The sequence below is a fragment of the Paenibacillus camerounensis genome, from assembly GCF_000723885.1.
In the GTDB taxonomy this organism is placed as follows: Bacteria; Bacillota; Bacilli; order Paenibacillales; family Paenibacillaceae; genus Paenibacillus_AQ; species Paenibacillus_AQ camerounensis.
In genome coordinates this window covers 1-43,087 of the sequence record NZ_CCDG010000030.1, presented here as the reverse complement: position 1 = coordinate 43,087, position 43,087 = coordinate 1, and the positions used below count along the sequence as shown (strand labels likewise).

Sequence of the window (43,087 nt, the reverse complement as noted above, 5' to 3'; positions counted from 1 at the left end):
TCCTGCTGCAATCCGCCCCGCTCCTGTACCCCCAACCCCCGCTGCCCCCGCCGGACTCCTGCCCGCGCCAAAAGCAGACAGATCCGGCAGCATAAGCAGCAGCACCAGCAGCCCCGTCACCAGTGACCTGAACCGTTTCATAAATGCGCCCCCCTCTAAGCAAAAATGGACTTCCCTTCCATCTTAGGTTGATAGCGTTTACAAAACGAGGTGTGTTTGTACCCGGCACAGGTGTATTCTTACGGAGATCTGACTGGTTGAGCGGTCAATACTTGTTATCAAACAGATAAAGCAGCCGCCTGGAAAAAGCAATGTTCAGCCCGTTCCAGACTGCCGCTATATTATAGAAGTAATTTATTTTCGGGAAAAAGCAATATGGCCGTCCTTCATCACTAATCTGACATTTCGCACAGAATGTTTGTTTGCATTCAGGAGAGCGTTTACCGCATAATAATTACCAGATGAAGGTAATCTTCATTTATAAAACGTTTGTTACCTGGAGGCTTATATGAAGAACAAAAGTGATAAAGCGGACAAAACCGATAAAATCGAACCCCCGAAGCTCCCAGACCCCGCCCTCCTGCCGCAGCAGCCGATTGATGCCCTGCAGACCAAGGAGGAATACAGCCGCTGCCAGATCAGCGATGTTCAGCTGGAGTACCAGGAGGCCGAGAAGGTCTCTTTTGACAAGGTATTATTCAAAAATGTTATTATCAGCGAATCCTCACTCCGCGCCATTGAGCTAACGGATGTCGTGTTTGAAAACTGCGACTTCTCTAATGTAGATTTCAGCGAGGCCTTTATCCACCGTACCGAATTCAGACAATGTAAAATGATCGGAACCGATTTCACCCGGGCCCGCTTTCAGAATGTCTCTGTGACTGATTCGCTATGCGATTTCGCCAGCTTCCGGTTCGGCAAGCTCAAGCTTACCGCCTTCGGGCAGTGCTCGCTGAACACCGCTGATTATTATCAGGCTGACTTTCAGAAAGTCGCATTTGAAGAATGCACAATGGACCAGGCCGTCATGGCCGGAGTCAAGCTGAAGGATACCGACCTGAGCAGCTGCGAATTCACCGGTCTGCAGGTGGATATCGAAGACTTGCCGGGCTGCATTATTGCTGCGGATCAGGCGGCTTCTTTTGCCGGACTGCTGGGTCTTATCATTAAGTAGCGGATTATTTCTCCGCTTCCAGTGTTATTAGCTTCAGCTTGCCGGAACATTTGCCGCACCGGTAGCGTGCCGGATCGGCCCGCCGTTTGCGCGGATATTCCATATCACAGGCTGTACACACCAGCTTGTACCGGTAAGGCTGCGGTTTACGCGCCTTGGCCCCGGGAAGCGTCTGACAGTAGCGGCTCCCGCCGACTTGGGCCAGCAGGCTTTTAAAATCGGCATCCCGGTGCATATAGCCGCGCTTAGCCAGATGCAGATGATAGTGACAGAGCTCATGCTTGATAATTTTCTCCGTCTCCTCATGCCCGTTAACGGCAAGCTGCTGCGGATTGATCTCTATATTATGACTTTTGGTAAAATACCGTCCGCCCGTCGTCGTCAGTCTGCTGTTAAAGCTGGCCTTGTGCCGGAACGGCACGCCGAAGCTGTTGAGCGATATCCGCTCAATCCACTGCTGCAGCTCCTCGTTACTCATACTGATGCTTGTACCGGTCATAGCGTCCGCCCCCTTTTTTAACAGTGCAAAAATAACATCACCTCTTGAATTGTAACTTGCCCATAGGCTACACTGTCAAGAAGGAAGACAAGTACGGAGGGAGAATAAGTTATGCCAAAAATGCGGTATGTAATCTTGCAGCAGCATCAGGAACTGCAATTTGTAGAAATGCCAGAGGAATATGCGTACCAGCTGAGTGCGCTTAATCTGCGCCTGAATAAGGAGATCGACAAGCTGACCGCCGATAATGTGCCGGATCTGCCGCTTGCGGTTGCGGAGTGCGATGCGCTTGAGCTTTTGCGCGAAGGGTATGTGCTGGAGTCTGGACTGGGGTATATCAACCGGCTGGAGAACGCTTTTGCTTCCATTCAGGAGAAGGAATATCCGCTTATCTCGCTGCTGACCGAAATCCGCGCCCTGCAGGCGCAGCTTGAGCAGTGGTATGAAGAGGAAGAAGAAGGCGTGCATTAGGATTTTTTTGTAAAAGACGGATCAAGCAAATTGTTACCCGCTGCCGCACCATTGGGCCCCTTTATCCATATGCTATCTGTACATAGGATGCATGCTCGTAAGGAGGGGTACATTTGCCGCAGTGGCTCTGCAATCAGCTGATGAAGGCTTATTTCAAGAAAGACCGGCGCCAGATCAAAATGCTCAACGAATGCTGGTTCTTCTACCGTAACTCCGGTGATTCCCGGGAATTTGTCCAGCGGGATTTATAATCGAATGAAACAATGTGCACAAGCAAAAGCCGTGTCTACCTTCAGGTAGGCGCGGCTTTTTGGGGTTAGACGTTAATCTAGCGAATGTCCGCTCACCCTCTAATTAAAACATCGGGAAGACGTACCGCACCAGGAAAAATAAGATTCCGAAGATAATAATAATGTAGGCTGCGTATTTAATAAAGGTGGATGCGACAACGCTGGAGTCCGAGTGCTTGCGTACCTCCGTGCGTTCAACCTCAACACTTCTATCCTTGTAATTCGGATCCATCATCAACCTCTCCCTTCAAATTTGAACTGTTATGACATCCATTAACCCCGGATTTTTCAGGTTGAAACAAATAGCCGCATCTTCCTGCGTCCGGATTATACACAGACGGCAGGAGCTGCGGCTAGAGAATTGATGTGCAATGGATTCGTAATTCTAAGCAAGCCAGCCTTAATTAAAACTGCGGTTCGACGGCCAGGAGCCCTGCAGCTTGCGGATCAGCACAATTTGACCAGTATGGTAAAAATCATGCAGAATCAGGCTCATCACCTCTTCGCCCGGAGCATGTCCGGAGCCGCCCCAGTCATATGCGCCTTCTTCCAATGCTTCAATGATCTCCCGAAGAGAGGCATGGACCGACTTCAGCTTAGTAACGGCCTGTACCCAGGCTTCTTCCCCGCTCTCTGTCACGGTAAAGGTGGCATCATTGTTCTCCAAATCCGGAAGCTGCTCCAGCCCCTTAAGCTTGCGCAGCAGACGCTCCTTGTAGTAAGTCAGATGATTCACCGTCTCCCAGATTGAGTTGCCCGCTTCGCCCGGCTTCCAGACTGCCTGCTCGGCATTAACACCCTCCAAGGCATCACTTAGCGGCGGCGCCCAGTCCTCGGTGTCCATGGCATAGTCCCAGTTCTCTAGCAGTACTTCGCTTATTTTGTTTTGCATGATTTACCTCCTGTGCGGATGAGAGATCAAATTCCAATATCCCCGTTAGGGGCGTACTGGCAGTTGAGGTCAGTGTAACATTTTGGGTGGGGGGATTACAATGTGTATGCTATGGGGGACTGACAGCTACCATGGCCTGTCTCCATCTGCTACTTCAATCTATGTTCACGAATGAATATAGATGAGAAAAACCAACATACAATATTTCAAATCAAACACGTCGCAATCCATTCTCCATACGGAGAGTAGAGTGCGACCTTGGGGCATCTCCTCGGCTATACAATCTACATATTTCAATCCACGTACTCCATACGGAGTGCGACTTTCAGTGGTTCGGCTATCGTACCAGCCTACTTAATTTCAATCCACGCACTCCACACGGAGTGCGACCAGCTCCCGCAGTTCAGGCGCTCCCGTCCGGTCTGAATTTCAATCCACGCACTCCACACGGAGTGCGACCGTGGGTTGAAAAGGGCAATGAAATGGCCAAAGAACATTTCAATCCACGCACTCCACACGGAGTGCGACTAGTGACGATTCAGTCCAATCATCCGATTCTTTATTTCAATCCACGCACTCCACACGGAGTGCGACCGCTGTTACCCGTGCATTTAAGCTGTCGTAAAGAATTTCAATCCACGCACTCCACACGGAGTGCGACAGCGGAAAACAGCATAATTCATGCCGTTCCCACATCAATTCAATACATTTTTACAGAAAGAGTATTGCAAAAAGTATCGATCAACCGTTGACTTTTTATCAACACTGTCTAACCCTTAGGGTTTCGACAAATTCTGAGGTGCGAAGGAACCGGGGATTTCATGGGAGCTTGGCATTCGCACTACTAAATCATACTTCCATCCACGCGCTCTAATATATAGAACAATTCACAAACGTATGCGACTTTTTGGGGTGACAGTATCTTTTACTCCTTATCTAATTCGGTCTTACTTGAATCAGCTTTGTTCTTCGGCGGCCTTCCCCTGCGCGGCTTGGTTACCTCACTCTCCGCATCCAGTTCAATGGTATCCAGCTCAATCCCGAACGTGCTTCCCAGATCCCCATCTTCCAGAACTCTCCGGCCACGCCGGCCGCTCTTACCCATCAGATCCTGAGATTGCTTGGCAAGTGATGCCGAAATCAGCTCATCCATCTTCACATTACGTAGCTCGAAGAGCAGCGCAGAATCCTGATCGAATCGGGCGCCTATCCCATACAGCACAGCTGCTACATGCTTGCACATTACCGCATAATCCGGACAGCTGCAGCTGAAGCGAATCTCTTTGGGGGATGGAAACAGACCCTTGCCCTTGGTCGTGAACAACTCAGACAGCCCCGCAGGGAATTCCCCGCCTGCGAGTTCTTGGAGCGAGCTTATTTGGCCAGCGCAACCTTCAACAATCTGCTGCCATGTGGGACTGGACAATGAACTTATTGTTACCTCAACCTTATATGGCTTCCTTGAGCCCCCCTGAACAAGCGCCTCTACCTTGCCGCCAGCGATCTGCAGGTCAATCACCGAACCATGTCTTACATAGCTGCGCCCTCGATCAATCCGATTGCTGTAATCCGCATAGCTCTCCAGATTCGTACACCATGCCTTGCCCCACCAGGTCGTTGTAATGCTGCGTCCCGTGATGACAACCGGCCATACTTTAGGGTTTTTCTTTTGCAATATTGCTGCTGCCGCTGCGGCTCTGCGTTTCTTCTCTGCAACAGGTACGTATTCAGGAAATTCACTATAGAACCCCATAATCATCCACTCCCACAGCTTACTCTATTAGCTTCATCAAATTCAGTAACTGGTCATTATCCATTTCCGTTATCCAATTGTCCTGAATATCCGGCACAATTTCCTGGGATAGACGAACCTTATCCTCGATGATCTGATCGATTTTCTCCTCAATGGTTCCTTGCGTAATGAACTTATGGACAATCACATTTCGCTGCTGGCCAATCCGAAACGCCCGGTCTGTCGCCTGATTCTCCACCGCCGGATTCCACCATCTGTCGAAATGCACCACATGGTTAGCCGCCGTCAAATTCAGCCCGACTCCGCCCGCTTTGATCGAGAGTACCATGAATGGCACATATTCCTTACCCTGAAAAGCGTCCACCAGCTCTTGCCGTTTCCCGACAGGAGTTCCCCCATGCAAGACAAGCCCTTTGTGCTGAAAGATCGGCTCCAGAAAAGCCTGCAACGCTTCCGTCACTTCCCTGAATTGTGTGAAAATAAGGACTCGTTCCCGCTTTTCGTAGATTGTCTCACAGATTTCGCGCAGCCGTGCAAACTTTCCGCTATCCGGCTCCGCATACACCTGCTGGCCCAAATATTGATCGGGGTGGTTGCAGATTTGTTTGAACTTCATTAATGCAGCAAGCACCAGACCTTTGCGCTGAATCCCCTCATCCGCATCCTCCAGCTTCTCCTGTAATTCCTTAACCAGTTTCTTGTATAGTACGATCTGTTTTTTGGTTAATGAAGCATACGTCTTCATCTCGATTTTGTCAGGCAGATCGGTAATAATACTGCGATCCGTCTTCAGCCGACGCAGAATAAACGGACTCACCGTCTGCCGCAATCTTCCATAGCCATCACTGGAATCACGCAGTCCTCGCGTGAATGTACCGAATTCCTTTGCCGTACCAAGCAGCCCCTTATTGAGAAAATCAAACAACGACCAGAGATCGCTGAGCCTGTTCTCTATAGGAGTGCCTGTCATCGCTATCCGGTAGGAGGCATTGATTCCCTTTACCAGCTTCGTCTGCTTGGTGCCGGGATTTTTGATAGCTTGGGCTTCATCTATAATGAGCATGTCCCATCCATGTGTATTCAGCCACTCATACTTGGCAAGCATTCCATAGGTCGTAATGACAAGCTGAATCCCGTCGCCCAGCGCAGCTGCTTGCTGTATATCTTTGTTCTCGGACGAATGGCATACGTAGTAGCTTAAAGAAGGCGCAAACTTGCCAATCTCTCTCATCCAGTTGCCGACCAGCGAAGCAGGAACAACGAGCAAGGCCCGTTCTTGCCTTACACTTCGGATATAATTAAGCAAGGCAATAATCTGTATGGTTTTGCCTAGACCCATATCGTCTGCCAGACAAGCTCCCAGACCCAGCGTCTTCATCATATGCAGCCAGCTTACGCCCCGCTCCTGATACTCGCGCAAGCTTGCCTGGAAATCCTCACCGGCTCCGCCGAGAGGCTCAATGCGATCAGGCTCCTGCAACCGGTCCATAACCGATTCCAGCCATTGCCCGTTCGTGACCTCAACCTCGACCATATCTGCTTCCACATGCAACAGGCGTTCCGCATTCATATGCAGCTTCATCGCCTCAACGATGCTCAGCCCTGAACCCCCAGCAGTTTCTTCTGCCCGCTCATAAGCATCCAGTGCCTGCTGCAGGCGTTTATGATTGACCTCAACCCATTTGCCCTTGATGAGGGCCAGTCCTTCCTGCTCAGCAAGTAATTGCCGCAGTTCTTCCGCAGATATCGCTTCATCCCCTAACCACAGATTGGCCTGGAAACTGAGCAATGCGTCGGCACTTAAACGGGAAGGCTGCTTATCTCCAACGCTAACATTTAATTTAAGTGAATTAGACTTGCTGCGCCACCATTTGGGAATCCGGCAGAGCACGCCCGCTTCCTCATATAGCACTATCTCACGCAGGAAATCATATGCTTCTTCAGAAGTCAGCCCAATTGGATAAAAAATATCGCCCGACTCCACAAGCTCGCTAATCAGCCCGCTTTGTTCTGCTGCACGGTGCACCGTTGAGAGCAGTTCCAGCAGCTTCCCACTGTTCTCTCCGTAATCTACCAGCGCTTGTTTGAGTGGTAAATGTCTTGTTTTGCCCGCTTCCTGCTTCTCTGAAGCATACGTAGATAAGAATGAAAAGGGATATTCACTTCCTTCCTTGCTCTCTACAAGGTGGAAGTAGACTCTGCCCGCCGGTTGATATGCGGCACCGCTATCCGCGAACCACTGGGCCATACTGCCGCTATGCCGTTTCACATTAGCTGAATATGCCCGATGCAAGCCTTGCCAGAGCCCCTCTATAAAGCTAGCATCCAGCCATTGCGATCCGATCAGATAAGGGGCGCCTGACAGCCATTCCTTTACATTCTTATTCTCCAGCGGAAGGACAGCCGTATCACGCTCCCCTTCCAGATCAGGATGCTGGGCCATTCCTTTTAAAAAATGGATTCCAATCCGCTGCATGAATCGTAGTGACTCCGACAGCCCCTCATTCTGCCGTTTCAGGGCCAACTCTAGCAGGAATTCGTCCGAATCCTTACGAAACAGCTTATACAGCTCATCTTGAAGGGCTTGCTCAGCCGATTCAGCCTCTGCTTGCGATTGCCCCTCTTGCCAGTCTAATTCATACTGCCCCTCTGAAAGCAAAACAACAATAAGCTGCCCTCTCCCGGCAGCCACAGTGGTTGTACTCTGCTGTTGCATAGCATTCACTCCCTTTATACACACCTAATTACAATCTTTCAGATAAGTAAGAGCGGTTTTATGTTTTATTTTGGCATAGCTCAGGCTTTGTTTCAATGTTTCGATCATGTATTCCATATGAAGTGCGACATTGATTAATTTGCAAAGCTATATAATGCGTAAGGATTCAATCCACGCACTCCATACAGAGTGCGACCCGACCACGCATTTAACCGGGTCGCACTTGGTGTTATTTCAATCCACTCATACAGACTGCGACAGAAAGTTTATGCCGTCATGATGGACCCGGCGAAATTTCAATCCACGCACTCCATACAGAGTGCGACAGCGAAAAGCCTTACAATCAATGCTTCATAAGCATTAATTAACTGCTTTCCTTTTAAAATCATATCACACAAATATTGATACATTATTGACTTTTTTAACTATCAATCATTATCATTCGATTTCGACAAAATCTGAGGTGCGAATGATCCGGGAAATCCATGGGAGCTTCCCATTCGCACCGCCATCTCCCGCTCCAGCTCCGCCTCAATCTCTTCATTACTCACTACTGCTTCTTTTGCCTCCACAATCCCCAGGTGCTGCTTAATCTGCTTAAGGTCGCTCTGCACCTCCCTCAGGCGTGCATGAATGCTGAACAGAAAACCAAAACCTACGGCAAACATCGTGAACAGCCCGTATGGACCAAGGAAGGAAGATATAATGATAGCGGTTACAATCGCAACGATGGTTCCAAGTATAATCATGTGCAATCTCCTCATCTCTAAAGGATTTACTAAATTCAGCGCGACTCAAGAAAATTCCGGCCAACAAAAATGGATATGTCCCTTCCTACTTTATAATCCTAATTACATTTCTGCAAACACAAAAGTATCAATTCGTACATGCTTCTTCAGCAGACTAAACCTACATTTATAATATTTACCAGTTTAATTATTATTCGTATCTTTTCCTTTACAATAAAAAACCCCGGAGACACGCCGACTCGCGCGTTCTCCGGGGCTTCTGCTATTTAGGCTAATCTTACTGATTGCCGGTTTTATTGCGGAAGTAGTTGTGCAGGAATTCCTTGGCCCGCTCGGATGTGGGATGATTGAACACCTGATCCGGAGTGCCTTCCTCCACTATCTTACCTTTGTCCAAAAAGAGTACCTTACTCGCCACTTCATATACGAAGCTCATTTCATGCGAAACGAGAATCATCGTCTGGCCGGTGGCTGCGGTCTTTTTGATGGTCTGAAGCACCTCGCCAACGAGCTCAGGATCAAGCGCTGAGGTTGGCTCGTCCAGGAGCAGCAGCTTCGGCTTCATCGCCAGTGCACGGGCAATGCCCACACGCTGCTGCTGGCCGCCGGACAGATGCTTCGGGTAATAATGAGCGCGGTCCGACAGCCCCACTTGCTCTAATTGCTCCAGGGCGATTTGTGCGGCTTCGCGGTCATTCATTTTTTTGACAATCTTCAGGCCTTCCTTGACATTATCCAGTGCTGTCCGGTGCTGGAACAGATTGAAATGCTGGAAGACCATGGCCGTCTGCTTCCGCAGCTCCAGCCGCTGCTTGTTCGTAATGGTGCTGAAATCGACCTTGAAGCCTTCCAGATCCAGCACACCCTTATCCGCCTGCTCCAGACAGTTCAAGGCACGCAGGAAGGTCGATTTACCCGCACCGGAGGAACCGATCAGGGCAACGACATCGCCTTTTTCAATCTCAACCGACAGATCGTCCAGAATCAGATTGCCGTGAAAGGACTTGGATAAGTTACTTACCTTGATCATCAGATTCCTCTCCTTCCCCAGGAAAACCAGCCGCCGCGGTTCACAGCTTGTGCGGAGTCCGGAATAGAGAATCTTCTCTCCATATATCTGAGCAGCTGTTCAATGATGATGGTCATGACCCAATAAATAATGGCGAGTGCGAGATAGACCTCGAAGAAGCGGAAGTTGCTGCCTGAGATAATTTTCCCCTTAGCAGTCATTTCAATCACACCGGCAACAAAGGCCAGGGAAGTCCCCTTCAGCAGTCCGATTAAGGCATTACCGAGCGGCGGAATAGCCACAACAAGCGCCTGGGGCATAATGACTCTTTTCAGCACCTGAAGATAGGTCATCCCCAGGGATTCTGCCGCCTCGATCTGTCCTTTATTCACCGATTGCAGCGCAGCGCGGATGGTCTCCGAATTGTAAGCCGCTTCATTGAATGCGAAGGTAACCAGAACAAACAGCATAGCCGGCACGGCATTGATATTGTAATCTGTCCCGTATTCCTGGTTAATGAATTTCAGCAGCAGCGGTATCCCGTTATATGTGAGGTACAGCTGTACAATGATGGGTGTTCCCCGGATAAAGGAGATAAAGACAGTAACCAGCTGGCTTAGCACAGGGATTTTTTTCATCCGGATAACCGCAAACAGCAACGCAAACACAAGGCCGACTATCATTGATATGACAGTGATTTGCAGACTCACAGGAAGGACCTCTAACAGACGAGGTATGGATGTGAACACCGCGTTTATATCAAAAATCTCTCCCATGCAGATTTACTTCCTTCCACGATGAATTAACATGACGCCGTTCCTAACATTTTTTGACGGTCAGACGCTGGCCCTCATAAGTAATTTCCGTATGATACCGTTCTTTACTTACCGCATTTAGCCGTTCAACCAGTGAGGTTGCCGCTTCTTCGGAAGCAAGTACCGGCAGACCGCGCTTGGTCACCGTCGGATGGGTCAGTCTAAGATCAATCGGAATCAGGTGGTAATCAAACCGGTTGCCTTCCACGCTCAGATCGAACATAACGAGGAAGTTCTCCGAGAATTTGCGGTCGCTGTAAAAGCCCTGCCAGTTCCCTTCACTGTCCTTGGTTCTATTCTTGTGCAGGGTAGACGGAGCTTCATTCTCCGCATATCCGTAGGCGGTGAACATCTCTGGAGATACAATCGACTCCCCCGCCTCAAACTCCATAAACAGACTGCCCAGGTTATAGAAAATAGGCTGGCCCTTGTACAGCTCAACGCCTCTGGTGAAGTGACATCCATGCCCGAAGACACAGCTTGCCCCTGCGTCCACCGCACCCCGTGCGAAGGTTTCAATGAACGCTGCCGGATAATCGGAGTACCAGTTCTCATTCTCCCCTTCATGCGTGTGCAGACTGACGAATACGTAATCAGCGCGTTCCCGCGCATCCTTAATCGTACGGAAGATTTCCTGCTGATCCTGCTCATGCGCTGCCGTTTTTACGCGGGAATGCTCTCCCTTTTCAAAGGTTAAATAGCCTTCAAACAGGGAGCCGAACTCATAGTGATTCTCCGATTTGCTCTTATAGGTCTCGATCCGCTTGCCTTCCTCCATGCTGGGAGCAATGCCGATCCGTTCACTGATTTCTTTTAATGCTGCAAAATCCTGATCGTTCACAACATACGTACGCGACCAGCGGAGCGGGTTAACACCCGGACGGGCCGGAACCCCGTTACCCGGATTAGAGGCTGCAAAAACCTCACTTCTCGTCACATCTATAGTGATAATGGCAATCCGTCCGTCTGGTGTATCGATAAAGACCGGCTTACGGGCTTCGTGTAGACTCATGCCAACCCCCAGAGGGAATAGCCCGCGCGCTTCCGCTTCTTCAATGGTATCCACCATGCCTTCAACACCGTAATCACCCGTGTGATTATTCGCAAAGCTGACATAACGGATATTCAAATGCTTGAATTCATCCAGCGCCTTCGGGCGCACGCTTGTCTGATAACCGCGGCCCGCAGCCGGAGCTGTATTCCGTCTTGGCGTTACAAACTCTGCATTGGTAAAGGCCTCGTCAGCCCCCTGCAAAAGAGCAAGCAGCTCCGGGTCCATCGTCTTATATAAATTGCTGCTGGAAAACAACGCATCTCCCGAGACTAGAAATTTCATACGATCCCCTTTCTGCTGCTACTCCATCAGCTCTTTTTTAGGCAGATAGTCGCCGCCCAGCTGTTCTTCGCTGATTTTCAGCAACGAGCCGTCGTTATACATTTCTTTGATTCTATTGTTGACTGCATCGAGCAGTGTACTGTCTGCGGATTTCGAGAAGAGGATATAAGAGCCCGGATCGCTATTCTCGGTGGAAAAGGCTACGACCTTCAGGTTGGTAAAGCCATGCTCTTTAATCGCCTTCTCAGCGGATACGCGGGAAATAATGCGCACATCGTATTTACCTGCTTCAATTCCTTCAAACTGCTTCACAAAGTTCTCGTCAGTGTACAGAATTTCTGCTTTGGCATCCGCGTGCTCTTCATTATAGTTCTCAAGCAGTGTTGCACCGGAATTACCTACTTCAGTTACAGCCTTATAGCCTTTCAGATCTTCAACGGACTTCAGCGTCTCGTCATCCTTGCGCACAACGAATACATTGGCATTCTCGATGATCGGCAGGGAGAAATCGTATTTGCTGCGTCTTTCTGCGTTAGAGCTGAAGTTGTTCGCACCAAGCTGGAAACGCCCGTTATCCAGGCCAGTCAGAATACCTTCGAATTCAATTGCCTGAACATCCAATTTATATTCCGGAAGACCTTCAAAAACAGCCTTCATCACTTCAACATCGTAACCTGTCATTTGGCCGTCCTTCTCATAACTGAACGGATTGCTGACTCCGCTCGTTGCTGCAACGATCGTTTTCACGTCTGCTCCCGCATTGTTTTGCGCTCCGGAGTTGGCTTCATTGTTATTTCCGCAGCCTGCGATAACAGCACCCAGCAGCAGGGTCAGAACACCCGGCAATACTTTCTTTTTCATCATGATAACTTCCCCCTCGTTTAGTAACGGAACAATCATTCTGTCTGATGATGTCCAACTTATCATAGTCATTTAGTCTGGAAACATTATGTCACGGCATGTAAACTGTGTCAAGGTAAACGGGCAATGCGTTGACGAATGTTAGCGAATACAGTCGACACCTCAGCAACGTAACCACAGTCAAAATAACGCCTGGAGTGCTTGCGTCCATTTTTTTCTACTATATATATAGAAGGCTGACGTCCCGCTTCTCACCGTGTTATTCCCCGCTTCAATTTATAGGGTGCCTGAAAGAGGCGAACTTTACCCTTTTTCTTTTATGGATTACGAATAACTGCACTCTGTACAGCTATAGTTGGGATATTGGAGCTGATTTTCGGAATAGCTGCATTCCGTACAATTAAACTACCGATATTCGGGCAAAATCCGGCTTTGGGCTGGTTTTAGTTGCACAAAGTGCAGTTAACTCCAGAAATAAGCTACTCTCCGGGGTTTTAGCTGCACAGATTACACTTATCCGGCAGCCGGAGGCGTCAGACTGGATTCATAGCTCTGGTTAGCCAGTTTTAGGGTCAGCCTTGCACACCAGTTTTACACTCCAGTTTTACACTCCAGTTTTACACTCCAGTTTTACACTCCAGCTTTAATCGACGGTCCTTACATACCTAATTTGCACAAAACCTTTGCACACCAGTTTTACACTCTACCTTTAAACACTAGCTTTATACGCTACCTTTACATGCTACCTTTACATGCTACCTTTACACGCCAGCTTTATAAGCTACCTTCTACGCATCTGCTTTACATCACAGCCTGCTTCATCAGCCTTTTTTGCCCCCCAGGACTGCCAACCGCCTGTGCGGCATACCCGCCAGTCAGCTTCACCGCCATACAACCCAATCAGTCCGCTGCACTAGCCTGCCATCAAGCAAACTTTAATCAGCCCTGCAGCGCCTTCCGCACACTCAAAATATACTTCGCCTGGTCCAGCGGGTTCACACCCCGGCGTGTGCGCCGGGCGGTGACGTCCGGCGGGCACGGCTCGTAGCCGGCAAAAGCGGATGCGAAGGTGCTGCGCCCCTTCGTGTAGGAGCTGAGCGTCACCGGATAATCCAGTGACGTGGCCAGCGGCAGCCGGCCCTCGATGATCATCCGCTCGCCCTGCAGCACCGGCGGCTCGAAGCTGCCGCGCATCTGCACGAGGTCGTTCATCACCCGGCCCGCGTTCTCCTCCGGCACGACGATGCGCACCGCCAGGATTGGCTCCAGCAGCCGGATGCCTGTCCGGTTCAGCCCGTCCATGAGGCCCATCGGCGTAGCCACAGCAAAATCCAGCGGATGGGTATGCCACACATGATGGTTCCCCTCCACCAGCGTTACCTTCAGGTCGGTAACCTCCCAGCCGTAGAGTCCCTGCTGCAGCGCCTCCGGCACGCGGCGTGCCGTCTCGTTCTGATACTGCGGGAGCAGATCGGAGCTGCGCACAACCGATTCATACACAAGACCGCTGCCCGGCGGCCCCGGCTCAATCTTAAACCGCAGAATTGCCCAGCACGGCTTCGGCATCAGGTAAGCAACATAACCTTCGCCCGCAGTGCGCGGCGTCTCCTTGTAGATCACCGACGGCTGGCCGAAGGTGACCTTCAGGCCGTAACGGCTCTCCAGCACGCTGTCCAGCACCTCCAGCTGGATCGGCCCCATCACCTTAATATGCAGCTCGCGTTCCTCCGGCAGCCACTCCGCGCCAAGCTGCGGATCTTCATCCGCCAGCTCCTGCAGCGCGCTGATTACCTTATGGTCGTCCATGTCTGCATCCCAGAATACCCGCACGGTCAACAGCGGCACAGCCAGCTTCGCCTCCTGCGGGACCGCATCCGGCCGGCCCAGCACATCGCCGATCCGCACGCCGGACAAGCCGTAGACTACCGCGATGTCGCCGGCTTCAAGCGCACCGATATCCTCGGTACGGCCGCCTTCCACCTTGCGGATCTGCGTCACCTTAGCCTCTGTCGCCTGGGAGTGGTTCGTTACCGTATCACGGTTGCGGATCGTGCCCTCATAGAGGCGGACGAAGGCCATCCGGCCCATACTTTTGTCCCGCTGGATATTGTAGACGATGCCGGACACCGGCTGCTCCGCAGATCCGCCCGCCCGGGGGAAATAATCTGTCATCGCATCCAGCAGCTCCGTAATGCCGATACCCTTAGCTGCAACTCCGTACACGAGCGGGAACAGACGCCCGGCGGCAGCGGCGGTTTGCATGTATTTTTTCCAATACAGAAGATTCGGCTCCCCGCCCGCCATATACAGTTCAAGCAGTGACTCATCCCGTTCCGCCAGCGTCTCCAGCAGCTCTGTCCGCGCAGCCGCGTCCGACTCACCAGACCACAAATCCGCCGCTCCGCTGTATTCCTGCTCCCTGCCAAGCGGCCGCTGCACCGGAATGATGTCACCCGACAGATAGGTCCGCGCCTGTGCCAGTACGGCTTCCGGGTCCGCGCCGGTCCGGTCCATTTTATTAACAAAAATCAGCGTAGGAATCCCCAGCTTGCGCAGCGCATTCCAGATCATCTCGCTCTGGGCCTGTACGCCTTCAACCGCCGACAGGATCAGCACTGCACAGTCCATCACCCGCAGGCTCCGCTCTACCTCCGACAGGAAATCGACATGGCCCGGCGTATCGACCAGGTTAACCTGCACACCCCGCCAGCTAAAAGAAGCCAGCGCCGCCCGCACCGATATGCCCCGCTGCCGCTCCACCTCCATCGAATCGGTCACAGCTGTTCCGCTGTCCACACTGCCCAGCGCCCGGATACGCCCGCTTTCATATAAAATATGCTCCGTAGTCGTCGTCTTCCCGGCATCGACATGGGCAAAAATCCCGACATTCATCCGCTGTACGCGTTGCTGCTGATCCATCTATTGTCTCCAGTCCTGAGTTTTTAAAGTGATAATAACGTTCTCATCCCTTAAGTGTACTGCGAAACTGCAGCTTGGATCAATCCTTGAGCCCTGCTGCGGTTGGTTCATCCCGGAGGGCTATTGTCATGAAGCAATTAAAAACTGAAGGAACACGGCGGCAGCATGATCTTATGCTAATGATACGAAATTTTGGCGATAATACCTATTAGCACAATGTCTGTAGAAAGTGAAGCTTACGGTTGAATTCCCGGAGGCAGCCATCCGTGGAGCAGACTCCCGGCAAGCCGGAGAAGGCTTCGTTTCCGGTGTGGTTCCTGTCCTCAGACGAGCCGGTTCATATAACGGGGACGGAGATTTTGGGGATGGCGCAGAGCCGCAGCTGTGAGGTTAACCATTCAAATTTCATTTATTTTGCACGAGTCTGCAACCTTTTGCCGCTTTCCCCCATCTATGAGTATAAGAGGTGAGGCACATGAAGAAATTATCATTCCAGGCCCGCGCTAAAAAACTGACAATAGCGTGCGGTATTCTGGCAGCAACAGTATCTATGGGAACATCGGCGTTTGCCTTTTCTGATATGAAGGGTGATGCCAACGAAGCAAAGATCAACGCACTGCACAGTGAAGGCATTGTTAACGGAGTAACCAGTGATTTGTTTGCACCAAAAGCAAAAGTAACTTTTGCCCAGGGCGTGCAGTTTATCGTCAGCGGCCTGAAGCTGTCCCCTACGGAGTCCGGGAAGGCAAGCGACTATTTCGACAAGGTAAAAGACAATGCATGGTATGCATCCGCATTCGTAGCAGCGAAGCAGAACGGGCTGGCTCTGGACAAGACTGTAGATCCTAACGGATCGATCACCCGTGCCCAGTTCGCCCATCTGCTGACCCAGGCGCTGCAGAGCAAAGGGGATTTCCCGGTAACCATGATGTATGCTATGGTCTCTGACGGCGACAAAATGTCTAACGAGCAGATGAACAGCCTGCAGATTCTCGTTAACACCCGGATCGTCAGCCTTGGCACTAACGGCGCATTCCGTCCGACCGAAGCGGTAACCCGCACTGAAGCGGCAGTATGGATCTACGATGCAGCCAAGTTCGCCAAGGAAGTCATCACTCCGGACGAGGACAGCGCTGAAGTTCCAGCCTACGAATACGATTCAGAAGTGAAGCTGGAAAAAGCGGCCGACGGCATCAGCAAAGCTACCGTCACCGTTAACAACCTGCCGAATCCGGGCTACGGCCTGGCCATCGACCGGATTGAATTCGGCAAGGATAACACGGCTGTAATCTACTTCAGCGTAACCAAGCCTGACCCGAACAGCATGTACCCGCAGGTCATCTCCAGCGCCTCTGCTGTGACCTACCTGCCGGAAGGCTATACGGCAACAGTGCAGGCATCGGATAGCAGTGCGGCTGGTCCAGCAAGTTCTGCAATCAACCCGAAATAAGACTGTACTGACAATAAGGCCGTATTTACCTAAAAGGTAAGTACGGCCTATTTTTATGTTGTAACTTATCCTATGCTAGTCCTTCTGTTGTTTTTTCTTCTCTATATAAACCCATGTGTAATAAGTAACCCAAAAAGCAAGTAAAGCGAGGAAGGTATAATATCTTTTTTCGTAAGGCAGCGTGGCAGCCAGGAGGATAGTTAAAATGAGGAACGGCGGCAGAAGTATAAAATATTTCTTTTTATGAAGATTTTTCATTAGTGTTCACCCCGGAGAATACGATTCAAATCAATCGCACTTTTTTATTTACTACGATTTAACAGCATTAAACGTTTCGAAAAATTGGAAATGGCGCCCAAAATAAAAAGAAAACGCAGCTCCCATACCATGACGGGATTGCGTCTTCTTTTACAAACATACTCCGTTTAAGGCGTCCACTCATCGTGCACAATCCCCACCAGAATCCGGTCCTCCCCTATCTTCTCAAACACCAGCCGCAGACTGCGCCAGTCCATACCCTGATACTGCGGATCTATGCTGCTGATGTGGTAATCTACATAGTCATATTTGTCGGCGGGATATACTTCAGTAATGTTATTGATCATCGTGCCTTTATCCTCTGCCGTGTTCAGCGAAATCTGCGCATCCTGTGCGAAATCGGCATCATATACAAACCGTTTGAAATATTCGGCAAAAGTCAGCTTTATCGGCTCTCCGCTTCCCTGGAAGCTTCCCCATGTACGTTGTTCGGAGTCCTTCATCAAACCGCTGATGTCCTCTTGCCTGAACACAAGGTCGTTCTCAGTGTCCACATAACCATACGGTGAAAAACGAACCCCCTGATCCCTTGATACCCAGGCCGCCAGTGTGTCCATGTTACCGTTCTCCAAGGCTCTCATCACCGTCGAGGCTGCTTCGAGTGCAGTCGGCGGTGTTCCTTCATCAGGTACTGCGGACGGGGATGCTGCAGATGACGCAGCTGACGGTTCCGGTGCCTGGCTTGGTGCCGGAGTTCCTGCGGCAGGCTGTTCTGTCTGTACCGGCGCTGCTGTGGCCTCCGGCTCCGCTGCCGGCGTATTGGTGCAGGCAGCAAGAAGCACGAACGCCGCCGCGGCTATGGCCAGCTTACCAGTCTTTTTTACAGTATGCATTGAACCCCTCCTTAATTTGGTTGCTGATATAGATTAGACGGTCCGGTGGCAGCTTTTGTTGCTGAATCAACGGCTTCGTCACGCCTAAATATACCTTATCAGCTTTGCCCGCAGGCTTCTCTAAAAATACACATTTCCATCTTTAATGAAGCTAATGAAACCGTTATAATTTTGTTCAAGTGCACAAAGAACATCATTCATGCCGCTCAAGGGTATCTTGTCCGGTCTGGCAGAGGAGGATTAACCGGTTGTTGCAGCTCTCAGAGAAGCAGGCGCAGGAAATTGTAGACAAAATGATGATGGACATCCCCTATAATATCAACATTATGGACCACGAGGGCATCATCATCGGCAGCGGAACCCCGGAACGGGTCGGTACGGTTCATCAAGGAGCGGTGAAAGCTCTGGCTACCGGAACTATGGTCGAGGTCTGGCAGGACGGCCGTTATGAGAAAAAAGGCACCAACGAGCCCATCGTGATCGCCGGCAGCCGTGTCGGTGTAATCGGCATATCCGGCAATCCGGATGAGGTCCGCCCGTTCTGCAGCATCGTCCGGACTACGGTCTCTCTCCTGATCGAACAAAGGAACACGCTTGAGGATCTCGCCAATGAGGCAAGCCGCAAAAAGGCTTTTTTGGAGCTGCTGCTGTCCCACCAGGGAGCCTACACCCAGAAGCTGCGCAAGGAAGCATCTGCGTATCAGCTGGATCTTCTACTCAAAACAACAGTACTGCTGCTTAAAAATGTTGTTCCGCTGGAAACACAGTCGAAACTGCTGCTTAAATATCCTTCCTTCCTGATTGAGGAGGACAGCTGGCTGATCCTGGTTCAGAATCAGGAGGACAACGCCCCGCTTATCCGCCAGCTGCTGGAAGGACAGCCCCGGGCCTTAGCCGCAGCGGGTAAGCTGGAAGCCAACATCGCGGAGAGCTACCGCCAGGCCAAAGCAGCCATGGGCATTCTGCTGGCACTTAAACCCGGCAGGCAGGCAATCCATTACGCCGAGCATGAATTTCTGGTGAAGCTGAGCCACGCCAATCTCACCGCAAGTGCCGGCACTGTAGCTAAGCTGGAGGATACAGCCGATCTGCTGGAGACACTGCGCAGCTTCATTAACCATAACTGCAGTGTCTCCCAGACCTCCGAGGCATTAAACATCCACCGCAACACTCTGCAATACCGGCTGAAACGGATCGAGAGCCTAACCGGCAAAGACCCGCGCAATCTGCTCCAGCTGCTGGAGCTTACTTATGGCCTGCTCGCATTATATAAGTAAGACCCCCTGATTATAATTAACCAACCCCTGGCGATGCTGCTCTGCCAGTCTGTAAATTAATCCATAGTCTAAGCACAAAAAAAGCCCGCTCCTGCACAATAACATGCTCAGGAGCGGGCCTCTAACGGGGTTGTTTCTATGTTCCAGTCTCTGTTTCTATTGCATCTTACTCAGCCAGCTTCAGTACTCTCGCGATATTCTCACAGGTCCGTTCGACATTCGCCGGGCCGTCCTTCAGCAGCTTCTCCAGCCCGGAAGCGCCGGGGACGATGCCGAAGATCGCATCAATTCCCTCTGCATACAGCGTGTCAATGCCTTCACCAATGTAACCGGCCAGGGCGATGACTTTTTTGCCGCCGGCTTTGGCAGTGGCAGCTACGCCATAAGGGGTTTTGCCGAATTTGGTCTGAAAGTCGATGCCGCCTTCGCCGGTGAATACCAGATCGGCATGCTGCAGCTTCTCTTTCAGGCCGGTATATTCGATTACAATCTCAATCCCGCGCTGGAGTGTTGCCCGGGTAAAGATCATCAGCCCTGCACCAAGCCCTCCGGCGGCTCCGGCACCCGGCAGATCGCGGACGTCCTTGCCAAGCTGCTGCTTGACGATATCTGCATAATGGGCCAGATTGGCATCGAGCTGCTGAACCAGCTCAGGCGTTGCGCCTTTTTGCGGGCCGAATACAACGGATGCGCCCCGTTCGCCGCACAGCGGGTTGGTCACATCACAGGCGACGATCAGCTGCACCTGCTGCAGACGTTCATCCAGCCCCGATACATCAATACTTGCCAGACGGATCAGACTGCCGCCGCCGCGCGGCAGCACCCTGCCGTCAGCATCCAGGAATGTTGCGCCAAGCGCTTCTGCCATCCCGGTGCCCCCGTCATTTGTCGCGCTGCCGCCGATGCCGATAATAATGCTGCGGATACCGCGGTCCAGACATTCCCGGATCAGCTCACCGGTACCATACGTTGTCGTAATCAGCGGGTTACGGTCTGCTTTGGCTACAAGCTGGATGCCGCTGGCCGAAGCCATCTCGATCGCTGCCGTAATGCCGTCGCCCATAATGCCGAATTGCGCCGTAACCGGCTGGCCCAGCGGACCTGTAACTTCTTTTGTATACATCTGTCCGCCCGAGGCATCTACCAGGGACTGAACCGTGCCCTCTCCGCCGTCGGCCATCGGGACATGTATATATTCAGCTCCGGGATAAACCTTCCGCAGCCCTTTTTCCATTGCGATACAGACCTCTTTTGCGCTCATGCTCTCTTTGAACGAATCCGGTGCCAGTACAAAGGTTTTCTCTCTCATTTCCTCACCCCATGTTTAATTTAGAACAAAAATCCGTAGATAACCGTAGCCACAACCGCCATCGTTCCGCCGACAATTGCCTCGTAAGGCACTACGCCCATACGCTGCTTGATGCTCATTTTCATACTGTCTGCAGTCACGTGGAAGTAGTTGCCCTGTGGCAGTGAGTCAATAACCGTCGCTCCGGTGTGCACCATGACAGCCGCCGCCAGCGGTGCGGTCCCCATATCCAGAATAGCCTGCCCGAAGGAGCCGGTTGCCAGAATAACGCCGGTTGAAGTGGAAGCCGTAGCTGCCGCCATCAGAATACCGGAGATCGGTGCCAGGAATGTGCCGGAAATACCGGCCGTTTGAATCAGCTGTACCACCTGGGTGGACAGATCGGATGCCGAGATCAGACCGGCAATACCGCCGGCGCCGATCAGAATCAGTACCGTTGCCGTCATTTTATTAAGCCCGGAAGAGGTGTATTGCAGAATTTTCTTGCTCTGGCCCATAGCCAGCATACCGACAATCCCGGCAATCGGCAGGATGTACAGCGCATCCACCTTGAAATTGGCCAATGCCTCAATCCTGGACAGCGAGCCGAGCGGATTAATCATCAGCAGAATGACTGCAACCAGCGGTGCGACAATGGCCTTGCCAAGCGGCGGATACTTGGAAGTATCTATGTTACCGTTCAGCGCTTCCTCATCTGTAACCATATTTCCTTTTTTCTTCAGGAATGAAGCCACAATTACCGTTACAATCAGACCGCATACCGCCGGGATCAGTCCGGCCAGCATCACATGACTGAGATCGAGATCAAAGCCGCGGGCTGCGGCAATCGTATTCGGATTGGGAGAAATAATATTCCCCGCTTTGCCTCCACCCGACAGTGCCAGCAGCAGCGCTGTTTTGGAGATTCCCATCTTGTTGCCTACGGACAACGCGATCGGCGCTACAATGAGCACCGCCACCGGAATAAACACACCTACCGCGGTAATAATCATCGTTGCCAGCGCCAGTGCCAGGATGGCTTTGCTGCCTCCGAACTTGCGGACAATGGCCTGGGCTATCGTCTCAGCCGCGCCCGATTCCATCATTACTCCGGCCAGCACGCCAGCCGCAAGCACGCGCAGCACCGTCCCCATCACACTCTGTGTACCGCTTACAAGAACGCTTACAGTCTGCTCCAGGTTGGCACCGCCGATCAGCGCCCCGGCAATAGCACCTAGGAACAAAGCATAAACAGGATTGAGCTTTCTCAGTATCAGAATAATGGCTAACGCCAGTCCCGCCAATGCCCCATACCAGCCAATTGTTAATCCTTCCATCGTTATCCCCCTACAACTCATGTTGAACACGCTTTCAGTATAATGGCTGAGCGGGAGAAAAAATATTGATGAACGGACGAAATCCATTGTGCAGTTGACCAATAGGTTAGCCGCTTAAGCAAACTGTAAAAAACGATATAGACGCAGCCCTCTAAAGGCTCTGTATCATAGATAGATACCACCAGCATCCCGGGGGTTCGCCTGCGCTGCGGACCGGACTACGGGCCGGACTACGGGCCGGACTCACGCCGGACTACCGGCCAGACTACGCGCCAGACTACCGGTCGGACTACGGGCCGGACTACACGCCAGACTACGCGCCAGACTACGGGCCGGACTACGCGCCAGATTACGGGCCAGATTACGGGCCAGATTACGCGCCAGATTACGCGCCAGATTACGGGCCAGATTACGGGCCGGACTACACGCCGGCTCTTAAGCTCAAACCATTTATGTGGAAAATCGCCAACTTAATCCTTATAAAATCAAATTTTGGAGGTATTAGCTGGAAAAAGTCCATCTAATATTACCGAAATCACCTCAGTATGGCAAATCCCCCCGGATTAGGTGGCGATTATCCAACTAATCCTCCTGTATGTACCGGTTGGGTACGATTAGACGGCGAAAATCCAACTAATGACGCTCACCGCAAAAAAGCTGAGCCCTCCCCAACAACGGGGCAGCCCAGCTTTCTCATTAACCTCTGCAGAATGAACTCTTATCCGCTCTACTTCACGCTGCCCGCAGCCTCACGCGGCTGGCGCATAGTCAGGCTGACGCGGCCTTTCTTCAGGTCGACGCCGAGCACCCAGACGGTGACGTTGTCGCCAACGGAGACGACGTCCATCGGGTGCTTGACGAAGCTACCGCTGAGCTGGGAGATATGGACCAGCCCGTCGTTCTTAATGCCGATATCGACGAAGGCGCCGAAGTCGATGACGTTGCGGACGGTTCCCTGCATTTCCATGCCGGGAACCAGGTCCTCGATCTTCAGCACATCCGTGCGGAAGATCGGCAGCGGCAGCTCCTCGCGCGGGTCGCGGCCCGGACGCTGCAGGCTCTCCAGGATGTCGCGCAGCGTAGGCACGCCGACATCCAGCCTCACGGCGAGCTCAGCAGCATCCTGCGCTTCGAGCTCAGCCGCAACCTCACGGCTGCCGAGCTTCGCCACGTCCAGCCCGAGCTCGCGGAACAGCCGGTCCACCACCGGATACGATTCCGGGTGGATCGGCGTGCGGTCCAGCGTATTGTCCCCTTCGGGAATACGCAGGAACCCGATGCACTGCTCGAAGGACTTGGCGCCAAGACGCGGCACCTTCTGCAGCTGCTTACGCGTGGTGAACTTGCCGTTCTCCTCGCGGAACTTCACGATATTCTTGGCGATGGTCGAGTTGACGCCCGCCACATAAGAGAGCAGGGACGGCGAAGCTGTGTTCACATCCACGCCGACATGGTTAACGGCCGATTCCACGACGGCCTTAAGGCTCTCCTCCAGATGCTTCTGCGAGACATCATGCTGGTACTGCCCGACCCCGATCGCCTTCGGGTCGATCTTGACCAGCTCCGCGAGCGGGTCCTGCACGCGGCGGGCAATCGATGCGGCGCTGCGCTCGGCCACATCCAGATCCGGGAACTCCTCCGCAGCCAGCTTGGAGGCGGAATAGACGCTGGCTCCTGCCTCGTTAACGATCAGGTACGCCAGCTCCGGATCACCGACCTCGGCAATCACCTCGGCGGTGAACTGCTCCGTCTCCCGCGAGCCGGTGCCGTTGCCGATGACAATCAGCTTGATGCCGTATTTGGCAATCAGCTCCTTGAACTTCGCCGCCGCCTCCTTCTTCTTATTGTTCGGCGGCGTCGGATAGGTCACCGCCACCTCCAGCAGCTTGCCGGTGTCGTCGACGACAGCCAGCTTGCAGCCGGTGCGGTAAGCCGGGTCAACGCCGAGCACGCTCCGGCCCCGGACCGGCGGCTGCAGCAGCAGGCTGCGCAGATTTCCCGAGAAAATCGAGATCGCCTGCGTCTCGCCCTTCTCTGTCATTTCCCCGCGCACCTCACGCTCGACAGACGGCGCGATCAGCCGCTTGTAGGCATCCTCGGTCACAGTCTCCAGCAGCTCCTTGACCGGGGACGGCCCCTTGATCAGCTTACGGCTGATAAAGCCGTGAATCTTATCGGGAACGATCTCGATCCCGACCTTCAGCACACTCTCCCGCTCCCCGCGGTTAATCGCGAGAATGCGGTGAGGCGGCATTTTATGTACCGGCTCACGGTAGCTGTAGTAGTTCTCGTAGACACTTTCCTGCTCCGCATCCTTCGCTTCCGAGATTAGAATGCCCTGGCTTGCCGTATACTGGCGGACCCAGGCCCGGATGACCGGATCATCAGCGATATTCTCGGCGATGATATCCATGGCGCCCTGCAGCGCAGACTCGGCGTTGTCCACACCCTTGTCTGCATCTATATATTTAGCGGCTTCATCAAGCGGCTGGCCCTGGCGGCGCTGCTCCAGCACCCAGTCTGCCAGCGGCTCCAGCCCTCTTTCCTTTGCCACGCTTGCTCTGGTCTTGCGCTTCTGCTTGTAAGGACGGTACAAGTCCTCCACTTCCTGCAGCTTAACCGCCTTCATGATCTGCGCCTGCAGCTCAGGCGTCAGCTTGCCCTGCTCCTCGATGCTGCGGATGACATCCTTCTTGCGGTCACCTAAGTTACGCAGATAAGCCAGCCGTTCTTCAATGTCGCGAAGTACATTCTCATCCAGCTCACCTGTCATTTCCTTACGGTACCGCGCGATGAACGGAATGGTGTTCCCTTCGTCCAGAAGTCCTACAGTAGTCCGTACCTGCTTCAGGCTGATGCTAAGCTCCTTCGCGATAGCCGCAAGGATCAGTTCCTGTTCCTGCCGGAGTGCTGCATCGTCCTGCAGATTGCCGGTATTCGTATTCTCTGCTGCCAATAGTATCCCTCTTTCCGCACACGTGCTGATATCATCATTGCCTACCCTAAAATAGTATCACAGATTGCCGCTGCGCCAAAGTTAACGGGATACTGCATCACCACACTGCACGCCAAAAGCTTACTTAACCTGCACACTGCGCCGCGCCATCCGTTTGGCTGAGCTTAGGGACAGCAGGAAGCAGAGAACCAGCACCAGCGCAGCTGCCGCATACGGGAAATTAATGTCCAGATCGAACAGGACACCAGCGACAATCGGTCCGGCAATATTGCCAAGGCTGGTGTATGCAGAGTTCATCCCCATGACGAAGCCCTGCTGGGTCTCTCCGGCCATCTTGGACAATTGGGTACCGACAGCGGGACGCAGAATATCCATTGCCAGAAAGACAACGAACGTCACGGCCATAATCATGAAGTAGCCATGGACGAACAGCGTGAGCAGGATGAAGACGCCTGAAGCGAGCAGACTGACGGAAATAACTCTATTCTCGCCAAAACGGTTCAGAATCCAGCTAAAAGCAGTCAGTTGCACCACTGCCCCGGCAATCGAGCCGAAGGTCAGCACAAAGGCGATATCCTTTGGAGTGAAGGCAAATTTATGATCGACGAACAGACCGAACACCGTCTCATAATTGGCAAGACCGAACGACATAACAAATACAATCACCAGTCCGACAAAATAAGGCTCCCGGTACGAGCGCACCAGCTGGGAGACCAGACTTTCACTCTTTTGCTGAGCAGCCGCCTTATCATGAACAGCCGCTGCTACACGCGATTCCGGCAATAAAATAAACGTGATAATAGCTACAAAAGCCGCCGCAATTGCCGCCGCAAAGAACGGAACACGGATACCGAACTCCGCCAGATAGCCGCCGATCCCCGGTCCGATAATGAACCCGGTTGTGATCGCCGCATTAATCATCCCCATACCCTTAGCCCGCTCATCCATTGAAGTGGTATCGGCCACGTATGCCATAACCGCAGGCATAATCATCGCCGCTCCGATCCCGCCCAGCATCCGGGCTACGAATAGCATCCACGGCAGCTCAGCCACACCGAACACGACCTCAGACAGGGAAAAGACCACCAGCCCGAGCACGATAATTCTTTTGCGGCCCATCCGGTCAGACAATCTGCCGGCAAGCGGCGACACAATCAGCTGGGTCAGTGAAAAGGCAGCGACCAGCATCCCGACAACACTTCCGCCGATATTCAGCTCATTCATATATGTCGGCAGAATCGGCACTACCAGCCCGATCCCCGTAAACGTTAAAAAGATACTGATCATCAGCATCAGCATGGCACCGCGGTTTCTTAACAGCAAAGACATTGTGTTTCCCTCCGTTATTACACTTTAAGTTGGTATTAAATCGTCATACAGGCAGCTTTCTTCTAATTTCTGCTTATCCTGCATGGATCATTCATTTAATCATGTAAATAGACCGTTCCAGACAACATATGCAGATGTATTAAGACCGACCAGCCGGTCTAATTAATAGTCTGATAAGCTCCTTAGGTACATTGTCCGCGGTTCCGGCATAATTGCCTTGAAGCTTTAATGAGTTCATTTATTCAGGCCCGCATCCCCTGCAGCAGCAGACGCACGCCATCCCGGTAATACTTCATTACTTCCGCTGTTCCTTCCGAAGGAGCCGTAATCTCTCTAACTCTGCCGATTCCCTCCAGCATGCCGCAGACAATCACCACGTAATGATCCAGGTTGCCGCTGGCCAGATAGCCTGAATCCATACTCTCCTGAAGCAAATTACGGCAGGCTGTTGCCCCGGAATCGTACAGTTGCGAGAGCCGCTGATGAATCTCCTCCGTATGGGTCCGGGATCTTGCATATTCCTCAAGTCCGCAGATTAGCGGATTCTGAAAATCATTGGCATAATGCTCTCCAAGCGCATAGAAGCGCTCTTCAATTCCGCTGATTCTGGCCCGGATTAACTCCCATTCCGCGAGCCACTTCTCTGTATCCTCCTCAACAATGGACAGAAACAGCTCATCCTTACTTGGAAAATGATGATACAGGCTGCCTTTGCTCACTTTTGCTGCCATGCAGACCTCATTTACCTTTACCGCCGCATACCCCTTCTGTACAAACAGCCAGGCAGCCTGCTGCACAATCCGTCTCTTCGTTTCTTCTCCATCAGAGCGTCCTTTTATACCGGTAACCCCCCTTCTAAACCGACCAACCGGTCTAATTATAGCACGTGCTTCATGATTACTACAAAGATTATTACCGGGCTTGCCGGCCGCGTATATCAAAAAGACGCACTGCCTAAGCAATACGTCTTCTCCATTTACGGAAATATTAGCTCCTGTCCCGGCCTAAAAATCAATCAGGCCCAGACTGATTTGCAGCGAATCATCCACCTTTTTCATTGTATCATCGTCCAGATGGGTGATCTTATCGGTTAAGCGTTGTTTGTCAATCGTCCGAACCTGCTCCAGCAGAATGACGGAATCCCGGTCAAAGCCGTGGGCAGCCGCATCAATCTCTACATGCGTCGGCAGTTTGGCCTTCTGGATCTGGGCAGTGATAGCTGCTACAATAACCGTCGGGCTGAACCGGTTGCCAATATCGTTCTGTATGACCAGTACCGGCCTTACTCCGCCTTGTTCAGAGCCTACAACCGGCGAAAGGTCGGCAAAAAAAACGTCGCCGCGTTTAACGATCAATATCTACACCCCGCTTACTAAGCGGCCAAGAGTACTGTCTGCATCTTCCTCCGCGAGAAATGCCTCGCTTGCCATTGTCAAATTGATCTTTGCCATCTCCATGTATCCCCGCTGCATCGATTCCCGGATTGTACGCTTTCTGCGTTCCGTCAGATACAGCTTCATGGCCTGCCTGATCAATTCACTCCGGTTAGAGTTCTCCAATTGGGCGATCCCATCCACTTCCTGCAAAAGATGATCGGGCAAACTGATCATAATTCTTTTGGTGTTCTGCAAATTGGCCAACTTCTCTTCCACCCCCACAAGCCTTCTGCCCTTGTGTTCCAGTGTTACAATATACAAGGAATTTTATACAAGGAATATATGCAGATAGTATATCAAGTATGCTGCATCCCATTATAAACTAGAATTGGCGGGACGTATAGACTATATGTCACACCAGTTCTTACGATTATCCTTTGTATTCTTTTCCTGTATACGATATTCTGTCACTTAATCAAGGCTTCAGCAGAGGGTTCACCAGGTTTGGAGCAGCACCTTCACGTATGTATACGCGGGGTACACGGTGAGCCAGCATACAGATTACTTCGTAGTGAATCGTGCCTAAATGGAGTGCCAGTTCATCCGCCGTAATGTAGGCGTTGCCCTGGCGGCCGATGAGTACAACCTCTTCGCCAGCTTGGATTTGTTCCGCTTCTCCAGCGAAAGATTTGAGCGTTACCATACACTGGTCCATGCAGATTGTTCCGACGACCGGAGCGCGGCGTCCGCGTATTAGCACCTCCGCCTTGCCTGTCAGCATGCGGGAATATCCGTCTGCGTATCCGACGGGCAGCGTCGCAATTACCTCTTCGCTGTCCGTGAAATAGCGGGTGCCGTAGCTGATGCCGTAGCCGGGCGGCAATGTCTTGATATATACCGCCTGTGTCTTCAGCGTCATTACCGGGTGTAAAGCCACGCGCTCACGGCTTACCTCTGATGAGGGGTAAAACCCGTACAAGCTTATGCCTACACGCACCATGTTACTGGATAGGAAAGGTGTATCAATGGCCGTAGCGCTATTGCCCGTATGTATGATCGGGATCTGTATATCCTTGTCCCGAAGCGCTTCCGCTACGCTCATGAACCGCCGGTGCTGCATCAGTGTATAGCTTTTGTCTTCTTCGTCTGCCTTGGCAAAATGGGTAAACATGCCCTCCAGCTCCGCCTGCGCTGTCCGGTGCACTTCTTCAATGAAGCAGGGGGCGTCTGCCGGCAAAAGCCCGAGCCTTCCCATTCCGCTGTCAATCTTGATGTGTACCTTCAGCCGGTGCTCCGGATCGGCAGGAAGCTGTCTTACCGCCTCCAGCACCTCCGGCGTGAATAGTGTTACGGTTACGTTGTTCTCCCAGGCAACGGCTATGCCTTCCGGTGAGGTGTAGCCCAGCACCAGGATAGGAAGTAGTATTCCCGCCTGACGCAGCTCCAATGCTTCATCCAGAAAAGCTACACTGACATAATCCGCTCCAAGCCGTTCAAGCTCCCGCGTCACTTCCACTGCCCCGTGGCCGTACGCATTTCCTTTGACGCATCCCATGAATTTGGTTTCCGCCGGCAGCGCCGCCCGGAAAGCTTCATAATTGGCACGCAGATCATCCAGATTTATCTCGGCAACTGTAGGTCGATAGCTTGCTTGCACTTCAAGGTCACCTTCTTACATTGTAGTAAAACAACGCTTTAGAACTTTGCAGCGTTTGTAGTCTTACTGCCAATGGTAATGCTTTGCGAAGGGGGCTGTCAATGTGGAGCAAAGCTATCCTTTTACTAATCGTTCGGAGGTCCCGTCATCGTCATCTTTATAGTACAAAAAGCGGATACGGCTTGTAGAGGATTGGCTCCCACAATGCACTGTATCCGCCTACTGAATATTACTTACCCGATTGTGACTGCATAGAAGCGGCAATCTGCATCATTTCGTCAAGCGGCAGATTCGCACTCGTAATCCGGAACTCCACTCCGTCATTCATCCACGTCAGCGTCTGCTGCTCATCACCGGTAAGCGCCCCGGCAGTGAATCCCAGATCGACCAGCGTGGCCGGAGCCAGCGATACGGCGCGGTCAAGAGGACGGGCTTCCATAATCGTGTACTGGTAGTCCCCTTCATAACGGATGAGCACCGCATGATCCTTATTGCCTTCGATTTTATGATAATCCTTATAGGTTACGCCTGCCGGTATGTATTCCGGCTCAATGACCCCGAAATCACCAGGCTCGGCTGCTGCCTGCTCTGCGTTTTCTTCTCCGGCCGGCGCGGTTACCATATTGCCGTTCTCGTCAACCTCGGCTATTGTGCTTTCGGAAGGCGTTCCGGCCGCCATATTCCTTTGCATATCAAAAGAATCCTTGGTGAATTCAGGGTCGAACTTGAAGCTGTCGAACTTCACATCCACTACAACCTTGGCTTCGGAATCGGAGACCTGAACCTGCTTAGGCTCATAGGTGCTTTTGGCCAGCCAGATCTTCTGCCGGACGAGTGCGCTGCTCTGGTAATTCGCCGCCACCTCAAATACGTAGTTATCGCCCTCTTCCGTCAGCTGGCGGTTGTTGTCGGCCGTAATGCCGCGGAGCAGCGTCTGGTACAGATACACCTGACCCTGATTGTCCGGCCAGTCGCTCTGGAAGCGGAAGCTTTTGCCGAGGCTTGGAGTGAGCACGAATACTCCCTCATCGTTGCGCAGTACAATCTGCGTTACATCCTTTTGCACATTGGAGAGGCTGATCCGGTAATAGGAAGGGTTCTTATACCACACCTCCACCTTATACTCCTGCGGCTGCTCGCCGGTATAGAGGGTCATCGTACCCGAACCCTGATAGGCCCCCTGCTTACTTTCCAGCTTGTCAGACACAGCATTCAAATCCTTCACCACGGAAGCGGCATCCTTCTTCCCGCAACCCGCGAGCACCAGGGCCACGCTCATAATGATCGCGAGTACCCATGTTATCCGGCGCATGACATCATCCCCTTAACCTGTTTTGAAAAGCATTGATTAGTACATGTCTATGAGGGATTTGTCCGCAATATGCAGACGGGCATGACAAGCCGGAAGGATATTCACGGGTGGCCGCCGGCCGGGTCTGATTCTATTTTAGAGGAATGAGCTGGTAAAGATTGCTATAGATCAAGTAAAATTTGCCGTTTACCAGGATAAAGTCATCGAAAAGAACGTCAGGCTGTTCTCCGCCATCGAACGGACATGCGAATGAATACAGCGTTTTGTAGCTTTTGCGGTCCAGCACGGTCAGCGCCGTTTTTAGATTCATGCCGTTATCGGGCGAAATAGAGATGTACTTGTCATCGATCCGCAATCTGTAGGTTATTCCATTAACAGGTATAGGCGAAAGGGGAATATGCAACAGCTGCTCACCGCTGCCGCTCAGTACATAGAACCCTGAATTATTGGCGAACAGAAGCTTGCCGTCCGCGATGTAGACTTTGGCCGTTGTCGGATCAATCTTCTTGGTCCATTTTTCTTTCCCGTTTGCGCCTACAGCGACCAGTTGCGACGTACTCTGAGATATCTTTATGTTGAGAACATAGGTTTCATTGTTAAGCTTGAGTGCTTGTTCTACTGTGCTGGTTGCATTTAACGGAAAGCTGGATTTTTTCTTAAGATTCCAGTCGTGGACGTCAAAGGATACCGATTGGCCCTTGGTATTGTATTTGAGCGTCAATACTTCATTCGCGGCAATTCCTCTCATAAAATTGGCTGGCTGCATTCCCTTGCTTGTGAAGCTTTTAGTCCAGGCTATGGTGCCCTTCAGGTTCACTGCCGAGATCATAGATTCGCCGTACACAATTAATTTGTTATTCACCATATTATGTATACTTATTCTTTCGGGATATAAGGTCTGCCATTGTATCGTCCCCTTGGGGCTTACCGAATACACGAACGTTTCGTTAGAGAATTGTTTCAGTCCTGCTCCAATTACACTGTAGAGATTTCCTGCTTCGTCAAAAAAGGCATGGTTGCCCAGTTTAAACCCTCCATAGACCGGAAGTTTCCACTGAACTTTATTCGTCTTCGCATTAATGGTTACGATATACTGCTGAAGCAGCTGCCCCTTGGCATTACGCGGATTATTCCCCGTGATTGGCGCTCTGAAGTACAGAAGTCCATTCGCTGTTCCTAAATAATCGTAGCTGTGGGAAGCAACGGGGAAAGTAATCGGGTCCAGCATCTCTAAGGATTGCTCCGTTCCAGTATCCGGGTTCACAGCCTCCGCAGTTGCGGCGGGGATATGGATGAGCGGGAGAAAGATTACCATACATACAATTAGAAGACTTAATATTTTTTTCATAGCATCTCCTTATATCAACCGGGCTATCTTCTCAATCTCTGCTGCGGAGGCAGCCAGCTGCTGCATGGAGGCCGTAATTTCTTCGGTTGCCGCAGCCTGACGCTCACTCTGTGCCAGACATTCCAGCAGCGTTGCATCCAGCTGATGAATGTTCTTCTTGATTCTATCCAGGATGCCGGTAATCTCTTTGACTGATGATGCACTGGAAACGGACATTTTCCGGATTTCCTGCGCTACTATGCCGAAACCCCGGCCGTGCTCGGCGGCATGTGCCGCTTCAATGGCTGCGTTAAGGCCGAGCAGGTTGGAGTGGTCAGCCACTTTTTTGATGAAATCCAGAATCTCATCGGTCTTGTGCAGCTCTTCGACCACGGTCTGGCCGAGCCCCTTCAGATCACTTACTATGTTGGCCAGATCAGAAGCGGTGCCCGCAATTTCTTCCGAGGTCAAGCTGATCTCTTCGGAAGTGACCGTCAGCAAATTGGCGGCATCGCTTAACGTTTCCTGGTTGCTGAGGCTGATGCCAATGGTAAACACACCGGTAACTCGCCCCTCCCCGTCCCGGATCGGCATAGAGGTTGATTTGAAGGGCAGGCCGTAGATTTCTTTGGGAATATTAGCACTTACCGTCTCACCTGTCTCCAGCGCTGCTCGTATTCCTCCGCTTGGCGGGACGGGCATGCCCTCCCCAATGCGAACATCCAGCTCCACTCCCGGAAGATAGTAGACGAACTTCTCTACATCCGCCAGAGCGAACATGACATCAATAGGAAACAAACGCTGCACTAGCGGCAAAGATATTTTCAAAGATTCCAGCAACTGCCCATGACTCATTTCATTTTGATTAATCAAAGCTTTTCAGCCTCCGCAACATCATTTTTGCTCATTATAGCATAGGAAAAAATATTTCCATGTTACATATGTGCTGCTTGACAATAAAGTTATAATCTCTATATATTTTAATAACTAAAATAGTTATGGAGCGTGTCTGCCGATGAGCACGGATCAACAAAAATCACAGGCTATCCTTGGCCTTATGGATACAATGGCTGCCGTTCAGCAGAAATCACAGGTGTTCATTGAACGCATCAATAAGAATGAAAGCCTGAGCCAGAATCAGCTCATGCTGCTGTTTCAGCTGCAGCTTGCCGGAAGCCTGAAGATAACGGAAATCGCAGAAAGATTCGTTGTTACACCGGGCGCCGCTTCCTCCATGTGTGACAAGCTGGAAGAGGCCGGCCTGATTCAGCGGGTCCGCACGAATGAGGACCGCAGAGTGGTCAACATCGAAATTACCGGGGAAGGAACCCGGCGGATTCTGCAGCTGTTCGACAGATTTGAGATTGCCGAGCTGCACAAGTTTACAGATACTCTGCATCAAATCAACAGCCTGATGAATGAAATCACCGGCTAACCTACTCCGCCCTGCACTGCCTCTGCTAATGAGGCGGTGTTTTTTTGTGGGCAAAAACGAATTTTGTTTTATTGACTATATATTTTAATAAGTATATATTTTAACTAGTATAATAAATTTAGATTGAAGGTGATCACTATATGCTTAGTCCATCCGCCAAACCGGTGACAGCAGATATGCCTCCCTTTAAGGTAAGAGGTGCCCATACCCGGCATGAAGATTTGGCTGCCTCTTCAGTTGATGTGTTTGGCCAGTTCAATACGTCAGGAACAGTAACTGCAGGCCGGCTTAAGGTGTCGGGAGAATGCCGGATTGCCGGGCATTGTCTGGCGGCACAGGTCGACAGCTTCGGAAGCCTGAGGGTACACAGTCTGGAGGCAGAGCATGTCCGGTGCAGCGGATACCTGTCGGCGGCGGAAGACATTACCGCAGTAACCTTTCTGGCAAAAGGGGCCGTACAGTTGGACCGGCTGACCGCCTCAGAGTCCGTTATCATCCGCCTGAGCGCTGGCAGCAGAATCAATCAGCTTAAAACTGAGGGCACCTTGACTGTAAGCAGCATTTTGCCGAACTTCTCCTTTATTACAAAACCTTTTCACAGATTGAACTGCCGCTTGCTGGAGGGGGATTCAATTCAGCTTGAGCATACGACAGCTGAAAGGGTCTGCGGCAGCAGGATTACCATCGGACCGGGCTGCCGCATTCAGGAAGTACGTTATTCGGAAAGTCTGCATATCGACAAGGCTTCCACGGTGAACACGGTCATTAAGCTCAACAATAAAGGAGGAACCACAGAATGAATAACGTTACTGTTTTCCGCAAAAATGCTGTATCCCTTGCCGGCAAAATCTTTGTCAGCCTGTTTATGCTTCCAATACTGGGTGTATGGACGGCCGGCAGCGCAGTCTGTTCCATCCTATCTGTACTCGCTGCTTTTCTAGGGTTGTTCGGCTGGAAGGGCGTATCGCTCACCCTCTATCCCGGGTATGATCTGCCGCGTATCCTCAGTTTTCCGTTAGGGCTCGTACTGGCTCTGCTGCTGTATGCTTCATTTATATATACCAGACGTTTACTCCGGCGCTGCCTGCACTATATTAAATCCTGAGATCTGGCCTGACCCAAGGCAGCAGAAAGAGCCCGCAACAGGGCGGGCTTCTCTCTAATATGTCCGGCCAATACCGGACAGCCTCCGGTTAACGGAGCGATTCGGCGATCTTCAGCACCTTGTCCCGCTCCAGACCGTGGGATACAATACCATACAATACGCCACCGGCTTCCCAGTCCAGATTCCGGTCATCCATCATTACGGCGTCAACACCGTTAATCTTTACCGGCTCCACTTTACCGCTGAAGGAAATTTCATAGGCCGTTTCCTTGTCGGAATAACGGAAGTGCATCTTGAGATCCTGCCCTACTTGTTCACTGCTAAAGAACAGATCGAGATACTTGCCGTTAACGCCTTCCTCCGACTTGTAGAATTCTCCCCGGTCAAAGGCAAATCCCTCCGGCAGATACTCCGGCAGCTTAACCTTGAACATCGCATATTGGTCCAGCTCCGCCCGGCTCTTCACGGCCACAATACGCTCAGCTGCTTCCTTATCACGCTGCTCCTGTTCACTTTTGGTAATCAGCTTATCCCCGTCAAAATTAACGATCTGCTCTCCGGCTGCATTATAAATTTTATCAACTTTGAGTGAATCAGAAGTGATTACATTACCGTCCTTGTCGAACAGCTTGCCCTCCCATTCCTCTGGAAAATCGGGAATCTGCGTGGTATCCATCTCATGGGCAATAATGTTGCCGAGGTTAATGCTCTGCAGCACTCTGCCTAGAAGCTCCTGGGCGTATGACGGCTTGACGAAGCTGATGCTCAGCGCACCGGCCACCAGAAGAGATGCCATTACCATTGCCGGGCGTTTCCACCCTGTTTTATTTTTCATAGGTTTTGCCTCCTGTGTAAGACGGGTACGGCTCTGTACTTTGGCAAGCACTGCCGCCTTATGAGCCTTACTGTAATCCTGTCCGGCCAGTGCCCGGCCCAGCTCAAGCAGCTCAAGTGATTCCTGCGGTCCGCTCCAGTCAGGAGCAGATTTCAAATGCAGACCGTCATCAACAGCCTTTGCGAACTCCTGCACATACTCTTTTTTCATAGCTGCTCCACGCTCCCTATTTCAGCTTTCAGCTTTTTCATACTGCGGTACAGGATCACGCCGACGTTACTCTCGGACATGCCGGTGAGGCTGGCGATCTCTGTATTTTTCAGGTCTGCACCGAATTTCAGCGCAACAATATTCCGTTCTTTGGCTGATAAAGTATCCAGTGCCATGCTCAGCCGGTTGTTGCGCTCCCCTTCCAGCAGCTGCTCGTCCGGCGTTTTTTTGCCCGATACCAGCTCCCGGACCGCCTCCAGCGGAAAAAACAGATTTCTCTTCCGGCTGCGGTAATGATCGTTCACGACATTTCTGGCGATGGCGAACAGCCACACCTCAAAGGGCGCTTTGTCCGGGGCGTAGCTGTGCAGCTTGGACCATGTTTTTTCAAAAACCTGGCTGGTCAGGTCCTCCGCCGTATAACGGCAGCTGACGCGGTAAGCGGTATAGTTGAATATCCTCGAATAATAGTCTTCAAATATGGAAGTGAACACCCTGTCCGTATCCATACTAACGGGTGTAGCAGCGGGGTCTTCCTTCATTTTCCGGTACCATAACGATTGCAGCAATGCGCGCTCTTGCATCTCTCTCAAGCTCTCCTTTCTTACGCAATTTCACCGGGCCAAGTGATCTACCCCAGCTAATACGCGGAGAATGGGATTTCATTACAAGCCCTGTAAAAATTCCATCCGGATCAACCCTTCATCTCCAGTATCCCTTACTGCCGGACCCTTTGTATGCCGATTATGTTGCATTGTTTCCGGTGCAGCAAAAAGCCGCCCGCCGGGCCGGCAAAATCGGCCTGATGAGCAGCTCTACGTAACGGTGCAATGCTTGTAAATCAATCGTCTTACGCCTGCTTCTTCTCGGTCAGGTAATATACGAAAGCCAGAGCCGGTACGGCAATACCGATCAGCGAGGTCAATTCCCAGCCCCCGTAAGCATAGGCCCAGCCTCCCAGTGACGAGCCAATCGCTCCGCCAATGAAGAAGATCGCCATAAACAGTCCATTAAGCCGTCCTCTTGCTTCATTGCCAAGGGAGTATATCGCCCGCTGGCCCAGCACCAGATTACCAGACACGCCCATATCCAGCAGGATAGCAGCGGCAACGAGCAGTCCGAGCGACACCGCAGAACCACTGCGGAACAGGTAAGCGATCAGGAAGGCACCGGCGGCAAGCAGAAAAGCGAGTCCGGTCAGCGGACGGGTCCAGCCCTTGTCAGCCAGTCTTCCGGCAACCGGTGAAGCGACAGCTCCTGCCACACCGGCCAGGGCAAACAAGGCAATCCCCTGCTGGGACAGGTGGTACGTATCGGCCAGCCGCAAAGAAATCGTCGTCCAGAACAGGCTGAACGTTCCGAACAGGCTGGCCTGATAGATGGCCCGGCGGCGCAGCACAGGTGTATTCATCAGCAGTGTTCCCAAGGAGCGGATCAGCCCGCTGTAGTTCATTGCCGGAACCGGCTGGCGCTGCGGCAGCACTCTGGACAGCAGAAGCGTAAGCAGAGCAATGATAACGGCTGAAATGGCATAGATTGCGTGCCAGCCCCAGAGCCCGGAGACAAAGCTGGCCAGCGGACGGGCGAACATAATACCCAGCAGCAGCCCGCTCATTACATTGCCTACTACCCGTCCGCGGTGCTCCTCAGCAGCAAGGAAGGAAGCATACGGCACAAGAATCTGAGCCGCAACCGAGCCGAGCCCGATGAACAGCGAAGCGCTCAGGAACAGCACCGCACTTGGAGCAAGTGTAGCCGCAACCAGCGCCGCAACAACGACGATAAGTGAAATTACGGTCAGCCGGCGGTTTTCGATAATATCACTGAGCGGAACTACGAACAAAAGGCCGAGAACATAACCGAGCTGAGTAAGGGTTACTATAAGTCCCGCCGCCCCGGATGACAGGTGTGTTGCTGCGGCAATCGGTCCGATCAGCGTCTGGGCATAATACAGATTGGCGACGATCAGTCCGCACGAGGCTGCCAGCAAAAAGGTGATCCAGCCGGGCATTGCTGCGCTCTCCGCAGCCTTACCTGCCCCGGTCACCCCGTTCATTTGAGTTGTCTGATTCATATTAACTCCACCTTTCATTTTAAATACTGAACGTTTAGTTTAATAATTATGATTATATAATATACTGAACGTTCAGTTTTGTAAATGGGCAGTTTCAGTGATCATCTGATGCTCCCTCCAAGCCTGTAATTTCTGCTCCAGATTGGCTATACCCAGCGGATATTTTGTATAATGAACGTATAGTTTAGATTTATACCACAAGCTGTATTTGAGCGGATTATAAACCGGAGGGATGAAGATATGGATAAAAAAAGAGGACGCCCGCGCAATAACGAAGCAGAGGCTGCGATTCTGGCCGCCTCCTATGAGCTGCTGCTCGAAACAGGCTTTGGTGCGGTAACGGTGGATAAAATCGCTGAACGGGCCAAAGTCAGCAAAGCCACCATCTATAAATGGTGGCCTAACAAAGCAGCTGTTGTTATGGACGGCTATCTCTCTGCTGCTTCGGCGCGGTTACCCGTGCCGGATACCGGCTCTGTTAAAGAGGATATTGTGATTCATGCGGCCAACCTGGCTGTCTTCCTGCGCAGCCGGGAGGGCAAGGTGATCACCGAGCTGATTGGCGAAGGGCAATTCGATGCCGGGCTTGCCGAGGCTTACCGGGCCCGTTTCTTCGCCCCGCGCCGGCAGGAGGCGCACCAGCTGCTGGAACGCGGAATGATACGGGGAGAGTTAAAGGCCGGGCTGGATATCGCCTGCTGCATCGATCTGCTGTATGGTCCTATTTTTTACAGGCTGCTGATTACTGGGGATGTACTGGACGAGGCTTATATCAAAACGATAACGGCCGCTGCTTTCGAGGGGATAAACCAATAGCAGCCGTAATGCTGGTTAACGGACACGGAACAGCTGAATGCTATTTTCCGCCGGAAACCATTCTTATGTATGTATTTATTAATTCATCCAGCTTCATAGACTGTCTGATTACGCGCGGATGAAGCAGCCCATAGGCCTGTTCCATCTGATTAAGCATAGTTCTTTCGTACTCTATTTGCTTGCGCAGGATCTTGAGCTTGTCCATCTGAACTACCTCCCGTACATATTTTAGAGGTATATGTCAAAATATAGGATGGCAAGCTCAATGCATCACTGTATATATATCCGAAATTCCGTATATCACTTGTATGTAGGACTTTCTAACCAGTCAGCAGAATAACAAAGAACAAGGCCTGCTGACTCTACGCCAGCTGGCCTTGTCTCTTAATCAAAACCTTGGTTTAATCATAATTCCGAGCTGCTTCAGGTATGGGTTCCGCAACCTTCGTTCGTTTTATTTGGACCTGTTTTGCCGCATCGCTGTTCTACAGCTTAATTCTATCCAGTAAACCTACCAGCAGCTGCTTCTCCTCCGGTGCAAAGCCTTCATACACAGCAGCCAGGAGTGCTGACGACACCGCCTCAAATACCGGCTTCAGCTCTCTGCCCCTGGTTGTGAGTGACAGGCGGAAGATTCTCCCGTCGGTCTGATCCTGCTCCCGCTTTACGTATTCCAGCCGTACCAGCTTGTCTACCAGAGCTGTGATGGTAGACTTATCCTTATCAATTAAGCAGGATAACTGATTCATCGTAATATCCTCACGGATGAACAGCTGATACAGAATATCCCCGTGTGACGGGGCAATACCGTGTATATTATGTTGTTTGAGCTCCCGTTCGATAAACCTGTTGCCACTCCGGTGAATGCGGCCGATGACCGCCAATATTTTATTTTCGTCCATGCTTCCATGTTAATTTTAACCAAATGATGTGTCAAGGGTCTCCTGATTACATCATTTGGTGAGACGAACGCAAGTCTTTTTATGTTTTGTTTTAAAAATATTCAAATTTTAGTTTGATATAAAAATTATTTCGATAATTGTGATTTATATCACACCTCTTGTGAAAAAAATCACTTAATATAAGGGCATCGAAGATGATCATCCGATACGACAAAGAGAAAAGAAACCTACTGTACCGGTAAAAATAAATCCCGGTAGTATTCCTAACAAAACTTGGCCTATGCTTCCGAAGCAGTTTTGCCAGAAGCTTAATCCCGGTAGTATTCCTAACAAAACTTGGCTTATGCTTCCGAAGCAGTTTTGCCAGAAGCTTAATCCCGGTAGTATTCCTAACAAAACTTTAAGGAGTGGATATCATGTTTAACACCTGGTTCCGTACTAATAAAATTGCTATGCTGCTGCTGACTGTCGTTCGTATATATGTAGGTTATCAATGGCTTGAGGCCGGCTGGCATAAGCTGACCGGGGGCTTCGATGCCGGGGGCTTCCTGAAAGGCGCCATTGCCAAAAGTGTCGGAGAAGACGCCTCCGTACAAGCCTGGTGGGGCAGCTTCCTCCAGCATGCCGCTCTGCCGAATGTTAATTTTTTCAACCTTCTGATTCCGGCAGGTGAATTCCTGGTCGGTCTTGGACTGATCCTCGGTACCTTCACCACCTTTGCTGCCCTGATGGGTCTGGTTATGAATACCGCCTACCTGCTCTCGGGTACTGTGAGTACGAATGTCCAGCTGCTGCTGATGGAGGTCATTATCATCGTATCCGCCGCAAATGCCGGTGCAATCGGTCTTGACCGCTGGGTACTGGGCTACCTGCGCAGCCTGTTCCATAAAAAAGACAAATCCGCCGCATTCCGGCCTGCAGCTGCTGCTCCGGGAATGAAGCGCTCCGTATAAATGAATATTGTGTAAGCTGCAATGCCCCGCAGACATGGACAACGCTCTGGCATCCATCTGCGGGGCTTTGTTTTTGTTATTTTTCCGATCATATGTTCCATTCCGTGCTGCCGCCGTCAAAGCGTAACAAGCTTGTCTTATCAATGTTAACAGAAAGTGACCTTCACACGTTGAATTTGCTTTATACTAATAGAAGCTACTTCTGCTAGATTAATGCAAAGCCTATATAAATGGAGGATTTACTCATGAAAAGATGGATCGCCAGCGTAGCTGCCGCAATGTTAATTGCCGTATGCCCGTCGGCTCTTGATATAGATAAAACGTTTGCCGCTGCACCGCTTAAATTGATTGTTGACGGGGAAGCTGCGCTCACCCCTTTACATCCGTTTCTCGACCAGGACATCGCGTATATACCGGTCCGGGTGCTCACCGAGTTCTACCCTGCAGCACTCCAGTGGGACAACAAGCAAAAGCTGTTAACAATTACCACCGAAAGCACCAGTACAATGGTTAAACCGGGCAGCCAGCTGGTGCTCTACTATGGCAGCTCAACTGCGCTTGAAGGCAAGGCTATACTGCGGAACGGACGTATGTATATTCCGGCATCTGCCTTGAATCTCATATCCGGAGCTGACTTCCGGCTGGATCAGAAGCAGAACTCGGTATCCATTATATCGGGCAGCGTGAGCACAACCGTGCGGGTCCCTACCGAAGCGCTTGCTGCTGCAGAAGACCATCCGGAAGTCAAAATCTACGCCGCCCTTAAAGACAAGACAGCCTATAAAGGCTATATACTTGAGATAAACGGACAAAAGCATAAATACGGCTGGCAGACCTACCGGGATTTAAGCCACCCGCCAGAGCTGTATTACAATGACATCAATAAGGACGGACAACCCGAAGCCATCGTTATTCTGACATTAGGTACAGGAACAGGAATTGTCGAGCAGGAGATCCATGTAATTAACCCGAAGACCTGGCAGGAGCTCTCTGTACCTGAAGCCTGGAAGGCTGGAACTCAGCTTGTATCCTCCAGCATCACTGCAGACGGCAAGGATATGCTCGTTTCGCTGAAGCTTGCCGGTGCCTCTCCTTCACAGGTGACCCTGCGCCTGCCGGACCGCAGCGACGACCCGAATATCGGCGGAAAAGCAGGAATCGGCACTGTTACTTACTACATGGTTGAGAATAACCGGCTGACGGCTGAAGTGAATGTGACGACCGGATTCCTGGAGAGCATCGGAACTCTGAAGCTGGTGTATAAACCGGCTGCTTCAGGTAAAGCCCTGGAGCCGGAATCTGTCACCTTCATTGCATTCGATGAATATCCGGCAACGGTGAAGAAGCTGACTGCCAATGATTGATGCCCATATTCATCTTGAGCAATATGACGCTGACGCGCTTGAGCACATGCTGCCTGCACTTGCTACAGAAGGCGTCCACGGCTTGATTGCCGTCTCGATGAACCTGGCCTCCTGCATCCGCACTAAGGAGCTGGTGCGCAAAGCTCCCGGATTGATTAAGCCGGCCTACGGCTATCATCCCGAGCAGCCGCTGCCTGCGGAAGCAGAGCTGGCTATGCTGCTTAGCTTTATCGAGGAACACAGCGCAGACATGGCGGCCATAGGTGAAATCGGCCTGCCCTACTATAGCCGGGCAGAAGCGCTGGAGCGCGGCGGGCCTTTTGTGATGGAGCCGTATATACGGCTGCTGGACACTATGCTTGGCCTGGCTGCACGGCTCGGCAAGCCGGTGGTGCTGCATGCCGTCTACGAGGATGCGCTGACCGCCTGTGAGCTGCTGGACAAGCACGGCATCCGGAATGCCCACTTTCACTGGTTCAAAGGGCCAGAGGAAGCTGTCCTCCGGATGATTGAGCGCGGATATTATATCTCCTTCACTCCGGATATCGTCTACGAGCCGGAGATTCAGGCTCTGGCCAGGCGTTACCCGCCTGAGCTGGTTATGGCGGAGACGGACGGGCCTTGGCCGTTCGAAGGACCTTTTGCCGGACGGCTCACGAACCCGGCCATGATCCGCGATGTTGCTGCAGCATGGGGCGCGCTGCACGGCTATCCGCCTGCTCAGGCAGAAGCGCTGCTGAGCGCGAATACGGCGCGCTTTTACCGGCTGCATAAAGGTGCTGGAAGCACAGAATAGCTCATCGTGTCCTGCGGATTTTTCCGCACAGTGCGAAGGGCTATTTGCTGTGCCTACTTAGGCGATATGCTGGACGGCTGCTCTCTTCCCCATGTCAGCCGGAAATCACACTAATGATCCGCGAAGGTACAAATTTAGTGTGACGGCGTCGCTATATGTATGTGCAAGTAATCCAATACGCAGGCGGGGTCGTGGTATATGTGGGAGTAATCCAATGCGCCGGAGGGGGGCGGTGTACGTGGGAGTAATCCAATGCGCCGAGTGGAGGGCAGATAGTTGTACTTCGTGCAGCTAAAACAGCCGGATTTGCCCATTGAAGTGGTTTAAGTGTAGTTCATACAACTAAAAAGGCTCCATTCCCGCAAAACGGCGGGAAATGGAGAAAATAGCTGCACGGATTACATTTATATGTCTGAAACAGCTCAACAAGCCGCTTTTAGATGTACAGAGTGCAGTTATAGCATGACTGTACCGCCGGGAGCACCAGCGGGAGCACCAGTGGATGAACTCAGGGCTCAGCCTCACGGACTGCCCCCACATGCCTTATGTGTGACATATTTGTGTCAGTGTGGTGTACCGCCAGCAGTCCGGGAGCGGCGGTTGCGCTACTACAATACGCCGGATAAGGATCTGATTCCGCATGAAGAGGTTAC

41 protein-coding genes and 1 CRISPR repeat array are annotated in these 43,087 nt (G+C 51.7%); of the genes, 13 read left to right on the top strand and 28 right to left on the bottom strand.

The features are described 5' to 3' along the window. Positions 1-508 precede the first annotated feature (508 nt). Positions 509-1,174, top strand: a complete 666-nt coding sequence (locus tag BN3772_RS12345) for a pentapeptide repeat-containing protein (protein ID WP_042199743.1) — start codon at positions 509-511, stop codon at positions 1,172-1,174. A gap of 4 nt (positions 1,175-1,178) precedes the next feature. Here the strand turns inward: BN3772_RS12345 and BN3772_RS12340 are convergent, their stop codons facing one another. Then, the gene (locus tag BN3772_RS12340; RefSeq protein ID WP_086074547.1) at positions 1,179-1,652 is read right to left on the bottom strand and encodes a SprT family protein; all 474 of its coding nucleotides are present in this window, start codon (positions 1,650-1,652) and stop codon (positions 1,179-1,181) included. A gap of 132 nt (positions 1,653-1,784) precedes the next feature. On the opposite strand from BN3772_RS12340, the gene BN3772_RS12335 reads away from it, so the two are divergent. Then, positions 1,785-2,144, top strand: a complete 360-nt coding sequence (locus BN3772_RS12335; RefSeq protein ID WP_042199740.1) for a hypothetical protein — start codon at positions 1,785-1,787, stop codon at positions 2,142-2,144. 113 nt (positions 2,145-2,257) lie between these two features. Further along, a complete protein-coding gene (cmpA, locus tag BN3772_RS12330) occupies positions 2,258-2,395 on the top strand; it encodes a cortex morphogenetic protein CmpA (protein WP_086074545.1) in 138 nt (45 codons plus the stop codon). A gap of 103 nt (positions 2,396-2,498) precedes the next feature. Here cmpA and BN3772_RS30635 read toward each other — a convergent pair whose 3' ends face one another. The 10 genes from BN3772_RS30635 to BN3772_RS12285 all read right to left on the bottom strand — a co-directional run bounded on the left by BN3772_RS30635 (position 2,499) and on the right by BN3772_RS12285 (position 15,484). Beyond that, on the bottom strand, positions 2,499-2,669 hold the full coding sequence (locus BN3772_RS30635; RefSeq protein WP_157643588.1) for a hypothetical protein: 171 nt from the start codon (positions 2,667-2,669) through the stop codon (positions 2,499-2,501). Between the two features lie 165 nt (positions 2,670-2,834). After that, positions 2,835-3,326 (bottom strand): DinB family protein, encoded by a 492-nt coding sequence (locus BN3772_RS12325; protein WP_042199739.1) that lies wholly within the window; start codon positions 3,324-3,326, stop codon positions 2,835-2,837. A 290-nt stretch (positions 3,327-3,616) separates the two neighbouring features. Further along, a CRISPR array of direct repeats spans positions 3,617-3,987; the repeat unit is 33 nt; unit sequence ATTTCAATCCACGCACTCCACACGGAGTGCGAC. Positions 3,988-4,251: 264 nt separating this feature from the next. After that, a complete protein-coding gene (locus BN3772_RS12320; RefSeq protein ID WP_086074544.1) occupies positions 4,252-5,079 on the bottom strand; it encodes an SWIM zinc finger family protein in 828 nt (275 codons plus the stop codon). Positions 5,080-5,098: 19 nt separating this feature from the next. After that, on the bottom strand, positions 5,099-7,795 hold the full coding sequence (locus BN3772_RS12315) for a DEAD/DEAH box helicase (RefSeq protein WP_042199738.1): 2,697 nt from the start codon (positions 7,793-7,795) through the stop codon (positions 5,099-5,101). 428 nt (positions 7,796-8,223) lie between these two features. Then, positions 8,224-8,544 carry a hypothetical protein gene (locus BN3772_RS12310; protein ID WP_052380480.1) on the bottom strand — a complete coding sequence of 107 codons (321 nt, stop codon included), beginning with the start codon at positions 8,542-8,544 and terminating at the stop codon, positions 8,224-8,226. A gap of 277 nt (positions 8,545-8,821) precedes the next feature. Continuing rightward, positions 8,822-9,574, bottom strand: coding sequence for an amino acid ABC transporter ATP-binding protein (locus BN3772_RS12305; protein WP_042199736.1), 753 nt, complete (start codon positions 9,572-9,574; stop codon positions 8,822-8,824). Continuing rightward, the gene (locus BN3772_RS12300; RefSeq protein ID WP_042199735.1) at positions 9,574-10,329 is read right to left on the bottom strand and encodes an amino acid ABC transporter permease; all 756 of its coding nucleotides are present in this window, start codon (positions 10,327-10,329) and stop codon (positions 9,574-9,576) included. The genes BN3772_RS12305 and BN3772_RS12300 overlap by 1 nt, the downstream gene beginning before the upstream one ends. Before the next feature lie 43 nt (positions 10,330-10,372). Beyond that, positions 10,373-11,704: a CapA family protein gene (locus BN3772_RS12295; protein WP_042199734.1), complete on the bottom strand. Its 1,332-nt coding sequence runs from the start codon at positions 11,702-11,704 to the stop codon at positions 10,373-10,375. Positions 11,705-11,722: 18 nt separating this feature from the next. After that, on the bottom strand, positions 11,723-12,568 hold the full coding sequence (locus BN3772_RS12290; RefSeq protein ID WP_244444729.1) for a transporter substrate-binding domain-containing protein: 846 nt from the start codon (positions 12,566-12,568) through the stop codon (positions 11,723-11,725). A 936-nt stretch (positions 12,569-13,504) separates the two neighbouring features. Continuing rightward, a complete protein-coding gene (locus BN3772_RS12285) occupies positions 13,505-15,484 on the bottom strand; it encodes a GTP-binding protein (protein WP_042199732.1) in 1,980 nt (659 codons plus the stop codon). 266 nt (positions 15,485-15,750) lie between these two features. Between BN3772_RS12285 and BN3772_RS12280 the strand changes: the two genes are divergently transcribed. Together BN3772_RS12280 and BN3772_RS12275 are read left to right on the top strand one after the other, a co-directional pair. Continuing rightward, on the top strand, positions 15,751-15,954 hold the full coding sequence (locus tag BN3772_RS12280; protein WP_042199731.1) for a hypothetical protein: 204 nt from the start codon (positions 15,751-15,753) through the stop codon (positions 15,952-15,954). A 5-nt stretch (positions 15,955-15,959) separates the two neighbouring features. Continuing rightward, a complete protein-coding gene (locus BN3772_RS12275; protein ID WP_042199730.1) occupies positions 15,960-16,934 on the top strand; it encodes an S-layer homology domain-containing protein in 975 nt (324 codons plus the stop codon). A gap of 425 nt (positions 16,935-17,359) precedes the next feature. Here BN3772_RS12275 and BN3772_RS12265 read toward each other — a convergent pair whose 3' ends face one another. Next, positions 17,360-18,085, bottom strand: a complete 726-nt coding sequence (locus BN3772_RS12265; protein WP_042199726.1) for a hypothetical protein — start codon at positions 18,083-18,085, stop codon at positions 17,360-17,362. Positions 18,086-18,333: 248 nt separating this feature from the next. Here BN3772_RS12265 and BN3772_RS12260 point away from each other — a divergent pair, with 248 nt between their 5' ends. Next, positions 18,334-19,362 carry a CdaR family transcriptional regulator gene (locus tag BN3772_RS12260; protein WP_086074543.1) on the top strand — a complete coding sequence of 343 codons (1,029 nt, stop codon included), beginning with the start codon at positions 18,334-18,336 and terminating at the stop codon, positions 19,360-19,362. A gap of 166 nt (positions 19,363-19,528) precedes the next feature. Here the strand turns inward: BN3772_RS12260 and BN3772_RS12255 are convergent, their stop codons facing one another. From BN3772_RS12255 to BN3772_RS31515, 11 genes are all read right to left on the bottom strand, one after another. Further along, positions 19,529-20,671, bottom strand: a complete 1,143-nt coding sequence (locus BN3772_RS12255) for a glycerate kinase family protein (RefSeq protein WP_042199724.1) — start codon at positions 20,669-20,671, stop codon at positions 19,529-19,531. Positions 20,672-20,691: 20 nt separating this feature from the next. Next, positions 20,692-21,987, bottom strand: a complete 1,296-nt coding sequence (locus tag BN3772_RS12250) for a GntP family permease (RefSeq protein WP_042199723.1) — start codon at positions 21,985-21,987, stop codon at positions 20,692-20,694. A gap of 727 nt (positions 21,988-22,714) precedes the next feature. Next, a complete protein-coding gene (locus BN3772_RS12245; protein ID WP_042199721.1) occupies positions 22,715-24,943 on the bottom strand; it encodes a Tex family protein in 2,229 nt (742 codons plus the stop codon). Between the two features lie 120 nt (positions 24,944-25,063). Further along, a complete protein-coding gene (locus BN3772_RS12240) occupies positions 25,064-26,272 on the bottom strand; it encodes an MFS transporter (protein ID WP_042199720.1) in 1,209 nt (402 codons plus the stop codon). Between the two features lie 242 nt (positions 26,273-26,514). Then, positions 26,515-27,069, bottom strand: a complete 555-nt coding sequence (locus BN3772_RS12235) for a TetR/AcrR family transcriptional regulator (RefSeq protein WP_052380479.1) — start codon at positions 27,067-27,069, stop codon at positions 26,515-26,517. 207 nt (positions 27,070-27,276) lie between these two features. Further along, on the bottom strand, positions 27,277-27,627 hold the full coding sequence (locus BN3772_RS12230; RefSeq protein WP_039870351.1) for a type II toxin-antitoxin system PemK/MazF family toxin: 351 nt from the start codon (positions 27,625-27,627) through the stop codon (positions 27,277-27,279). Positions 27,628-27,630: 3 nt separating this feature from the next. Beyond that, complete coding sequence (locus BN3772_RS12225) at positions 27,631-27,912, bottom strand: CopG family ribbon-helix-helix protein (protein WP_039878289.1); 282 nt, start codon at positions 27,910-27,912, stop codon at positions 27,631-27,633. A gap of 211 nt (positions 27,913-28,123) precedes the next feature. Further along, the gene (gene alr, locus BN3772_RS12220; protein ID WP_042199719.1) at positions 28,124-29,305 is read right to left on the bottom strand and encodes an alanine racemase; all 1,182 of its coding nucleotides are present in this window, start codon (positions 29,303-29,305) and stop codon (positions 28,124-28,126) included. Between the two features lie 229 nt (positions 29,306-29,534). After that, positions 29,535-30,617, bottom strand: coding sequence for a LolA family protein (locus BN3772_RS12215; protein WP_042199717.1), 1,083 nt, complete (start codon positions 30,615-30,617; stop codon positions 29,535-29,537). A 130-nt stretch (positions 30,618-30,747) separates the two neighbouring features. Further along, the gene (locus BN3772_RS12210) at positions 30,748-31,965 is read right to left on the bottom strand and encodes a PQQ-like beta-propeller repeat protein (RefSeq protein ID WP_042199716.1); all 1,218 of its coding nucleotides are present in this window, start codon (positions 31,963-31,965) and stop codon (positions 30,748-30,750) included. Between the two features lie 9 nt (positions 31,966-31,974). Further along, on the bottom strand, positions 31,975-32,817 hold the full coding sequence (locus BN3772_RS31515) for a methyl-accepting chemotaxis protein (protein WP_042199715.1): 843 nt from the start codon (positions 32,815-32,817) through the stop codon (positions 31,975-31,977). Positions 32,818-32,959: 142 nt separating this feature from the next. Between BN3772_RS31515 and BN3772_RS12200 the strand changes: the two genes are divergently transcribed. The 3 genes from BN3772_RS12200 to BN3772_RS12190 all read left to right on the top strand — a co-directional run bounded on the left by BN3772_RS12200 (position 32,960) and on the right by BN3772_RS12190 (position 34,484). Further along, a complete protein-coding gene (locus tag BN3772_RS12200; protein ID WP_042199714.1) occupies positions 32,960-33,379 on the top strand; it encodes a MarR family transcriptional regulator in 420 nt (139 codons plus the stop codon). A gap of 140 nt (positions 33,380-33,519) precedes the next feature. Continuing rightward, entirely contained in the window at positions 33,520-34,179 is a 660-nt protein-coding gene (locus BN3772_RS12195; protein ID WP_042199712.1) for a hypothetical protein, read from the top strand. Next, positions 34,176-34,484 (top strand): hypothetical protein, encoded by a 309-nt coding sequence (locus BN3772_RS12190; RefSeq protein WP_042199711.1) that lies wholly within the window; start codon positions 34,176-34,178, stop codon positions 34,482-34,484. The genes BN3772_RS12195 and BN3772_RS12190 overlap by 4 nt, the downstream gene beginning before the upstream one ends. 88 nt (positions 34,485-34,572) lie before the next feature. On the opposite strand, the gene BN3772_RS12185 is transcribed toward BN3772_RS12190, so the two are convergent. From BN3772_RS12185 to BN3772_RS12175, 3 genes are all read right to left on the bottom strand, one after another. Beyond that, positions 34,573-35,529, bottom strand: a complete 957-nt coding sequence (locus tag BN3772_RS12185; protein ID WP_042199709.1) for a DUF4367 domain-containing protein — start codon at positions 35,527-35,529, stop codon at positions 34,573-34,575. Further along, a complete protein-coding gene (locus BN3772_RS12180; RefSeq protein ID WP_086074541.1) occupies positions 35,526-36,113 on the bottom strand; it encodes a sigma-70 family RNA polymerase sigma factor in 588 nt (195 codons plus the stop codon). The genes BN3772_RS12185 and BN3772_RS12180 overlap by 4 nt, the downstream gene beginning before the upstream one ends. Before the next feature lie 266 nt (positions 36,114-36,379). Then, positions 36,380-37,585 (bottom strand): MFS transporter, encoded by a 1,206-nt coding sequence (locus BN3772_RS12175; RefSeq protein ID WP_042199744.1) that lies wholly within the window; start codon positions 37,583-37,585, stop codon positions 36,380-36,382. Positions 37,586-37,843: 258 nt separating this feature from the next. Here BN3772_RS12175 and BN3772_RS12170 point away from each other — a divergent pair, with 258 nt between their 5' ends. Beyond that, positions 37,844-38,419 (top strand): TetR/AcrR family transcriptional regulator, encoded by a 576-nt coding sequence (locus BN3772_RS12170; RefSeq protein ID WP_042199708.1) that lies wholly within the window; start codon positions 37,844-37,846, stop codon positions 38,417-38,419. 40 nt (positions 38,420-38,459) lie between these two features. On the opposite strand, the gene BN3772_RS12165 is transcribed toward BN3772_RS12170, so the two are convergent. Together BN3772_RS12165 and BN3772_RS12160 are read right to left on the bottom strand one after the other, a co-directional pair. Beyond that, positions 38,460-38,624 carry an aspartyl-phosphate phosphatase Spo0E family protein gene (locus BN3772_RS12165; RefSeq protein ID WP_086074540.1) on the bottom strand — a complete coding sequence of 55 codons (165 nt, stop codon included), beginning with the start codon at positions 38,622-38,624 and terminating at the stop codon, positions 38,460-38,462. A gap of 280 nt (positions 38,625-38,904) precedes the next feature. Continuing rightward, the gene (locus tag BN3772_RS12160) at positions 38,905-39,321 is read right to left on the bottom strand and encodes a MarR family winged helix-turn-helix transcriptional regulator (RefSeq protein WP_042199706.1); all 417 of its coding nucleotides are present in this window, start codon (positions 39,319-39,321) and stop codon (positions 38,905-38,907) included. A 416-nt stretch (positions 39,322-39,737) separates the two neighbouring features. On the opposite strand from BN3772_RS12160, the gene BN3772_RS12155 reads away from it, so the two are divergent. From BN3772_RS12155 to BN3772_RS12145, 3 genes are all read left to right on the top strand, one after another. After that, the gene (locus BN3772_RS12155) at positions 39,738-40,274 is read left to right on the top strand and encodes a DoxX family protein (protein WP_042173479.1); all 537 of its coding nucleotides are present in this window, start codon (positions 39,738-39,740) and stop codon (positions 40,272-40,274) included. Between the two features lie 245 nt (positions 40,275-40,519). Further along, on the top strand, positions 40,520-41,638 hold the full coding sequence (locus tag BN3772_RS12150) for a copper amine oxidase N-terminal domain-containing protein (protein ID WP_042199705.1): 1,119 nt from the start codon (positions 40,520-40,522) through the stop codon (positions 41,636-41,638). Continuing rightward, positions 41,631-42,434 carry a TatD family hydrolase gene (locus BN3772_RS12145; RefSeq protein WP_042199704.1) on the top strand — a complete coding sequence of 268 codons (804 nt, stop codon included), beginning with the start codon at positions 41,631-41,633 and terminating at the stop codon, positions 42,432-42,434. The genes BN3772_RS12150 and BN3772_RS12145 overlap by 8 nt, the downstream gene beginning before the upstream one ends. The last annotated feature ends 653 nt before the right edge of the window (positions 42,435-43,087 follow it).

Bases quoted from the DNA above. Each gene is read 5' to 3' on its own strand.
- BN3772_RS12200 (WP_042199714.1), top strand. From the start codon at position 32,960: ATGAGCACGGATCAACAAAAATCACAGGCTATCCTTGGCCTTATGGAT.
- BN3772_RS12340 (WP_086074547.1), bottom strand. From the start codon at position 1,652: ATGAGTAACGAGGAGCTGCAGCAGTGGATTGAGCGGATATCGCTCAAC.
- BN3772_RS12310 (WP_052380480.1), bottom strand. From the start codon at position 8,544: ATGATTATACTTGGAACCATCGTTGCGATTGTAACCGCTATCATTATA.
- BN3772_RS30635 (WP_157643588.1), bottom strand. From the start codon at position 2,669: ATGATGGATCCGAATTACAAGGATAGAAGTGTTGAGGTTGAACGCACG.
- BN3772_RS12145 (WP_042199704.1), top strand. From the start codon at position 41,631: ATGATTGATGCCCATATTCATCTTGAGCAATATGACGCTGACGCGCTT.
- BN3772_RS12215 (WP_042199717.1), bottom strand. From the start codon at position 30,617: ATGCGCCGGATAACATGGGTACTCGCGATCATTATGAGCGTGGCCCTG.
- BN3772_RS12255 (WP_042199724.1), bottom strand. From the start codon at position 20,671: ATGAGAGAGAAAACCTTTGTACTGGCACCGGATTCGTTCAAAGAGAGC.
- BN3772_RS12185 (WP_042199709.1), bottom strand. From the start codon at position 35,529: ATGAAAAAAGAGTATGTGCAGGAGTTCGCAAAGGCTGTTGATGACGGT.
- BN3772_RS12210 (WP_042199716.1), bottom strand. From the start codon at position 31,965: ATGAAAAAAATATTAAGTCTTCTAATTGTATGTATGGTAATCTTTCTC.
- BN3772_RS12190 (WP_042199711.1), top strand. From the start codon at position 34,176: ATGAATAACGTTACTGTTTTCCGCAAAAATGCTGTATCCCTTGCCGGC.
- BN3772_RS12290 (WP_244444729.1), bottom strand. From the start codon at position 12,568: ATGATGAAAAAGAAAGTATTGCCGGGTGTTCTGACCCTGCTGCTGGGT.
- BN3772_RS12325 (WP_042199739.1), bottom strand. From the start codon at position 3,326: ATGCAAAACAAAATAAGCGAAGTACTGCTAGAGAACTGGGACTATGCC.
- BN3772_RS12295 (WP_042199734.1), bottom strand. From the start codon at position 11,704: ATGAAATTTCTAGTCTCGGGAGATGCGTTGTTTTCCAGCAGCAATTTA.
- BN3772_RS12345 (WP_042199743.1), top strand. From the start codon at position 509: ATGAAGAACAAAAGTGATAAAGCGGACAAAACCGATAAAATCGAACCC.
- BN3772_RS12155 (WP_042173479.1), top strand. From the start codon at position 39,738: ATGTTTAACACCTGGTTCCGTACTAATAAAATTGCTATGCTGCTGCTG.
- BN3772_RS12240 (WP_042199720.1), bottom strand. From the start codon at position 26,272: ATGTCTTTGCTGTTAAGAAACCGCGGTGCCATGCTGATGCTGATGATC.
- BN3772_RS12285 (WP_042199732.1), bottom strand. From the start codon at position 15,484: ATGGATCAGCAGCAACGCGTACAGCGGATGAATGTCGGGATTTTTGCC.
- BN3772_RS12195 (WP_042199712.1), top strand. From the start codon at position 33,520: ATGCTTAGTCCATCCGCCAAACCGGTGACAGCAGATATGCCTCCCTTT.
- BN3772_RS12170 (WP_042199708.1), top strand. From the start codon at position 37,844: ATGGATAAAAAAAGAGGACGCCCGCGCAATAACGAAGCAGAGGCTGCG.
- BN3772_RS12305 (WP_042199736.1), bottom strand. From the start codon at position 9,574: ATGATCAAGGTAAGTAACTTATCCAAGTCCTTTCACGGCAATCTGATT.
- BN3772_RS12150 (WP_042199705.1), top strand. From the start codon at position 40,520: ATGAAAAGATGGATCGCCAGCGTAGCTGCCGCAATGTTAATTGCCGTA.
- BN3772_RS12320 (WP_086074544.1), bottom strand. From the start codon at position 5,079: ATGGGGTTCTATAGTGAATTTCCTGAATACGTACCTGTTGCAGAGAAG.
- BN3772_RS12250 (WP_042199723.1), bottom strand. From the start codon at position 21,987: ATGGAAGGATTAACAATTGGCTGGTATGGGGCATTGGCGGGACTGGCG.
- BN3772_RS12275 (WP_042199730.1), top strand. From the start codon at position 15,960: ATGAAGAAATTATCATTCCAGGCCCGCGCTAAAAAACTGACAATAGCG.
- BN3772_RS12315 (WP_042199738.1), bottom strand. From the start codon at position 7,795: ATGCAACAGCAGAGTACAACCACTGTGGCTGCCGGGAGAGGGCAGCTT.
- BN3772_RS12165 (WP_086074540.1), bottom strand. From the start codon at position 38,624: ATGGACAAGCTCAAGATCCTGCGCAAGCAAATAGAGTACGAAAGAACT.
- BN3772_RS12265 (WP_042199726.1), bottom strand. From the start codon at position 18,085: ATGCATACTGTAAAAAAGACTGGTAAGCTGGCCATAGCCGCGGCGGCG.
- BN3772_RS12180 (WP_086074541.1), bottom strand. From the start codon at position 36,113: ATGCAAGAGCGCGCATTGCTGCAATCGTTATGGTACCGGAAAATGAAG.
- BN3772_RS12175 (WP_042199744.1), bottom strand. From the start codon at position 37,585: ATGAACGGGGTGACCGGGGCAGGTAAGGCTGCGGAGAGCGCAGCAATG.
- BN3772_RS12300 (WP_042199735.1), bottom strand. From the start codon at position 10,329: ATGGGAGAGATTTTTGATATAAACGCGGTGTTCACATCCATACCTCGT.
- BN3772_RS12335 (WP_042199740.1), top strand. From the start codon at position 1,785: ATGCCAAAAATGCGGTATGTAATCTTGCAGCAGCATCAGGAACTGCAA.
- BN3772_RS12160 (WP_042199706.1), bottom strand. From the start codon at position 39,321: ATGGACGAAAATAAAATATTGGCGGTCATCGGCCGCATTCACCGGAGT.